This window comes from Rossellomorea vietnamensis NBRC 101237 (assembly GCF_001591825.1).
In the GTDB taxonomy this organism is placed as follows: domain Bacteria; phylum Bacillota; class Bacilli; order Bacillales; family Bacillaceae_B; genus Rossellomorea; species Rossellomorea vietnamensis.
The window spans coordinates 1-47662 of sequence record NZ_BCVQ01000032.1 but is presented as its reverse complement, the minus strand read 5'-3'; the positions used below and the strand labels follow the sequence as shown (position 1 = coordinate 47662).

Below are 47662 nucleotides of genomic sequence, written 5' to 3'. Positions count from 1 at the left end.
GTGTAAGGGCTTCGTTTAAGCGACTTTTTAATCTTATCAAGTTGCCACCGTGTTGTCAACAACTTTTTTCGTTTTTTTAAGTCGCCACTGACCGCTCGTTGCCGTCGTTCAGCAGCGACATTTACTAATATACCAAGGTAGCAGATTGAAGTCAACGAAAAATTAATATTTTACTATAATTATTTCGCTGCACGATAATAGCGATGGTAAATACCTTGTCCTTTCGTCTCTACATCGACGATTTCAACAAATCCTTTATCCGTTAAATACTCGATCAGCATGCTTAAATCCACGGAATAGTGTCTTGCTTCTGAATGATTAAGAAGATCCTGGAATGTCCAGTGTTCCTTTTGGCCAAGGATGTCCAACAGATGCTCAGTCGAAACCTTCGTTCTTGAGTGGATGAGGAACTCACTTGCCAGGAACAGGAGCTCCAGCCGTTTATCGATTTCTTCATCACTGGTAACGAGCTCTTCATACAGTTTATAAATCTCAGGTTCTATTTGCTTGACCTGGTTCCATACGGTTACCTCAGGGTGGAACCCGTTTTCAATAACCGCCAGTCGCGCTAAATGGTGCAAAGAGTGGACGATGTGATTGTAAGCATCCAAATAATGTTTGCTTTCAAAGAATTCTTTACCGTCCATATACCGGCGAATCAATTTGGCAAATTCCATGCCCATTTTGATCTTTCTGCCATAGAAAGGAAAGTCTCGCAACTCCGTTTTAAGATTCTGGATAAACTCGTTGCGGTCAAACAGGACTTTCCCATTGAATAGCCAATCGATCACTTTCCGATTTGATCCGAGTAAGATCCACTCATTCAGCTTGGCTTCTGTCACGATATGTAACGCTGCCTTTTGTTCTTTATAAGAATAATGCTTGATGAACACAGGCTCTTCCGCTTCCTTCACAATCAGGAACAGGACGATATCAAAGGTATCGGTCAAGGGACTTGATTTCTTGCTTTGTTCTATTAGAAGCGCTCCTAAAGTATTGGGGTGACTTGTACGCTCTTGGTATAACGGTCGTAAAATGTCTTCCATTTCATACTCCTCCACATCACTCATTGGTTGGTTACTATTTCGACATTCAAAGGGTATTTCCTTCTCTGAATATAGTCATTTTTCGACAAAATGGTTTCGCATCCCTCTACTACCAACAAATATGGTATAGTATTTTTTTAGGAGGGACAAACAAATGGCTAAGAAATATTCAAGTAAGATCAATAAAATCCGTACGTTTGCCTTAAGTTTAGTTTTCATCGGATTTATCATTATGTACGTCGGTATATATTTTAGAGAACATCCGTGGGTTATGACAACATTCATGCTACTGGGTTTTCTGGGAATCATCGGAAGTACGGTTGTCTACTTCTGGATCGGGATGCTGTCGACGAAGGCCGTACAGGTGACATGCCCCAATTGCGGTAAGGTCACCAAGGTCCTTGGGCGTGTAGATATGTGCATGTATTGTAACGAGCCCCTGACTCTTGACCCGAACCTTGAAGGTGAAGAATTCGATGAGGACTATAATAAAAGGAAAAGATAAAGCTGAATGAGAAAAGACCTTCAACGGAAGGTCTTTTTTGATGCCCAAAATAAAAGAAGAATGGTTCTAATTAGAACCATTCTTATCTAATGTGTCTCCTTAACAGAACAGTCAGAGCACGTACCGTATATTTCCATACGATGGTTGTTCACCTTGAATCCCGTGACATGGGAAGCCAGTTGTTCCACTTCATCAAGTCCAGGGTAATGAAAGTCTACGATTTTACCGCAGCCATCGCAAATGACATGATAATGATCGGTCGTCACAAAGTCAAAGCGACTGGAGGCATCCCCGTATGTCAGTTCTTTCACTAAACCTACTTCACGGAATACACGCAAATTATTATAAACGGTCGCCACACTCATGTTAGGGAATTTCCCTTCGAGCGCTTTATATATGTCATCGGCAGTTGGATGGGACATTGAATCAATGAGATACTCTAATATCGCATGACGTTGAGGAGTGATACGGACTCCCGTTTCCTTCAATGTCGAAATCGCTTCTTTCAATTGTCCTTCTTCAGACATCGTCATGCACCTCTTTTCATAAGAATTATTATTTTATAATCTTTATAAATAGTGTACTAATCAACGGTCCATTTTGTCAATCTTTCACCCTGCTACTCGTGGAGGTTTTTCTCCTGCTCACCAAGCTGCTGGTTGATGTATCTGCCCGCTACAAAGAGGTAGTCAGAAAGCCGGTTCAGATACGAAAGGACTAATGGATTAATGTCTTCATCAATTCCTACAGCTTCTCTTTCAGCTCTCCTGACAATCGTTCTTGCAGTATGCAGGGCGGCACCGGCCGGCTGACCACCGGGAAGGATGAAGTTTCGTAGAGGTGTGAGAGATCCGTCCATCCTATCGATTTGATCTTCCAACTCCTTGATATGTGTTTCATCAAGCTTCCATTTCACTTCTTTTCCTGCGGGAGTGGCAAGTTCTGCCCCGACATGGAAAAGGATCGTTTGCACCTTGTGAAGAAACTCTTCGAATTCTTCTTTACCATCAAAATATTCAGCCTTGATATAACTTAGACCAAGACCTATCATGGAGTTCGCTTCATCGCAGGTTCCGTAGGCCTCCACACGTTGATCCTTTTTCGATACGCGGGTTCCATATACCAGGGAAGTCGTCCCTTTATCTCCAGATTTCGTATAAATTTTCATTTTAATAACCCCTCTCTGCATCAATCACATTAATAAAGTTATCCCTCTTATTACTATATGTAGATAAATTCTTTTTAAAGATTTCAAGTGCCCTTGGCATGTACTTTTTTGTAATGCTTGAAAGATGAGGCGTCACCGTGATGCCTTCCGTTTTCCAAAAAGGATGATGTTCAGCTAACGGCTCTTGATCAAATACATCCAGATACATATGTTGAATCAACTTCTTTTCCATTACTTCAAGAAGGACGGATTCTTCTACAAGGTCCCCCCGGCCAATATTGATGAAAACAGCAGAATCCTTCATCTGTACAAAATGATCGACGTCCAGTATTCCCTTTGTCCGGTTCGTACTTGGAAGCACTGCAACGATGTAATCGGCGTCGGGGAGTTGATCCCTGAAGGTCTCCAAGGTGAACATCCTGTCAAAATGCTCCCCGGGTGAGCCGGTAGAATTCACTCCACTTACGTTCATTTGAAATGCCTTTGCCAGTCGGGCGATTTCCCCTCCAATGGCCCCTGCTCCAAGAATAAGGAGAGAGGCTTCATGAAGTTCAGAGGTAGGTAACCTTCTGCTCCACACGGCATCTTTCTCCTGCTCCCATACTGATTGAAGCTGTTTTGCATGCTGAAGCATCAAGCCGATCGTAAACTCTGCCATGGGGATCTTGTGGATTCCCCTTGCATTGGTGACGAGGATCCCCCTTCTTTTAATTGCTTCAAACGGCATTTTTTCGAGTCCCGCCGAAGTGACCATGATCCATTTGCATTTCTCGCTTCTTTCAATATGATCACTCGTTAAATCTTCCCCCATCGTGACGATCACTTCCGCATCGGGAAGCTCACTTTCCGCTTGGTTGATTTTTTTGTAAAAAAGGAACTCAACCCCAGGGAAGCTATTCGTTAAATCTGAAACGAATTCTTCTTTCGGTTGAAATGTAAAGATGATTTTCATGTAGTTGCCTCCCATCCCTATTGCCCATTATTTTACCATATAGGAGAGGATTCTCCCTAGTTTCGAGCATCACCGTGAGCATAAAAAAAGAGGATCGACCTGGTCGATCCTGCTACACGGATGAGACTGACTTATTTGAGGAGGTTGCCCTACTCTTACTATATGTCCTTACAGCTTTTGTGAATGGACAAAAGCCTCAAACCCGTTAAAATAGGCTGGAAAATAGGCTTAGGAAAGGTTTTCTTGAATATATTGAAGAGCTTCTTCGACATGCCCCTTCACTTTCACCTTCCGCCATTCCTTGGAGAGGTTCCCTTCTTTATCAATGATGAAGGTGGAACGCTCGATTCCCATGTATTCTTTCCCGAAGTTTTTCTTCAGCTTCCATACGCCGTATTCCTCTGCCACTTTATGATCTTCATCTACCAGCAGGAGGAACGGCAGCCCATGCTTGTCCACGAATTTCTCATGTTTATCGACGGGATCCGGACTCACCCCAAGGATGACGGCATCAAGATCTTCAAAGTTCTCATGCTGATCCCTGAAATCACATGCTTCTGTTGTACACCCTGGTGTCATGTCCTTCGGATAAAAATAAAGGACCACGTTTTTTCCTTGATAATCAGATAGCTTCACCTTTTCTCCATTGCTTGCCAGTAATTCGAATTCAGGTGCTTTTTGACCAACTGTCATACATCTTCCCCTCCTAATGGATATCGTTCTGACTTTAGCGTACCCAATAGGAGGGAAAAACTCAAACCATACGCTACTTGTTCTCATAGTGTAAAAAGGACTTCACGACAAAGGCTGCCGGTATCGTATAACCGAGCCAGGACTCGATAAGGGCGATCCCTCTCCCGATCCCAACAGGGGTTACATCTCCATACCCCACTGAGAAGAGGGTAATGCCGCTGAAATACATCGTAGTAAAAAAATGATCGAGGAAGTCTCCGGAAAGTGGTCTCCCCGCCTCGACAAGAATCTGGATGCCCTCGATCTCAAGGAGCATGAATATTAACCCGAACCCGATCATGATCGTGATATAACACATTCCCAAAAAGAGAAAATGATGAAGGGAAACATGGTGTTCTTTCCATCGTGAAGGATAAAATAATGCCCGCAGGCTCATGACCATGCAAAATAGAATGAAAAATCCAATGATATAAAGCATGTACATACCCTCTTTTTTCTGCTTGTCTTAGTATATGTACGCTTATCATCATGAAATCATTCTAGTTACCTGCTCCCCTGTATCGTTTCACACCTTCATTCCAAAGGACGATGGAAAAAATAAAAAAACCGATTCCGACAAATGGAGTCAGGAATGAATACGGGTACCACTCCGTCTTTTCAAGGAAAAAGGCGGATGGATATACGCCAACGAACGCAAATGGTAGGATCCAGGTCAGTACAAACCGGATGACGCTATTGTAAATATCGACGGGATATCTTCCATAGTTTCCGATATTGTACATCATCGGCATGATGGACGTTTTCGCATCCGACCAGAACGCAATGCTTGCAAGAGCAATGAAGATCCCTGCATAGACGAGGGCTCCCCCCAGGACAAATACGATGAATAGAGCCGGCTCATACCATTCGAAGGTGATATCAAGCCTCCCACCTGCGTAGTACATGACGGCCATTCCCGTGATGACGCCAAAAAGGGACTCCAGCTCCATCCGCTCCAATATCACTTGAAATAAACTGTGGATGGGCCTCGTCAGGATCCGGTCGAACTCCCCCTTCACTACATACCGATCGTTAAAGTCCCAGATATTGAAAAAGGAACTGAACAGGGCGAACGGTACAAGGAAAAATCCATAGATGAATATAATTTCATCCCTTGTCCATCCGCTCAACAGCTGCGTGTGACCGAAAACAACAAGGATGAATACAAGATTGACAGCTTGAAATAGTAAATCGGATACTATCTCGACAATCAGATCGGCCCGGTACTGCAGCCTGATCTTCATGTATTGGGCGACATATTGAAAAAACATCTTCACATAAAACATCGGTCACCCTCCCTGTATGATCATTTGTTTTTTTGCCATGACCCAAAGCACTTTAATCGGTATAAGGAGAAGAAGCGACCAAAGACCCTGCATCATGATTGCATTGAAGGCTTCCGACGTGGAAAAGCCATTGGTGAAAATCATGCTCGGGACATAACTGATGCTTTGAAAGGGCAGATACTCCATCACATTTTGGGCCCACAGGGGGAAAAAGTGAATCGGAAGAAGGAGTCCCGAGAATAAATCGATGACGACCCGTTTGGCCCTGATGAGACCGTCGTTATTAAATAAGAAAAAGGTCGTGATCCCTGTCAGCAAATTGATTTGGGTATTGATGATGAAACTGAAAAGGATTGAAACGGCGAATAATCCGATCGTGTTAAAGCCTGTCCCTATTTGAAGTGGGAAAATCAGGCTTACGATGATCATCCCGGGGAAAGAGAAAAACACCAAACGGAAGACTCCCTCACCCAGCCCCTGCATCGTCTTCATGCCGAGATAGTTATAAGGCCTGATGAATTCAACGGCCACTTTCCCCTCTTTGATTTCCTGCGCAATTTCACGATCAATATTATTAAAATAAAATGCCCTCGCCATCCACGATACGGCCACATAGGTCGTCATCTGAATGATTGATAATCCTTCAATATCCTGCTTTCCACCATAAATGGCCTGCCACAGGAAATAGTACGCACCGATATTGATACTGTAAATCAAAATTCCACTATAATAATTCGTGCGGTAGGCAAGCATCATCAGAAATCGGATGCGAATCATTTCGATATACTTAGCCATGATCCTTCACCCCGCACACGAGCAGACTCACAGCTTGTTTTCCACCACTCAACTTGTCACAGCCCCTTTTTCATAGATGTTTCGGATGATCTCCTCAGTAGTCGTTTCTTCTATCTTCATATCTTTCACTTTGAAGTTGGCCACGACATCTGTAATGAGCTGTGAGATGACTTCTTCATCGGCTTCCGTTATCGCAGCATAGGATTGCTTTTTCTCATCAAAACTCCAGGAAATGTTCTGGTTTTTAGTAAGATCCGATAAAGCAGACAGAGAGATTTCATCCAGGAATTGAAAGACGACTTCTTTCTGATCTCCCCAGTTTTCTTTCAGCCGACTCAGTTCACCATCGTAAATGATCTTCCCTTCATCGAGCATCACGACCCGTTCACACAGCGCTTCGATATCGGATAAATCGTGGGTCGTAAGTAAAATGGTTGTATTGTATTTCTCATTGATTTCCTTTAAGAACTGACGGATTTTCAACTTTACGAGTACATCCAATCCGATTGTCGGTTCATCCAGGAAGAGCAGTGGTGGATTATGGACAAGTGCGGCGGCGAGTTCACACCTCATCCGCTGGCCCAGGGATAACTTACGGACAGGTTTGTCCAGGAGCGGAGCGATATCCAGGGTTTCAATCACATGATCCATATGCTCCTTGTATTGTTGATCCGGCACTTTATACACCTTTTTCAGCAGTTGAAAGGACTCCTGCACGGCAATATCCCACCAAAGCTGGGAACGCTGGCCGAATACGACACCGATCGTCTGTACGAACTTCTCCCGGTCCCGATGGGGATTCATACCATTGACGGTTATCTCTCCCCCGGTCGGTGTCAGGATCCCCGTCAGCATCTTGATGGTGGTCGACTTCCCGGCCCCATTTTCACCAATATAACCGACCATCTCACCCTGCTTCACATTAAATGAAATATCGTTCACCGCCGGAACGACTTTATAATTACGCGTAAATAAATCCCTGAAGGCACCCTTCAGTCCTGAACGACTGGAAAAAGCCTTGAATTCTTTACGCAAATGATTCACTTCAATTGCGTTCATCTTGCGTCCTCCCACATTCTTTTAAAATAGGTTTATCTTTTAGAAACAAAGAATAGTGTACCACAATGACCTGATTCTCTTTGAACAGTCTGCTTGAAATTTAGTGTACCCATCGATTCCCTATTTGCTAAAGTGGAAAAGACCGTACTACAATAGAAGGGTGGTTCATAGACAAATACACATTAACCGGGAGGAAAATATGAAATTCACTGAATCAGAAACTTTACATACAGAAGCATTGGAGCATATAGTCGGAGGCGTGAACAGCCCATCCCGATCCTATAAAGCAGTTGGCGGCGGATCACCTGTTGCCATGGAAAGAGGAAAAGGCGCATATTTCTGGGACGTGGACGGGAACAAATATATCGATTATCTGGCTGCATACGGTCCCATCATCACGGGACATGCCCACCCTCATATCACCGAAGCCATCACAAGAGCCGCGGAAAACGGTGTCCTTTATGGAACTCCTACCCGACACGAAGTGAAATTTGCGAAAATGATCAAAGAAGCCATGCCTTACATGGACAAAGTCCGCTTCGTCAATTCAGGTACAGAAGCCGTGATGACGACGATCCGTGTGGCAAGAGCCTATACAGGGAAAGACAAGGTCATCAAGTTCGCGGGCTGTTACCACGGCCACTCTGATCTGGTACTGGTTGCAGCCGGTTCCGGTCCGTCAACGCTCGGAACGCCGGATTCTGCAGGGGTTCCGAAAAGCATCGCGCAGGAAGTCATCACTGTTCCATTCAATGACATCGAGCCGTTTAAAGAAGCGATGGAAAAATGGGGAGATCAAATCGCTGCTGTCCTTGTGGAACCGATCGTTGGAAACTTCGGGATCGTAGAACCGAAGGAAGGCTTCCTCGAGCAGGTAAATGAAATCGCCCATGCTTCACATTCCCTTGTCATCTATGATGAAGTCATCACAGCATTCCGCTTTACTTACGGCGGTGCCCAGGACATGCTGAAAGTAAAACCTGACTTGACTGCCCTTGGAAAAATCATCGGAGGAGGACTTCCGATCGGAGCGTACGGCGGGAAGAAAGAAATCATGGAACAGGTGGCACCACTAGGTCCTGCCTACCAGGCTGGAACGATGGCCGGAAACCCAGCCTCCATCCTTTCAGGGATTGCCTGTCTGGAAGTATTAAAAGAAGACGGCGTGTACGAGAAAATAGATCAACTTGGGGAGATGCTTGAAAAGGGGATTTTAGCTGCGGCAGAAAAGCATAACACCCCCATCTCCATCAACAGGCTGAAGGGAGCCCTCACGCTCTACTTCACAACGGAAAAAGTGGAGAACTACGAACAGGCGGAAGCAACCGATGGAGAAATGTTTGCCAAGTTCTTCAAACTTATGCTTAATCAGGGCATCAATCTTGCGCCATCTAAATATGAAGCATGGTTCCTGACGACGGCCCATACGGAAGAAGATATCAAGGTAACACTCGAAGCTGTAGACCGTGCCTTTGCACAGCTGTAAACACAATCAAAAGACTGCATGCCACAAGCGTGCAGTCTTTTTTTGAGATACCATACTATTTCTCTACCTTATCGCATATCTATGGTTTTTGTGGAAGAACGATTGTTTATTCCCCTTTATAAAAAGGTACATATTTTGTAAAAACTTATTCGAATTTGCCTATTGATATTACTTGTAAGTACATGTATAGTACAGTATTGTTTATTAAAACGTTACACAAGAAAGGACTCTAATTCCATGAAACTTGGTGCTCGCATCCTTAAAACGGGAATTGCGATTGTATTAGCTTTACTTGTATCCCAGCTGCTCGGCATACCTTCTCCGGTGTTTGCGGGAATCGCGGCGGTCTTTGCCGTCCAGCCCACCATTTATCGTTCTTATCTATCCATTATTGAACAAATTCAGGGTAACCTGATCGGTGCTGGGATTGCCGTCATATTTGTACTATTATTCGGAAGCAATCCATTGATTGTAGGTCTCGCTGCTGTTATCGCCATTGCTATCATTCTAAAATTAAAGCTGCAGAACACAATCGGCCTTGCACTGGTGACGATGATTGCGATCATGGAAGTGACGGATCAGGACTTCATCCAGTTTGCCTTCATCCGTTTTTCCACCATCATGATCGGGGTCTTCTCATCATTCCTGGTGAATCTTGTCTTCCTGCCGCCAAAATATGAAACCAAGCTTTATCATAAAGTATCCGATTCAACGGAGGAAATCCTGAAGTGGATCAGGTTAAGTATGAGGCACGCAACGGAGTTCCACCTTTTGAAAAAGGATCTGGAACGAATTAAAGAAAAGTTGATAAAGGTCGACCAACTGTATCTTCTATATAAAGAGGAACGGGATTATTTCAAGAAAAATTCGATTGTCAAAAGCCGGAAGCTCGTGATCTTCAGACAAATGATCTCTTCAACCAATCGTAGTTTCGAGATATTGAAGCGCCTGAATCGCTATGAAAACGAAATCTATCAATTGCCCGACGAATTGCGGGTCGTCATTAAAAATCAACTTGACTGTTTACTGACTTATCATGAACAGCTACTATTAAAGTTCCTTGGCAAGATGCATCCTCATGCAGAATCGGAAGCCCAGCAGGATGTATGTCTGCACCGGAAAGAGTTGATGAGGATCATGCTTGAAGAGGTCAATCATCATACAAAAGATGACAACATCCATAATTTCCATCTGCTTCATATTTTCTCTGCCATTTTTGAATACGATGAACATCTGGAGCATTTGGAAAAATTGATTACAAGCTTTCAGTCGTATCATAAAGAGGATAACGAAGTAATGATCGGGGAAGAAGAAGAATAAATGGAAAAACGGAGCAAAGGCTGATGTCCTTTGCTCCGTTTTTTTTTAGTTTTTCATTTTTGGATCCAGTGCATCCCGGAGTCCATCCCCCATCAAGTTGAAGCCTAATACAGTCAGCATGATGGCAAGTCCCGGGAAGATCATCGTCCAAGGGGCCTGAAGCATATACTGTCTTGCATCGGACAGCATTTTCCCCCATTCAGGTTCAGGTGCCTGGGCTCCAAGTCCAAGGAAACCAAGTGCTGCCGCTTCAATGATGGCAGTCGCAATGGCTAGTGTTCCCTGCACGATGATCGGTGCCATACTATTCGGCAGTACATGACTGAAGAGAATCCTGAAGTCGCTCATCCCGATTGCTTTTGCAGCCATGACATACTCTTCCTGCTTCACACTCAGTACCCGTGAACGGATGAGTCGACCGAAATTCGGTATATTGATGATGGCAATGGCAATCAATGCATTTCGGAGTGACGGCCCAAGTGCTGCCACAACAGCGATGGCGAGCAGGATGCTTGGAAAGGCAAGCATGATGTCAAAAATACGGGAAATGATCGTATCGACCCATCTGCCATAATAACCCGCTACGATCCCCAGTAAACTTCCGATCACGGAAGAACCGATGACGGCGAAGAAACCGACCCATAACGAGATACGCGCACCATGGATGATACGTGATAAAATATCCCGTCCAAAGTCATCCGTTCCCAACCAATGTTCTGAGGACGGTGCCTGCAATCGTTTGGATAGATCCTGCTCATTGATCCCCTGAGGGGCAATGAGTGGTGCTGCAATCGCCAGGATGACAAAGAAAAGGACGATACAAAATCCGACTAAAGCAATTTTATTCTTTGTGAAGCTTTTCCAGGCTTCCTTCCAGGGAGAAACCGTTTCTTCTTCCAGGGAAGGATGAAGCTCCTTTTGCGGTTCTGCTAATTCTGCCATGAGAGTTCACCTCTTTCTTCATTGATGTTAGTTGTATTTAATACGCGGATCGACAGCCGCATACAGTAAGTCGACAATCAAGTTAATCGTGACAAAGATCGTGGCGACAACCAATATCCCGGATTGAACGACTGGGTAATCACGGTAACCGATCGCTTCGTAAATATAACGTCCGATTCCCGGCCAGCCGAAGATGGTCTCGGTCAAGATCGCACCACCGAGGAGAAGACCCATCTGTAAACCAATGACGGTCAGCACCGGGATGATGGCATTTTTCAAAGAATGCTTGTACACGACCCAGAACATTTTCAATCCCTTGGCACGGGCTGTGCGAATATAATCCGAACGCATAACTTCCAACATACTTGAGCGTGTCATCCGGGCAATGATGGCCATCGGGATGGTCGCTAAGGCAATCCCCGGCAGAATGATGTGCTTCAATACGTCACCAAGCTGATCGAAACGGCCCTGCATGATTGTATCGAGAATATAGAAGTTGGTTATTGAATCCACGGGATTCCGTATATTCTCCCTTCCTGTTGTAGGCAGGATGTCAAGCTGGATACCGAATGTCCATTGCTCCATCAGTCCCAACCAGAAGATCGGCATGGAAACACCGATAAGAGCCAGGATCATGGCCGTATAGTCGAACCAGGAGTTTTGGAACCATGCACTGATGATCCCTGCATTCACACCTATGACAATTGCGATGATGATGGCCACGATGGCAAGCTCAGCTGTAGCTGCCAGATAAGGCCAGATTTCGGTTGAAACTTCCGTCTTCGTTCGAAGGGAGCTCCCTAAATCCCCGGTCAATAACCCTTTTAAGTAATCGATGTATTGGATATACCAGGCATTGTCGAGACCGAGCTGATCCCTTAATGCTGCAACGGCTTCCTTCGTAGCCTGCTGCCCCAGTATCACCTGAGCGGGATCTCCCGGAATGGCACGGATGATCGAAAAAACGATAAGAGTCATCCCGAGTAATACGGGAATGAGCTGCAGTAGTCGACGAATGGTGTATTGGAACATTTTGTTCACCTCTCTGAGTGGAGATTCTGATTAACAAGTATAAATTTAATAAAATGGCATTGTAGATATCATTATTTCATTGCTCGGAAATGCTTGTCGGGACTGAACAGTCGGCTCCGCTTTTCTATCTGTCCAGCTGCGGGGCTTAGAGGCTCGAGGTCATAAGTCCAGTCCACCAAAAAGGCAAAAAGCACCTTTCCGGTGGACTGGACTTATGCTTGTCGCCTCTGAGCAAAGCCCCTCCGCTTTTCTATGTACAAAGGGGAGAAATCTGCGATGTCTCCCCTTTGGTTTGTTGCTTATTACTCCATGTCTACAGCGCCTAACCAGTCGGAACCGGTTGGATGCGGCTTGAAGTTTTTAAGTGCTGCGCTTCCTGCAAGCAGTGGTGTAGAGTGAGCAAGTGGTACCCACGGAGCATCCTCATGGATGATTTCCTGGGCTTTCTTGTACAGCTCTTCACGTTTTCCAGGATCTACTTCTGTTTGGGCATCGATCAGGATTTTGTGTACCTCATCGTTTTTGTAGTAAGAGTAGTTGTTGCTTCCGATGTTGTCTTGGTCAAGTAAAACATATAGGAAGTTATCAGCGTCTCCATTATCCCCGGTCCAGCCGAGTAAGAATGCATCCGCTTCTCCGTTTTTCGCTTTTTCAAGGTAAGTAGCCCACTCGTATGAAACGATTTTTGCTTCGATTCCTACTTCAGCTAGATCCGCTTGAATTGCTTCTGCTACTTTTTGGCCATCCGGCATGTATGGACGTGGTACTGGCATTGCCCATAGTTCCATTTTGAAGCCATCTTTCTTACCTGCTTCAGCAAGAAGTTCTTTCGCTTTTTCAGGGTTGTACTCATAAGGCTCGATATCATCATTGTATCCGCCGATTACCGGAGGCATCGGGTTTTTCGCCATTTCCGCTTTTCCTTCGAAGAATGCATCAATGATCTCCTGCTTGTTGATGGCATAGTTGATCGCCTGACGTACTTTAGGATCATTGAAAGGTTCGCGAGTTGATGTTAATCCTAAGTATCCAACGTTCATGGATGGACGTTCGAATAATTGCAGGTTGTCATCGCCTTCGACTTTACTTGCATCACTTGGGTTTACACCATCAGCAAGATCGATTTCACCTGAAATCAGCGCATTCAGACGGGCTGAGTTTTCAGGGATCGATTTGAATACGACTTGATCTAATTTTGGTAGATCTTTATTCCAGTAGTCTTCGTTTTTCTCGATGACGATTTTGTCATTACGCTTCCACTCAACAAATTTGAAAGGACCAGTCCCCGCATCTGTCGGCGCTTCAGCAAGCTTGTCACCAAGTTCATCAATTGCTTTCGGGCTTACGATCGCAAATGGGCTCATGGCAATGTTTTTCAAGAATGGTGCTTGAGGACGCTTTAATACGAATTCGACCGTCATGTCGTCAGCCGCTTTCACTTCTTTGATCACGTGACCTTCCTCACCTTTAAAACCGCCAAACATAGAACCGTAGTAAGGGAATTGATCTGCATTCCCGTTCATCCAGCGTTCGAAGTTTTTCACAACGGCATCTGCATTGAAATCTGTGCCGTCCTGGAATTTCACTCCCTCACGCAGCATGAATTTGTAGTTCAACCCATCATCGGATACTTCCCACTTTTCAGCTAATCCCGGATTTACTTCTGTATCCTGCTCTCCGAATTTAACAAGTGTTTCGAAGATGTTTTTCGTTACTTTAAATGATTCCCCGTCCGTTACTGTTCCCGGATCAAGAGCGACAGAGTCTCCCCCGCGACCGAAGATCAATACTTTGGGATCTCCATTATCTCCACTGTTGCCGCCGTCACCTGAAGATTTTTCATCTCCTCCACATCCGTAAAGCGCGGATGATACGAGCAGGATGAGCAGCATTAAAATTGACCAGCTTTTTTTCCTCAACTAAATCCCCTCCTGAATAATGTTTATATACTTATGAGACTTGTCTTCTAGTAAAGATGACAAGCTACATAATGCCCTGGTTGGTGTTCCTTGAATTCCGGCACTTTCTGTTTGCAGATGTCCGTTGCATGCGGGCACCTGGTATGGAATGTGCAACCGCTAGGTGGATTGGACGGACTCGGGATGTCCCCCTGTAAGAGAATGGTTTCCCTTTTGAAATCCGGATCCGGTACGGGTACCGCCGACAGGAGCGCCTGGGTATATGGATGAAGAGGCTTTTCATAGAGATTCTCACTGTCGCTCAGCTCCACCATTTTCCCGAGATACATCACGCCCACACGGTCGCTTATATGTCTGACTACACCGAGATCATGCGCGATGAAGATATAGGTGAGTCCGAATTCTTTTTGTAGATCCTGCATCAGATTCAATACCTGGGACTGAATGGATACGTCCAGGGCCGACACAGGCTCATCGGCTATGATGAGTTTCGGCTTCGTCATGAGCGCCCTGGCAATCCCGATCCTCTGCCTTTGTCCTCCACTGAATTGATGCGGATAACGTTTAGCATGATAGCTGCTTAAGCCGACGATGTTGAGGAGTTCATGAACCCTTTCTTTTCTTTCCTTGGCAGAACCCATTCCATGAACCTTGAGTGGTTCTTCGAGAATCTTTTCTACTGTATGTCTGGGATTCAAGGATGCAAAAGGATCCTGAAAGACCATTTGCATCTCCCGGCGAATCTTCCTCATGTCCGAGTTTGATAGACTTGTAAGCTCACGGTCTTCAAATGTCACTTTGCCTTCGGATGGGTCGATGAGTCTCATGAGCATCCTGCCCGTCGTCGACTTCCCACATCCACTTTCCCCTACGATTCCAAGGGTTTCTCCTTTATTGACGGTAAAAGAAACCCCGTCCACCGCTTTAACAGAACTGACGGGTCGTCCAAGGATCCCCCCTGTTATCGGGAAATGTTTCTTAAGATTCTCAACCTTTAGCAACGGTTCCGTCATAAACTCCCTCCTCCGCTTCATCGAACAGGAAGCATCGTGTGCAATGTCCTTGTGATGTTTCATATAATTCCGGTGTTTCCACTAAACAGCGATCGAATGCTGCATCACAGCGGGCTGCAAATCGACAGCCTGTCTTGATCGATCCCGGCTTTGGAACATTCCCCTGGATCGAATGCAGTCGCTGCTGCTTGATGCGCATGTCGGGTACAGATTGTATCAGGCCTTTCGTGTAAGGATGCTGAGGGTTCTTGAAGATTTCTTCAACAGTGCCCTCTTCCACCACCTTGCCTGAGTACATGACAACGACCCGTTCACATGTTTCTGCCACAACCCCTAAATCATGTGTGATCAGGAGGACAGCTGTGTTCAGTTCCTTATTTAACCGCTTCATCAATTTTAAAATTTGGGCCTGGATCGTCACGTCCAATGCCGTTGTAGGTTCGTCTGCTATCAGGACGCGGGGATCGCACACCATCGCCATGGCGATCATGACCCTTTGTCTCATCCCTCCGGATAATTGGTGAGGGTATTCCTTGATTAATTCCTCAGATCTCGGCAAGCCGACCATTTTCATGATGTCGACGGCCTTTTCCCTTGCCTGTTTCTTTCCTACTTTTGTATGTATGCGTATTGCTTCGATTAATTGATCTCCTATGGTAAAGACGGGGTTCAACGATGTCATCGGTTCCTGGAAAATCATCGCTATGTCATTGCCCCGGATATCTCTCATCCGCTTCTCGGAAGCCTGTGTCAGGTCTTCATCTTTATAAAGGATTTTTCCGCCGACGATTTTCCCTGGCGGCTTTGGTACGAGACCCATGATGGATAGGGAGGTAACACTTTTCCCGCATCCACTTTCCCCGACAATCCCGAGCACCTCCCCTTCGTTCACATGAAAACTGACTCCATCGACTGCAGGAACTTCTCCATCATCCGTAAAAAAGGAGGTCCTTAAATCTTCCACTTTCAGTAAAGGACGCTGTTCGCTCATTCAAATCCTCCTCTTCAAAACTATCTCTCTTTTCTTAATTGTGTTTATTTTCTAAATTTTATATGTCTCTTATTATACAAGATGTTACAAATGTTGCAATCCATTTTCAGAATTTTTCTGCAAGAAGTCGATATTCCCATTTCCATTCAATATATGTCCAATTAACCCTTTCATTCCTTCCATATAAAGTTATTTAGCACTACTTTATTCACGACACACCTGAAATAAGTTTGATATGTTTTTTGAAAACACAAAAAAAGTCATGACATTTATCACAGGAATCGTGATATGTCATGACTTTCACTCTTATTGGTCAAGTTGTTGCACTTGGAAGAGCTTGTAGTAGTGACCTTGCTTCTTCATTAAATCTTCGTGTGTCCCCATTTCGACAACTTCCCCATGCTCCATGTGGATGATCCGGTCCGCGTGAGTGATCGTGGAGAGTCGATGGGCCACGATAAAGGTCGTCCGGTCTTTTGCCAGGACTTCAAGGGATTCCTGGATGAGGTGTTCGCTTTCTAAATCAAGGGCAGAAGTCGCTTCATCCAAGATGAGGATCGGCGGATTCTTCAGGAATACCCTTGCAATCGCCACCCTTTGCTTCTGACCGCCTGACAGCTTCACGCCACGCTCCCCTACGCGGGTATCGTAGCCTTGAGGCAATTTCATGATGAAGTCATGGGCATTCGCCGCTTTCGCCGCCTCGATGACCTCTTCATCCGTCGCTTCGGGATTACCGAACTTAATATTCATCTTGACGGACTCACTGAAGAGAATATTATCCTGCAGTACCATGCCGATGTTGTCCCGTAAAGATCTGACCTGGAACCTCCTGATGTCCGTGCCGTCTAAAAGGATCTCCCCTTCGGTTACATCATAGAAGCGGGGTATCAGACTGACGAAGGATGATTTCCCCCCGCCGCTCATACCGACCAGCGCAACGGTTTCCCCCGTCTTAATATCCAGGTTGAGGTTCCGGAGCACTCTCTCTTCATCCGATTCATAACGGAAAGAGACATTGTTAAACTTTATATCCCCCTGTACATTTTCACACGGAACAGCGCCCGGCTCATCATCTATATCATATTTTTCATCCATGAATTCAAAGACACGATCCATGGAAGCAATCGATTGAGTCAGTGTTGTAGATGAGTTCACCAGTCGTCTGAGCGGGCCATACAGGCGGTCGATATATGCAATGAAGGCAGCCATCGTACCAATGGTAAGATCTCCATTGATCACTTGCAGCCCGGCATAACCAATGATGATCAATGGTGAGATATCCGTGATCGTATTGACGACCGCAAATGCCTTCGCATTCCAGCTTGTCTGCTTTAAAGCCTTCGTCAGGAAATTATGATTTTGATCCTGGAATTGCTTCTGTTCATAATCTTCAACAGCAAAGCTCTTGATGACAGCCATCCCCTGGACCCGTTCATGCAGATGGCTTTGAACCTCTGCAAGCGCCTGGGAGCGATCTCTCGTCAACCCCCTGAGCCTTCCGAAGAAATAGCGGACAGAGAAGGCGTAGAATGGAAAAGCGATGAGCGACACAAGGGTGAGCGATACATCCATCGTGAACATGATGGACAAGGCAATCACAATGGTGGCCGCATCCAGCCAAAGATTCATCAGCCCGGTGATGACGAAGTTCTTCGTCTGCTCCACATCATTGATGACCCTTGAAATGACTTCCCCCGCCCTTGTATTCGAATAGTATTTAAAGCTGAGCCGCTGAATATGCGAGAAAAGATAATCCCTCAAATCATACAGGATCTTGTTGCCAGTCCACTGTGCAAAGTACTGCCTGTAATACTCCACTGGCGGTCGCACGAGAAGGAACAGGACGAGCATGATTCCCATGATCATGAGCAGCTGACTTGTCTTTTCATCGGCTGTTAGTCCTTTAGCCCCGACGATATCATCAATGACATATTTGATTAATACGGGGATCAATAAAGGGATGGTGAATTTAATGATGCCTATGATTAATGTACCTATGATCTGCCACTTATAAGGTTTGACAAACTGAAGGTACCGTTTGATACTGTCCAAGTGATTACTCCTTTCTAAGGTGTATGCGTTTAGTTTACCCCAATAAAAAGGGGTGACCCTGTACGGAAAGAAGCACTGCAGCTCATCCTGATCTCATGATCGATCAGGAGAAGGTTGCTTCTTACCGGGTCAGCCCTTTTACACCTATACAACTTTCCTAAAAATCATTTTACCCTCTGTGCGTCAAGTATCGCTCGTACCAAATATCGATAAAGTCCGGGGCGAATGGCCCTTTTCTCTGTCTGATCCAGCGGACAAGCTTGTCGACATTCCGCTTAAGGATGTGATCAATCACATCCGGGTAACCGTAAAGCTTTCGATGAGCTTCATACTCATCTTCATCAAGCAATGTATATGTCATGTCGGGAAACACTTTGATATCCAAGTCGTAATCGATATACTTGATCGCCTCATGATCATATACAAATGGTGAGCTTAAATTACAATAATAATAAATACCGTCCTCACGAATCATACAAATAATGTTAAACCATAGCTCAGAATGGAAATAGCAGATGGCCGGCTCTCGTGTCATCCATGTCCTTCCGTCTGACTCCGTCACCATTGTCCGGTCATTTCCACCGATGATCTGATTGGTCGTCCCTTTCAGGACCGTCGTCTCATTCCAGATGCGGTGAATGTTTCCATCATGCTTGAAGCTATGTATTTGTACAGATTTTCCTTCAGTGGGAACCGCCATCGTATCCCCTTCTTTCATTTCAGAATTACCTTTATATATGCTTGTCTATTTTATCATTATAACGTTTCCTCAGAAAATTTAAAACAAAAGGGCTATCCTTAAAGAAAATATCCTTTAAGAATGGCCCGAATTTGATCTTTACTGGGGTCTAATATAGAAATGGCAGCGGTACTCCTCCTGATTTTATGATGGGACTCCGCTTTGTTCCTTTTGATAGGAACGGATCACTTCATCGGTCTGCTCTTGGAAGGTTTTCTGAATTTCCCTGAGATCCTTCTTCTTCCTAAGGATTTCCTTCTGTATCGATTCTGCCTTTGTCATCTCCTGAAGCTCGATCAATTCTTCCTCCAACGCCTGGCAACGCTCTATCTCGGACTGAAGATATAACAACTTATCCATTGTACCCAGCTGTACCGAAACCAACTCATTAAATCGCTGCTGCAACACTTCGACCAACTCCTCTAAACAAGCTCTCCTAACACATTCTCCCTTCCCATCACAAACCCTTTGACTTTTTCTGTCATAATCGTGAAAGTTTTGTCGATGGAGGGACGGACCTCCATTTTTAGAGGTTATATGGAGTAGAAGTGTTGTTAGATAAAACTTTGTATGATTATGAGTGTTGGTTTGGAAGGTCCGTCCCTCCAAAATGAAAAAGCACCCATCGAAATGGGTGCTTTTTCTGTCAAGAACAATGGGATTATTGTTGTTGACCGTATTTTCCAGAAGCTTTCGCTTTGTTAGCTTCTGCTTGTTGGTTTTGTTGCTTTACGTGTTGAGCTGCTGTCGTTTCAGAAGCGAACTCAGTACCGTATTGTTGTTGCTGAGCTTGACCAGCTTGAGCGTTTTGTTGTTTCACGTGTTGAACGCTTGTACCAGATTGAGTTTTGTTTGGTTGTTTTGCCATTGTAATCACCTCCACGCTTATTAAGATAACCAAGCGTGGATTTCACTATTCGATTTTTTTCAGGAAAAACGTTCCATTAAACAAGGAGGGAACGACCACCGTCCACAATGATGGTTTGACCCCTGATCATGGAAGAATCATCTGAAACGAGGAACATGACTGATTTCACAAGATCGTCGATTTCGACCATCCGTCCTGCCGGCGTTTTGCTGCGGGCATCCTCAAGAAGTTCTTCACGGTTAGGGAAGTGTTTGAGTGCATCCGTGTCGATTGCGCCGCCTGATACGGCATTTACGATAATGTCACGTGGTGCAAGCTCAACGGCAAGATAGCGCGTCAATGCTTCCACGGCAGCTTTTGAAACCCCTACCGTTGTGTAATTATCCAGGTAACGGATGGATCCCAAAGAGCTGATGCTCACAATGCGTCCGCCCTTGTCCATTAATTTTGCTGCTTCCTGTGCACAGAATAACAGAGCTTTACTGTTAATATTCATCGTCCAGTCCCAGTGAGACTCTTCAAGCTCCATGACAGGGCGTAATACTCCTGAAGCCGCGTTGCTTACCAATACATCCAACCGGCCGAACTCTTCTTTGATCTGTTCGAACATGGATTTGATTTTATCGACATCCCCGACATTCGCACGGACCACAAATGCTTTTCGTCCCAGTTTTTCAACTTGTTCAGCCGTTTCAAGGGCACCTTTTTTACTGCGGGCGTAATTGACGACGATATCGTACCCTTTTTCTGCAAGCTGGATGGCGATTTCCCTTCCAAGACCGCGGCTGCTTCCTGTTACTAATGCTACTTTTTGACTCATATTACTTCATCCTTTCAATTTCATTTTCCAATTGGTCCAAAGCATAAAGCGACCCTGAACACACAAACTAATAAGAACATATCAGTTAAATGGAGGAATGAGTTATGTATGTAGGCAGAGATATGACCGAGCTTTCCATGATACCAAAAGATGAATGGAAGAAAAGCGAGCTTGCTTTCTTTCACCATTCACTACAACAAATAGTACCTTATTTGAATGCAGAAGGACAATCGATTCATCGGGAAATTGTCGAAGAAATCGAAAACCGCGGTGGATTGAAGCGCGGCGAAGCCGATTATACCCATGGCACGAAGATAAGTTACGACTGAAATAAAGGAGCAGCGGGACCCGCTGCTCCTTACTATTTCTGGAGTATCCCTGCTCCTGTTTCCTGCCAGATTTTTTGGTGTGATACAGGAAAAGCATACTTTTCCATTTCCAATGGAGTAACAGCAATCAGTTCGCTACCTTCTAACGTCTTGCTGTTTACAAATCCCACATACACCTCGATATCCCAAACAATGTGAGAGAAGATATGCTGGATCTTTGTCACAACTCCGGCCTTTAAAGAACAATCCACTCCATACTCCTCTTCCATGAGTTGGAGCAATTGCTTCCTTCCGCTGCTTGCATTTCCTACTTCAAAATTAGGGAATTCCCATAAATTAGCGAGCAGGCCCTTCCCGGGGCGTTTATGGATCAAAACCCGATCATCTTCTGTGAACAGGACCGCTGCCGCCATATTAAGCTTGCGGGCCGATTTTTTCTTCGATTTAATGGGGAGTTCAGTCTGAACACCTTCTTCAAAAGCCTGGCAGTGCTCACGTACGGGGCAAAGCAGACAGGATGGGGATGTCGGTGTACAGATCAGGGCACCAAGTTCCATCAATGCCTGGTTGAAAAAGGAAGGGTTTTCTCTTGAAATCAGCTCCCTCACTGCTTCTTCAAACACTTTTCTGGATGAAGGCTTGGCGATATCAAGCCATATGGACAAAATACGTGAAAATACCCTCATCACATTTCCGTCCACTGCAGGCTCAGGTTTGCTGTAAGCAATACTTAAAATCGCTCCCGCCGTGTATGGACCGACCCCTTTTAAAGAAGAAATTTCTTTCGGCGTATCCGGAACGACTCCTTCATACTTTTCATTCACTTCTTTCACAGCTGTTTGCAGATTCCTGACTCTCGAATAATAACCGAGGCCTTCCCACGCTTTCAGCACATCCTCTTCATCTGCAGAGGCCAGGGCAGCTATTGAAGGAAATTTTTCGATGAATCGGTTAAAATAAGGTATGACCGTATCCACCCTCGTTTGCTGAAGCATGATCTCTGACACCCAAACTTTATATGGGTCTTGATCCTTCCTCCACGGCAAATCGCGTTGTTCTCTTGAAAACCATGAAATCAAATCATTCTGAAATTCCTCACGGTTTATGGTCTGTAAGTGTTTCAGTGGCTCTTCTATCAATTTTGTACCTCCAGGATGTTAATTGTTGCATTGAATAGGGAATAAATAATTAGTACTCTGTTTTTAAACAGACAAGCTTTATTTCTTGTAACCCACCACAAATACATTCGTCCAATAATCCAAATAATAAATGACGACGGGACATCCGTAAACGTTTTAACGCATGGAAATGGGATTCTGTCGGAACCACAAAGGTTTCGATATAGCGATTCGAATCATCTTCAGCCTTCTCCCAATGGAAGTTGAGAGCATCATAATGTGGTAATGTCTCTGCGATATCGGTCATAATTTGCTTATATCGAGGGTTTGAATTCTGCTTGATTTCATATTCCAAATGTATGTGCAAAGTGTTTTTCATTGAAATAATCTCCTTTTAACCATATCATGTTCACCAATGAAACGTCATAAACAAATCTTAGAAATGCGAGCCAAGGGAGGACTTTTTTTGGATACAGGCACTCATATCGTCATGGGCTTCGCACTCGGCGGATTGGCTACTTTAGATCCCGTCGTAGCTGAAAGCGCAGCCACTTCTCAAAGTGTGTTGGTCGCAGCCGTGATCGGCTCTCAAATTCCTGACATCGATACCGTATTGAAATTGCGCAATAATGCGGTTTATATTCGTCACCACCGGGGGGCCACCCACAGTATTCCTGCGGTCGTTCTCTGGCCGCTCTTAATTGTTGCTTGTCATTATCCGTTTTTTCCAGGTGCTGATTTGCTTCATCTATGGATTTGGACATTTGTGGCCGTATTCCTCCATGTATTTGTCGACATTTTCAACGCGTATGGAACCCAGGCCATCAGGCCGATCTCGTCGAAATGGGTCGCTTTAGGGGTCATTAACACGTTTGATGCGATCATATTCGCCATACATGTAGTCGGCTTGATACTGTGGGGTCTTGGTTTTCCACCGGGAAAAACCTTTTTGGTCATGTACATTGTCATTTTTGCTTACTATGTATTGAGATTTCAGGTTCAAAAAGCCGTGAAAAATGCGGTGAAGCGAAGAATCCCCCAGGCTGAAAAGATCATCGTTTCACCGACGATCCGATTTTTCCAGTGGCGCCTGGCGATCGTTACGAAGGAGCATTATTATGTGGCACGGGCATTCAGGCGATCGATTACGATCTTTGATAAATTCCAACGCGTGGAACTACCTGACAGTCCGATCATCAACGCTGCCAGGAAAGATAAAAATCTGGCAGCCTTCCTCTCCTTTTCCCCGGTTTACCGATGGGAAGTGGATGAGTACGATGACCATTATGAAGTCCGCTTCATCGATCTGCGATATCGAAATAACGGACACTACCCATTCGTCGCCCTGGTGCAGCTCGATAAAGACCTGAACATCGTCAGCTCCTACACAGGATGGGTATTCAGCGAAGAAAAACTCCGCTCAAAAGTGGACATCGACATTTTAATTGATTAAAGCAGTGAGGGACGGACCTTAAAAGGTCCGTCCCTCTTCACTTTAATGTACTAAATCATCATCTTCTTTATCGTCGATCAGGTGTTTGTATTTCGGGTTTTGTGCGGCGAATTCATGGATTTGCTCACCGTATGTATTGACCCATTGTCGAACGACTTTCTCCGTCACTGCTTTCCCTTTGTAATCGTAACCTGCTTTTGCGTATGTCGCTTCGAAATCTTCCCATACGAGTTCAATCCAGGTCCTCGCTTTTTCATAAGAAAGCTTATTATTTTTTTCAATTAACAATTGTGTTAATTCGTGGAATGTAGACTCCATTTTGTCTCCTCCTTTTCCAAATATTTAGTTTGTACTTTTATGATAATGTCGATCATTTCACCCATACTAAAGGTACGTGGTTAAGCTTAGTTGTGAATCTTTGCTTCTTCACGGTATAAGTCAGTACATTTCACCTTTTAGGAGGCACATTATGCGAAATAAATCGACAGGGTTCCCCAACATGAACAACAATAAATTTGAAGGTGAACCGAGAGCAAAGGCGGAATATGCATCTAAAAGGGCTAACGGCACCATCAACACCCATCCTCAAGAACGCATGAAATCTTCTGGACAAAGAGATCACGACTCACTTTAATACAGTGAAATTTGATTAGGGGGTAGTCACGATGGGAAACATGAAAAACAACTTCTACCGAAATAAGTACAGCAGTCCATTTAACAAGGCATTCTACAATCCGAAGCATGCCCATTCTCAGGCAAATGGACAAACCACACAAACTCAAGACTTAATCATTCTGGAGAACCAGACACGTAAGCGTTCCTAGATCTTCCGAGGTCCGTCCCTCTTGACGGACCTCTTCATTATTTCTTTTCCCCGGCTAAAAGGGAAATGGGCAAAGCTTCTTCTTTCCCGTCTCCGCCCAATCGGTATCCCCAGGCGAAAACTCCATTCAGATAGTCCACTTTAAAATAAGTGCCCGGATCTCCTTCAATTCCATAAATCCCACCAGGCTTATAAGCATCTGGATCCATGAGATAAGCCTGCGCCATAAGGGCCTTTCGCTCCAATACGGCAAACTCATTCACAATTCCCAACTGCTCTGCTTTCCTTGCCTTCTCCTTCAACGAAGCAATCTCCTGCTTCAACTCATGCTCCGTCATCTCACTATATCTTCTCTCTTGTTCCATTCCTCATCACCTCTACTAATAGTAGTATAGAGAAAATGATACAATAAGAAAAGCGCAAGCGGCTGGTCAGACCCGACAAGCATAAGACAGGATGGCTGAAAAGGCGTTCTTTGCCTTTTTGGCCATCACGGCTTATGACCTCGAGGGGCTAGCCGCTGGAGCTGGACAATAAGAAAAGCGGAGGGGCTTTGCCCAGAGGCGACAAGCATAAGGCAAGTCCACCGGAAAGGCGCTCTTTGCCTTTTTGGTGGGCTGGACTTATGACCTCGAGCCTCTAAGCCCCGGACCTGGACAATAAGAAAAGCGGAGACGACTGGTCAGGCCCGACAAGCATAAGAAAGGATGATTAAACATGAAGACAGCCATCATCACAGGTGGAGGCTCAGGCCTCGGGAAAGAATTGGGGAAACTCCTTAGCCAGCAAGGATATCATATCCTCCTGCTTGGTCGAACAGAAGACCGTCTAAAAGAAGCAGGAACCGAAATTGAACATATAGGCGGACAAGTCTCATATGCCACGTTGGATATACGCTCCAATCACGACATTCACCAATTCTGCAGGGATCACCTTAATGATCGTAAGGTTGAATTACTCATACATAACGCAGGCGTAGGCTATTTCGGCCCTTTCGAGGAGTCAAGTGACGATGCATTAATCAGTATGTTTGAAACCAATGCCCTTGGGCCCATCCGGTTAACGAAGGCACTGCTGCCTAAATTGGAGCAGGAGAGCACCATCATCAATATCATTTCTACAGCCGGTCTCAGAGGAAAGAAAAACGAGTCTTTGTATGTAGCGAGCAAGTTCGCCCTAAGAGGGTTCGGCGAAAGCCTTCAAAAGGAATACGAAGCCACGGACCTACGCATCGTGAATGCTTATATGGGTGGAATGGATACTCCATTCTGGGAAAACAGTGACCATATCAGTGACCCGTCAAGACTCCGCTCTCCTAAAGAAGTAGCGGAGACGATCGTAAATGAATTTCAGGAAAAAGATGAAATCGTCATCGAATCAAAAAAATAAACAGCAAAAGGCAGCCATCGATGATCGAAGGCTGCCTGGATTTAAGGAGCAAACGGGAAAAACATAAAGGCCACAAAAAATAATAGCATAGGAACTAAAAACAATGCGAATACATCAATGACCACGACAAAGGCGATCCATACCCAGCGGATGCCATCCTTTCGTTTTAAAAATGGCTGAATCATCCTGATATTGACCAGGATCAAGAAGATTGCCACTCCCAGAAGGAAGAATGGAACAACCCATTTCCCCATATCCTCAGCAAACCCCTGGTTGAACCACTCCTGCCTGCCCAATGAAAAGTAGTCCGTTTGCACTTTTATAATCAATTCACCGATGAGAAATAAGAGGGCGGTGCCTATCACTATTCCTCCAGTGTAAAGCTTGAATTTTCTCCCTGTCCCAATAATAAGAGGCAGGGTAACAACAACAAACAGGATCGCGGCTATCTCCACTGAACTCTCCCTTTCCCCATCCTTTTAGTAATGAAAAAAATCACTCTTCGTTTTCTTTTAATTCTTCCAACAGCCTTTCAATGTCTTCCATTGAAAACCCTTTTCGATACAACGTTTGCTTCATTTTCTGTACATACTCATATCCATCGTATTTTGAACTGAGTTTTCTGTGAGCCTTCAACCCCTGATGATAAACCGCATCCCATCTCTCATCATCATCCCGTTCGGATTCGACCGTTTCCCAGACGATTTTCATGACTGAGCCAGGATACCCTTTCCTCATCATGTTTTGTTCAATCTTTTGCTTGGCAATCATCTTGGAATCTTTCCGATACTTATGAAGGAGCTTTTCTGTCAGGGCGACCGCTTTATCTACCTGCTTTTCTAGTGTGAAAGCGGCCAGGGCTTCTTCAATATGGGAATCCCCCACGCCCTTTCTTCTCAATTCCCCCCGGATCCAAGTCGGCCCCTTATCAGCCGTATTCATTTGGGTCCCGACAAACGCGTGGGCGAATTCTAAATCATTGATGTATTTAATCTCATTTAATTTATGAATGACTTCCTGGATGATCCCTTCCTCCGGGTCCCCTTCCTGCAAGTGATCACGGATTTCCTTTTCCGTTCTCATCCGGTAGGCCAGATACTGTATGGCTTTATTAAATGCCTTTTTAACATCGTCTTCATATTGAAGCTCCGAAATCTCAAGCTCATCCACCTCGAGCCCTTTTCTGAGCTGAAACTTGGCAAGAACCGCTTCATCGACACTGAAAGAATATTTTCCATCTATAAATAAATTGTAACGCTCATCGTTCTTTACTTGCTTCGTTATTTTCGTAATCTTACCCATATTTTCCACCTCCTCTTAATCCTAACACATTCAACATATGTTTTTTATTCTGAAGATAGGTAAAATAATAAGTATAACTGGAGGGATGATGATGAAGATTGCCATAACAGGTGGAACAGGTTTTGTCGGCCAGGCTCTGACTGAGGAACTTCTCAAACACCAACATGAAGTGATGATCCTGACCCGAAATCCGGATAAATACGATGCTCGGCCAGGTGTGACGTATGTGAAATGGCTCTCCGATGGGGCAAGACCCGAAGAGGAGCTCGAAGGAATTCACTCCTTCATTAATCTTGCGGGAGAATCCATCAATAGCGGAAGATGGACCGAAGAACGCAAGAAACGGATCATCAACAGCCGGATCAACTCAACCCGAGAAGTCATCAATATTATAAAAGCATTGAAAGACAAGCCTGCCTCCCTTATCAATGCAAGCGCAATCGGCTATTACCCTTCTTCCAAGACGAATACGTATACGGAAGCCTCAACCGAGACAGCTGACAATTTCCTTGGGGAAACCGTTCAAATATGGGAAAAGGAAGCAGCCAAAGCCACACAAATCGGCATACGGGTAGCCTATACACGATTCGGCATCATTCTCGGCAAGGGGGAAGGCGCCCTTCCAAGGATTGCCCTTCCCTATAAAATGTTTGTCGGGGGCACTGTCGGTTCTGGGGAGCAGTGGATGTCATGGGTTCACATCAACGATATCGCGAGAGCCGTGCATTTTGTAGCCGAAACAGAGGGGATTGCAGGACCTGTTAATGTCACCGCTCCTTCTCCCGTCACTATGAAAGAATTCGGAAAGACACTCGGGACGGTCCTTGGCAGGCCCCACTGGATACCGGTCCCTTCCCTTGCTTTAAAAGTGGCGATGGGTGAAATGAGCGCACTCGTACTGGAAGGACAGAGAGTCTTACCGGCTGTCCTCTCAGAACACGGTTTTCAATTTCAATATCCGGAATTGAAAAGTGCCCTCATTGATATTTATCAGTAAGTCACAGGTATGTCCCTTCCTTTTCACGGCAAAAATAGAATTAATCTTGAAAAGAAGGGATGTACATAGAAATGGATAATAAGAAAAAGAAAGACAAAAACAAGTCGGTTCTATCAAGTGCTCAGGAAGTCACGTACTCAAGGGAGTTCAAAGCAGCAGATCGTGCAGGCGGTTTCAGTTCCAAAGCTCACAGATAGACAATTATTACCTAACTAAAAGCCCTTACTTTGAAGAAAGATAAAGGTACAGGTCCCAAAGGATCCTGTACCTTTATTTTTAACCAAAGGGGATGTTGATATTGGGAATATCACGCGGCCATAGTAAAAGAGGAAATAAAAACAGCCTGCCACAAACACCCGCTCAGCTCAAATCTGACGGTGTTGATGAAGAGTTCTCATCAGAACTTGCCGACCAGGCAGATATGGAAGCACAAGCCCGGGCAAACGCTGCAAACCAGCGTGCACGGGTGAAGAAAAACCAATAGCGAATCCCGTTCGTTAAAAAGTCGGGTTTGAGGAATTCAGCTTTAAAAGAGCCCCACGCTGTGACAGCATGGGGCTCTTTCATATCCAAAACGTTCACACTATAATCGGCTTCTTGTGCCTTCTGTCATGGTGAGTGATCATCTGTTTCATGTAGGGAATCATCCAATGGTCGACTCCCCAATAGTAGGCACCCTTACCTGTAAAAAGGAGGATGATGGCCGCAGTGTAAAGGATGGGGTTCGTGCTGACAGTCCCTGCCAATAAGAAATTCAAGTTCATAAATGCACCTGCGAGAAGAGCCGGAATGGTCATGAATCCAATAATCAAACCTGCCCCTACCAACATTTCTCCCCAAGGAATCAAGACATTGAATAGTTCTACGTTCGGCAAAGCAAATCCTTTCAAGAATTCTGCATACCAGCCTTGTACGGCTGGATGATCTCCTGTCGCATTAGCCACAGCCCCCTGCAAAAAGCCCCTTGCATCAAATCCATCATTCACCTTATGCCACCCAGCTTCAAGCCACTGAACTCCCAACCAAATCCTCAACACTGTCCAAATCGCGCTCACTTTTTGATTTTCCCACCATCTCATGATGGTTCATCTCCTTTTGGATGCATTTTTTGTGAAACTATTCACAAATATAATTACGTTAAGACGACCTACTGTGATTTATATCGTGCTATTGTGAAATGTTTCACATATTCTTTACACTCTTACTATACCTCTTCTTACCTCTTAATACAATAGGCTTTCTCGCATGTCACAAAGGTGTCAAAACTTTAAAAATGATCGCATTATCAAATAGGGATTCAAGATCAAGATTCCGCCACTCTCCTTTAATATCTGATCTTACTAAAACAGAAACTTTCTAATTTCCCATACGTATTACATAATAGAGATAGATATCCGTTTACGGGGGATGAAATGATGAAGTCAGAGAACAAGCTTTGGAGAATGTGGAAGGTATTATCACTCGCCTTATCCATAGTGGTCAGGGTCTACTGGTACCGGCTGCGGGGTAAGTCCCAATGGGAAAAAGAAAAGCTTTGGGAACAAATCGGAAAAGAGTTCAAAGAAACCCTTTTTGAACTGAATGGCGTATTGATCAAAGTTGGACAACTGTTGAGTATCCGGGAGGACCTGCTTCCGAAAGGGTTCATCAATCAAATTCAGGACTTGGTTGACCATGTACCTCCTTCCCCTTGGGAAAAGATTGAATCGGTTCTTGAAAGGGAATGGGGCGGACCCGTTTCTTCCATGGTACTGAACATTGATCAAGAAGCCATCGCCTCGGCTTCCATCGGGGAAGTGTACAAAGCGACATTGCTTGATGGCACCCAAGCGGCCATCAAGGTGCAGCGACCGGAGATCCCTTCACTTGTGAAGACTGATTTCCGGACATTGTCTATCATCATCTGGTTTGCCCGGCATTTTGCTCCCATGCCGAAGGGGTTCATTAATTTTAAAATGCTATATAAAGAATTGAAGCAGGTCATTGAGCAGGAGCTCGACTTTTCCAAAGAAATGAGTACCGCCATCTCTTTTAAACAGAGGTTTAAAGGTCATGCCAATGTGAAAATCCCGACGATGTATCCTGAACTCTGTACAGATAAAGTATTGGTGATGGAATGGGTCGATGGGGTTCGATTGAATGATAGAAAAGCGATTGGTTTGTATGGTCTGAATGGCCAGAAGCTTGCACAGGAACTATTCCGTCTCTTCCTCCCTCAGTGGCTCGAGCCCGGAATCTTCCATGCCGATCCCCATGCCGGAAACATACTGCTACAGTCTGATGGTACTTTCGTTTTATTGGATTACGGGATGATCGGGGAAATTTCCAAAAGGGATTCAGCCCATTTCCAAAATCTCCTCGAAGGGGTTCTTTTAAAGAATTTCCGGAAAGCTTCAGAGGCTCTTGCCGAATTGGGGTTCCTGCTTCCAGACGCCAGTCCGAAGACGATTGAGCCTGTGCTAAAGGAATTTGTCACTCTGGATATGGAGCAGTTTAAACAGATGGATCTGATATCGGTAAAGAAGGAAATCAACGAAATGGTGAAATCACTTCCTGTGCAGGTTCCGACCCGCTTTATCTTTTTAGGGCGATCCTTCGCCACGATCGAAGGACTTGTCCACACATTGAGCCCGGATGAAGAAACCCTTGATGTAGTCAAGCCTGCCTTTATGGATTGGGTGAAGGATGGGAACACAAACAAATGGGAGCTTCTTATGAAATGGGTCAGCGCCCAACCCCTTTTTCAGACCGTTCAAAAAGTACGGCAGTTATTGGATATACCGGAAAAGGCGCTGGAACAACAGGAACATCATCAGCTAAACGAATTTCAATTTAAGATATTCGAGGGTCAAAAGAAGCAGGCTTATGTCATTATACTGGCAGGCTGCCTCGGCGGATTTTCAGGACTGGCGTTTGATATGGAGGTCGTCTGGAAAGGAAGCTTTGCCCTGGCAGGATTCGGTGTCGCAGGGTATTGGATGATTGCCACAAGGCAAAGAAACTGGTTAAAGAAATTGAAAAATGGGCAACTGTATTAAGAGTTGGTTCCCAGTTAAATAAAAAGCTCAGAGCAGCCTCTGAGCTTTTTCCTATTTAATCCGTGTGTAGTAGAACTTCATCCCTATTCAGCCCTCTGAAATTCACTCCTTGATACTGAACTCTTCATCACAGAATCCATAAAGGTTTGAATCGATGCGTAGTCGTCATACAGAAACAGTAAAGTGTCACCAGGCTGTGACATCTCCCACGCCATGAACAAAGCATGGATTTCCTCCGGCTGCACATGAATCGTTGGATGTCCTTTGGATTCATCCACCCCTCTGGTCAGCAAATGGATGGTTTCTCCCGGGGTCCTTCCCCTTAAATTCAGATCTTCCTTAATAATGAAGATATCAGAATGCTTTCCAAAAATCCTTCCCATTTCCTGAATCGTTTCATCTTTCCGATCTCCCGCAGCTGAGCCAACTGTGATGACCCTTCCATCCTTCAGATAGGCAATGGTATCGTATAATGCCCTTAAGCCTGCCGGATTATGGGCGTAGTCCACAATGATGGTCCTTCCTTGTACGATTTGAACATTGAATCGTCCACGATTCTGATTTTCAGTCGGCAGAAAACTGATCACCTTGCTTCGAAGTTCGGAGAGTGGGCGTCCTAAAGAATGTGCGGCGGCAAGAGAACCAAGCACATTCAAGACATTATACCTGGCAGCACCATTGATGGTGATGGGAATATGGGAGACCGGCAAAAATCGTTCCGTTTTCCCCTCACAGGTATGCATGATCCATCCTTCATCCATGTACCAAGCCTCATTCCCATTTTCAATATGCTCCTGTATCACTGGATTTGAAAGAGATAATGAGAAATAGACAATCTTTCCATACGTTTGAGTGGCCATTTGGACACATCGCGGGTCATCCGCATTCAATACGCACGATCCTCCTGGTAAAACCACTTCGGCTACTGTCTGCTTCAGCTTTGTTAAATCCTCCAGCGTATCTATACCATTCAATCCCAGATGATCTTCACTGATATTGGTAACGATGGCCACATCACAGTGCCTGAAAGCGAGACCTTCCCTCAGCATGCCGCCTCTGGCCGTTTCAAGTACAGCAACGTCTACACCAGGGTGGGAGAGGACTTTCCTGGCGCTTTTTGGACCGCTGCAATCGCCTTCATCGATTTGTTGTTCGGCGATCCAAATGCCGTCAGAGCAAGTAAAGCCGACGGTTACATCCTCCTTTTGTAATAAGTGGGAGACCAACCGGCAAGTCGTTGTCTTACCGTTCGTTCCTGTCACAGCGACTATCGGGATGGCCGCTTCCTCGCGATTTTCGAATAAATAGTCAACGATTGCTCCCCCGACGTCCCGGCTTTTTCCTTCTGAAGGATAATGGTGCATCCTGATCCCAGGCGCAGCATTCACTTCAAGGATGGCAGCTGCTCCCTTTTCGAATGGGACGGTTACATCTGTTGAAAGGATATCGATTCCGGCAATGTCCAGACCGATGGCAACCGCAGCTCCTTCTGCCATCTTGCGGTAATGAGGATGAACATCATCCGTCACGTCAATGGCTGAACCACCGGTTGAAAGGTTCGCATTCCCCAGTACTTCAAGACTTTGTCCCATTTTAAGGACCGTATCCAGGGAGTGTCCCTCCTTCTCCAAATGTACAACGGTTCGTTCATCCAGGGGAATTCTGCTCATGGCTTTCTCATGACCTTCTCCACGCAAAGGATTTTTGTTTTCGCTTTCAATTAATTCCTTGATTGTTTTTCTCCCGTCACCTATTACCGTTGGAGGCTGGCGAAGACTTGCTGCAATGAGTTCATTATTCACGACAAGGAATCGGTAGTCCTTTCCTTTATAGTAACGTTCAATGATATAGTCAGTCCCTTCACTGTATACACAGCGGAAGGCCGTTAACAGATCAAGTTCATTCTGGATATCCGTCACGATATTTTGTCCCTGGCGTCCATTGACAGGTTTGATTACGAGTGGGAATCCGATCTTTCCTGCTGACTGAAGAAGCTCGTATTCATTTGAAACTACATCCCCCTCAGGAACTGGCAGACCTGCACTCTTCAATAACATTTTCGTCGCATCTTTATCACAGGAGTCCTCTACAGCTAGATAAGAGGATTGACTTGAAATGGTCGCCTGTACGAATTTTTGTTTCTTACCTGTCCCGAGCCTTAAATGGCTGTTTGTTCCCGTTCTTTCGACTGGTATCTTCCGGGCTTTGGCAGCTTGAAAGATGGCCTCGGTACTCGGCCCCATTTTATGCAGATGATATAGATCGGAAGTTTCTGATATGTAAGGCTCGGCACTGACCTCTTTATGTTCGAGGATGGCTTCTACGATTTCCATCGCTGCTGTAAACGCATAATATCCGGACTTCTTCTCCACATAATCGTATGTCACGAAATAAATTCCTTTCCGTTCGCTCGTGATCGTTTTGCCGCGTTTTACAGTGATTCCCGCCAGATGCTGGATTTCGAGTGCAATATGTTCAAGGATGTGGCCCATCCACGTCCCTTCATGCAAGCGTTCCACAAATCCCCCTGCATACCCCCTTGAACAGGTGTGTGTGAACAGGGATGGCATGACCTTCAGCAATGTGTCGGTAAACCCTTCCAATCGATTGGAGGGCTTCTCTTCGAACTCCTCTATGTCGAGCTCAATGCAGATCGTCGGCTTGAAGCTGTATAAGTTAGGACCGGATAAGTAGTTGACGCGATTGATTTTCATTTAATTGTTCTCTCCTTAAGATATAATTAATTCCCTTTTGTTTAAATCAAAGATCGCGCCCTCACCCAGTGTGTGAAAACGAATATCTGATATGGTCATGTTCTCTTTATTTTCAGCAACATCTATATAGGAAGACGTTTTCCCATCGAAAATGCTCACATTGAATTCACCGATCACTTCAAATTGATTCCGTTCACTGTTGACCCAAATCGCTGTATTTTCATCGATCCCCACCCCGATGATTTGAGGATTCAATGCAATCGCCCTCATAAGCCTTGAAAATCGATCACGCTGGGAAAAGTGCTGATCTATAATGACGTCTTCGAGGAAACCGAAGCCAGATCCCATTTCGAGGATCGAGACATCCTGTTTTTTTGAGATTTTGGATGAAATGATCATCAGCCTGCTCATGACGGCAGCCCCGGCACTGGTCCCGCCTATGACTAGACCTTCCTTCCATTCCCTTATACAGTGTTTATAGAAGGTTGTCCCCCCCAACAGGCTCGTGAGTCTGAGTTGATCTCCGCCTGTCATGAATAACCCCGACAGGGAAGAAAGCTGCTCGATCAATTCAGGATCATCCGCTTTCTCACGGGAATCCAGATGGAGCAATAGCGGCTTTGTTCCATGAAGCGTCTGAAACAAGCTTGCGTATTCATTTCCTACCTCTTCCGGATAAGCTGTAGCAGTCGTAACGATCCCAATCGGACCTTGTCTATTTTGACATAATGAAGCGAACTTCGATAAGATGACCTTCTCATCCGTTTTATCCTCGTTGCCCCCAATGATCAGCAAATCACCTTTTGCCATCCTCCATCAACCTCTTCGCTCTCATTTAATTTCCAAAAATAGTTCAGAAAATTAAAAATATATTTTGTATTCAACAAAGCATCTATACCCTTGTTCACCAACGCTTAAACCTAAATAAAAACATAAAATGACCAGGTCCATTCCTTGTTAAGGTGAAAACCTGGTCATCATGCACTAAGGTCACTTTCTTCAAACCAAAATATATAGTAAAATATTTACAGGAGGGATACCATGACAAATCGTAAAGAACCATTTAATGATGTGATCGACCATATGTCTAAAATCGAAGGGGCACCCGTGGATCCCGAAATGGGCAGTCTTCCACTTGGGATCCGGATTATCGGTTATGTAATCATTGGGTTCACGGGCCTTATGACTTTAACTGGCCTTATTTTCGGCTTGTTTGATTGAAATTTGTTCCTTTATGATTCAGGGTGATACTGATACTCCCCCAGTTCTATACGGTTATTCCCTATAAAATGGACCCCTTCAGCTTCCAGGGACAGCCTTTGGGTCATCATTTGCTCCTCATCACGAAATCCGATTTCCCCTTTGCTGTTTAGAACCCTGTGCCAGGGGAGTTTATACTTTTCACTCATGGAGTGGAGAATCCTCACGATCTGCCTTGCCGCCCTCGGACTTCCTGCCTGCTCCGCAACTTGTCCGTATGTCATGACCTTTCCCGGAGGAATTCCGGCTATGATGTTCACCGCACGTTCGGTAAACGGCTTCATGCTTGTTCACCTCTCCTTCTTCCTCTCAATTATGTTTCACCCTTATTGTAATAGGAAGCCCCCCAATAAAGGAAATCGCACCTTCAGCAAGTCACCTTCCTAGAAGATTCGCTCCCTTTATATTAAACTGTAGATGAATGAAAAGAAGGACGTGATAAGAATTATGGATATTAAACTGATTGCATTGGATATGGATGGGACACTCGTCAACCATGAGGGCGAGGTATCCCCTGAAAACGAACAAGCCATTCAGCGGGCAAAGGAAAAGGGGATTCACGTTGTACTGAGTACCGGACGTTCTCTTTTTACTTGCAGGGACATTTCAGATGAGCTTGGTCGCTCATCGTACCTCGTTACCGTAAATGGCGGAGAAATCTACGATCATGAATACAATCTTGTAGACCGCATCCCTCTTGATATTGATCTTGTAAAGCAGTTATGGGCGCTTAAAGAAGAGCATGATGTGTATTTCTGGTCTTCCACTTCACAAGGCTTATTCAATAGCAGGAAACCTTTTGACCAGGAACTCGAATCGTATAATTGGCTGAAGTTTGGCTTTGATATCCAGGATGATGATGTCCGCAAAGTCATGATGGACGAACTGATGAAGAATGAAGCACTCGAAATTACGAACTCCTCACCCACCAACATCGAAATCAATCCGGCAGGAGTCAATAAAGCGGCTGCCCTGGTGAAGGTGTGTAAGTGGCTGGATCTTTCAATGGATCAAGTCATGGCAGTCGGGGACAGTATGAATGACATCGCCATGATCCGGGAAGCAGGATTCGGTGTGGCCATGGGCAACGCTCAGGAAGCCGTGAAAGAAGCAGCGGATTGGGTGACAGGAATCAATACTGATCACGGTGTCGCTCAGGCAATCGATAAAGTACTGAAAGAAAAAAACTAACTCGTTAAAAAAGTGCCTGATTCTCTATCGAATCAGGCACTTTCTCTTTCCACTGGGTCTATTCCTTTCCTGTTACGTCTATACTAATGGGAAAAACAAGGATTGTACCCCACTATGTACCTAATACTGATCGTCGTCGTTTATTTACTTTTCGCAAAGTTCTTTATTGATTGGAAACGCTGGAAGGATTTTTATCCAACGGTTCAGTTTTATATTATCTGCAACCTTATGTATAATATAATATTTTATAACCACACCTTATGGAAGTATAAAGCGGTGACGGTGGACTGGCTGAATCATACGTTGATCGATCTTGTTTTTACCTTTTTCATCATTCCTGTGGTGATTATGATCTACCTCCGTTATTTTCCCTATCGGAAAAAGAAGACGGTTTACGTCTCAAGCTGGATTGCTTACTTTACGTTTCTCGAGTATTTATTTCATAAAAAAGGGCTGTTCCTTTACGAAAATGGTTGGAACTTAGGATGGTCTGCTGTATTTAACATCATCATGTTTACCATTTTGGGATTGCATCACAAAAAACCACTGCTTGCACTCATCCTTTCTGTTCCCATCATCGGCATCCTTTTGTTGATTTTCCATCCATCTTTTCATGAACTAAAGTGAGGGTGTTTTGATGACTTCCTTTTCTACACCTATTTTCATAGTCTCGATTCTCGTCGTGTATATAACGATGGCCATTTATATCGCCATTTTGAAGCGAAAAGAATAAAGAGAAAGGAGCATCCGGTCCCGGATGCTCCTTTCCCATTTTATTTCACGATGATCTCATCTTTTTCAACTGATACGATCAGTTCAGTTACGCCTTCCTCATCAAGAAGGAAGTCTGCAATCTTATCTTCCACTCTTTCCTGGATCACCCGGCGCAATGGTCTTGCACCAAATTCAGGATGATATCCGAGTTCCACGAGTCTGCGCTTCGCTTCTCCGTCAATTTTCACTGTAATCCCCTGCTCCTTGAGCTCATCCTGCAACTCATCCAGCATCAGATCAAGAATTTGCAGTAGCTCTGCCTTGTCGAGTGATTCGAATTCAATGATACTGTCGAATCGGTTAAGGAACTCCGGCTTAAAGTAGGCACCCAGTGATTGTAGAATATTCGTTTCTTTAATGGCATCTGTGCCTCCGGTATTGAAACCGACGACGGCTTCCATCTTATCCGTCACCCCGGCGTTACTTGTCATAATGATCACAGTCTCTTTGAAGCTCACCGTTCTGCCTTGACTATCCGTAAGACGGCCGTCTTCAAGAATCTGCAGGAACATATGCTGGACATCCGGGTGCGCTTTTTCAATCTCATCCAGAAGTATGATGGAGTAAGGATTTCTTCTTACTTTTTCCGTCAGTTGACCGGATTCTTCGTGACCCACATATCCAGGAGGGGATCCGATCAGTTTAGACACAGAGTGTTTCTCCATATACTCACTCATATCCAATCGAAGCATGGAATCTTTAGATCCAAACAACTCTTCTGCCAATGTCTTCGTTAATTCAGTTTTCCCTACACCCGTCGGTCCTACGAATAGAAAGGTTCCGATTGGACGGTGTTTCGCTTTTAATCCTGCACGGCTGCGTCGGATGGCTTTCGCTACTTTTTTCACTGCTTCATCCTGTCCGATCACTTTATGGGCAAGGTTTTCTTCAAGTGATTTCATCCGCTTACGGTCATCACTTTGAAGCTTTCCTACCGGGATGCCTGTTTTGGTTTCAATGATCGCCTGGATCAAGTCCTTTTCTACAAGTGCCTTTGAATCAGATGATTCCCGGCCAAGCTGTTTCTCCAAGGACGCTTCCTCATCCCTTAGGATCGCTGCCTGCTCATAGTTTTCTTCTTTCGTAGCCTGTTCTTTCTTCACTTTTACTTCATGTAGTTTTTTGTGAATGGCCGTTTTATCCTTTCCTTCAGATAGAAGGTTCACTTTTGAACCTGCCTCATCCATCAAATCAATCGCCTTATCCGGCAGGAATCGGTCCTGTATATAACGGTGTGACAATTTCACACATGCCTCGATGCTTTCGTCCGTAAATTCCACCCCATGATAGTCTTCATAGCGGGTTTTTAGTCCATTGAGAATTTCAATCGCTTCTTCCGGTGTAGGCTCATTGACCATAACCGGCTGGAAACGACGTTCGAGTGCCGCATCTTTTTCGATTTGACGATACTCTTTAAGGGTTGTCGCCCCAATTACCTGTAATTCACCGCGGGCCAAGGCCGGTTTTAGGATATTCCCTGCATCCATGGATCCTTCTGCAGAACCTGCTCCCACCAATTGATGGATCTCATCGATGAACAGCATGACGTTCTCCCGACTCTGCAATTCGCTAATGATGGCTTTCAACCGTTCCTCGAATGATCCCCGTACACCTGTACCTGCTGTCAAGGAAGCAACATCCATCACATATACTTCTTTGTTTAATAGTTTTGACGGCACATCTCCTGCTACGATTTTACGTGCCAATCCTTCAGCAATGGCCGTTTTCCCGACGCCGGGCTCACCAATCAGTACCGGATTGTTTTTATTGCGGCGGTTCAGAATTTCAATCACACGATCCACTTCTTTGTCACGACCGATAACCGGATCGATCAAGCCGGCTTTAGCTGCTCCGGTGACATTACGCCCGAACTGATCGAGGATGCCGTTTCCGCCATTCCCACCTTTCGCTTGAGCGGATGAAGATGGCTGCTGCTGGCTTTGGAATCCATGGTCGGGACTTCCGCCCATGCTCATACCTTTGAATAATTCATCAAACGGGAAACCTCCGTGAATGCCAGAAGGGGTTTGCTGCTTTTGAAAGCAAGCAGAACACATTTTCATACTGGATTTCTTACCATTCAGTTGCGTATAGACTTCAACCGTTGCTTGATTATGATGACATACTTGGCATTTCATGAACATGACCTCCTGTTGTCTTCTTATATATTAAATGGTTTGTTAGTTGGTTTATGGGTAAGGTCATACTATAATTTGACTGTGTTTGACTTTGACTTTATTTGACCTTATAAACATAGTATACTTTGACCTTTTTTGACTTTCAACATTTTTGCTTATGGGAATTTTTTCTTAGATTCTACTTTCCCGTTGATTGAAGAGTATAATAGGGTGGAATAGAGAAATCAACTAATTGATTTATGGATATTCCACTCCTGAAATACACAAAAAAAGCCGGCATGTCCGCCGACTCTATTAATACCAATGCTCCCATTTGTCTTTGTAGCACTCATGCTTCTTTTTATGGCATGTGCATTTTTTAATTTTCTTCAGTTCGTCCAGAATGTCTTTTAGAAGATCTTTGATATCTTGATCCTTGTCTTTTTTACATTCATCATGCTTGTAGGATTCACATGGTTTTTTATACATACGCTGATTCACCACCTTTTCTACCATTGGGATCATATTCATCACGCTTGCCATTCCCCCTAAGTTTCCAAGTGCACCAAGTGCATCCAGAGAACCCTTGCCTTTAGAATCTAACAGCCCTTTTAGATGATCCTCATCCAGTAATGAACTTAATTTTTCTTTTGCCGATTCCAAATCCAGTTTACTTCCATCTTCTTTCGTGTACTGATGGATTAAATCCATCAGTCCTTCCAGTGGATTGTTCTTTTCACTCATTCATTTCCCCTCCATCTATTTACATATTTCAATGTAATGGTATTCCTTGAAAACGAGATTCCTCTTCTTGTTTCCAAGGAAAGATCAATCTTTACATCTTAGCTAATGGCACTAACGGCAAGTAGAACCAAAATAGCGATTCCAACAATCAATGCTGCTAGAGGGTTGATTGCAAGTAGTACTAGAAAAGCCACAATTAACAGAACTAATAGCAAGCTGTAAAAATCAAATTCGTCATGAGAATGACCAGCACCCATCCATAATCACCTCACTTATTCAGTACTTTAAAATCACCTTACATGGCTATCTTATGTACGTATTGCTAGTTTCGAATGATATAAACGTCTATTTTCTAGTAAAAAGGGCTATTTAAACCATAAAAAAATGCTAGACCTAATGAGCAGGTCTAGCATTTCCCCGTTATATTATCTACTATCCTTATACTAATTCACGATCCCAATGACGATGTGCTGCGATGGCTGCGGTGAATTCCTCTGCAAATGATTTCATGTCTTCCCCGTTTACAACACCTGAACCCTTCACACCTGCTTCCTCCAGCCAGTGTAAACCTTCATGGGTGGCACCGATCGGTTTAAAGTGAGAATACGCTTCTTTAACAAAATAGGTGGTATCTTGTGAGAATTTCTTATCTACGTTTTCTCCACCTGCAAGGTACAGGCTGTCGAATAAGACCGATTCCCCTGTTAAGAATGTATGGTCGACTTCAAGCTCTGTACCGTCATCACCTTTCTTTGTCCCCAGTTTATCACTGATGATTTCAGGCTGTACCCCTTCTTCCTTAAGGGCAGAGAGGACACGGCTCACTTCTTCCCCTTTGAAGCCATTTCCTACGATGACACCGACTTTACGGGTGGCCGGCTTCTTTTTGGTATTTTCCTGACTTAAAGCCGGTGAAGATTTCGTTACATTCGATCCTTTTCCTTCAGGTACTTCTATATCGATCGCTTCCGCAAAACCTTTTGCCAGGTCCATACTGACATTTGCAAACATATCAACGATCTGTTTCTGAACCGATTTGCTTTTCACTTTTCCGAGTTCAAAGCTGAAGGCTTGAACGATATGCTCCTTCTCCGGCTCACTCATGCTGTTCCAGAATAGTGTTGCCTGAGAGAAGTGATCCTTGAAGCTTTCACTTCTTGTACGTACTTTCCTGCCCTCCATCTTTTCCTGATAGTGGGTGTACCCGCCTTCTTTCTCAGAAGCAGGGGCCGGTGTATTATGAGCCAGTGAATTGTTGTGATAGCTGACCTGTCCTTTATTGATCGTATGGCGGCCGTATCCATCACGGTGGTTATTGTGGAAAGGACACACAGGTCTATTGATCGGAAGCTCGTGGAAGTTAGGTCCCCCAAGACGGATCAATTGTGTATCCGTATAGGAGAATAAGCGTCCCTGCAACAACGGATCATTGGAGAAATCGATTCCAGGCACGACAGATCCAGGGTGGAATGCCGCCTGCTCCGTTTCGGCAAACACATTGTCCACATTGCGGTTTAAGGTCATTTTCCCGACGATCTTCACAGGGATTTCCTCTTCCGGCCATAGCTTCGTAGGGTCAAGGACATCAAAGTCAAAGTTAAACTCATCTTCCTCCTTGATGAGCTGAACACCGAGTTCATACTCCGGATAGTCCCCTCCCTCGATGGATTCGTATAGATCACGGCGGTGGAAATCAGGGTCTTTCCCGTTAATCTTCTGTGCTTCATCCCAAACGAGTGAGTGTGTTCCGAGTACAGGTTTCCAGTGGAATTTCACGAAATGGGCTTTCCCTTCCTCGTTCACCAGACGGAATGTATGGACACCGAAGCCTTCCATCATACGGAAACTGCGGGGAATCGCCCGATCGGACATGGCCCACATCACCATATGAGCGGACTCCTGATTGTTTGCAATAAAATCCCAGAATGTGTCGTGGGCAGATGCAGCCTGAGGCATTTCATTATGTGGCTCAGGTTTAAGAGCATGAACTAGATCCGGGAACTTGATCGCATCCTGAATGAAGAATACCGGAATATTGTTCCCGACCAGATCATAATTCCCTTCTTCTGTATAAAATTTAGTGGCAAATCCCCGGGCATCACGCACAGCCTCCGCAGAACCCCTGGATCCCGCCACTGTGGAAAAGCGGACAAATACAGGTGTCTTCGTCGACGTGTCCTGAAGAAATTTAGCCCTTGTATATTCTTTCATAGAGTCATAGAGTTCGAACTCCCCATGTGCCGCAAATCCCCGGGCATGGACAATCCTTTCAGGGATCCGTTCATGGTCGAAGTGGGTCATCTTCTCACGGAAATGGAAATCTTCCATTAAAGTAGGTCCACGCTCTCCGGCTTTCAGTGAAAACTCATCCTCTGATACCTTCAGCCCTTGATTGGTTGTCAGATGCTTTCCTTCGTCATCCACTCTATACTGTTCAAGCTGTTCATCTTTACTTTTACCATTCACCTTCGTATGACGCTCGTCTCCCATTCTTTCATCCCTCTCATGTTTATTAATGTTTACTATGTAAAACATTCTGATTATCTAGTACCCTTGATGGATTGATGTAAACATTTATTGGAAGGTCGGGATTTATGATTTTTAATTTTTTCATTCTTTCCTTTACTGCGTAACATTGTTCTGTTAAACTGAAACTACAGTAACGTAACAATGTTTTGTTTCGAAAAGAGGAGACCCAATGGAAACCGATTTTATTTCTAAAAAGGAAGTACTGGAACTGACCGGGATATCCTACGGACAGCTTTACCGCTGGAAACGTAAGAATATCATCCCGGAAGGATGGTTCATCAAGAAATCCAGTTACACCGGTCAGGAGACGTTCTTCCCAAGGGAAAAGATGCTTGCCCGGATCGATGCAATCAAAGAAATGAAAGATGATTACTCCCTGGATGAACTCTCGGATTTCTTTTCACCCAATCCCGCAAGGATCGAAGTCAGTGAAGAAGAACTATCGTCGCTCAACATTCTTTCAGACCACACCATGGCTTTCTGTACATCCCTATTACCAATAAAAAAAGCGTACGAATTCCAGGACATCCTGCATATGGTGATCATCGAAAAATGCCATAGGACAGAGATTCCTAAAGAAGCTCAGCAAACCCTTTATCTTTTTCTTCATGAGACGTTTACACCACTGAAAGAATCTTCCCTTGAGCTGATCGGTATCCAAAAAGGCGAGGCGTATATGTGGATGCTCCTGCCCCTCCCTTCAGATTTCCTTCTGGACCATACGGCTCAAGTCGTATTGAGATTCGATCTGCAACAAATGATGGAAGAATTGAAAATCACGTTAACGAATACAAAGGGGATCTGACGTCCCTTTAATTGGAGGAGAAATGCATGAATACAGTGGAAAAGAAAAAGCTTCATGATTTGAAGATCAGCGGGTCCGGAACATCCGGCGGTGGCCAATTTGATGAAGTGAAGATCAGTGGAAGTGGGAAAATCGCAGGGGATATCGACTGCCGTGAAATGAGGATTTCGGGCTCCGGCACCGTTGCAGGTAATGTTAAAGCTGGCCTGATCAAAACAAGCGGATCTTCCTCCATCGTAGGAGATACGAAAGCCGAAACAATAACAACGAGCGGAAGTTCCAAATATGAAGGGTCCGTGATGGCATCCGAAATGACGATAAGTGGATCCAGTAAGGTGGACCGGGATCTTATCATCGGAAAATTCAAGGTAAGCGGTTCATGCAAGGTAGGCGGGAGGATCCAGGGCGGATTGATCAAGGCGAGCGGATCGCTAACGGTTGGAGAGGATTGTGAAGTCGAAACCTTCTCAACTTCAGGCTCTGTAAACATTGATGGATTGCTGAACGCCGACAATGTGCAGATTGAAATCAACCATGAATCCTCCATTAAAGAAATCGGCGGCGAAAAAATCTCAGTGACTCACCACCATTCAAGCAAACTATTCAAACAGGTCGTCAACTTCTTGCTGCAAAAGGAAGATTACTTATCTTCCGAACTAATCGAAGGGGACGAAGTCTATCTTGAAAATACGAAGGCAAAACTCGTTCGCGGCAAAAACGTCGTGATCAAGGAGAATTGTGAAATCGATACGGTAGAATACTCCGGCACCATCGAGGTACACAAGGATAGCTCCATCAGAAATAAAGTGAAAATCTGACGGATCAGTGACAGGGTATGGCTCGGCCATCCCTGTTTTTTCAATTTTCATTGCACTCATTACATCCCTTTTATCTCCACATAATCGAATTTACATATTTTTATTCTGAATGTTCTGCTATATTAATAGGTATATAGTACAATCCTGCGAGGATATTGGAGGACTTTATGGAACGTTTGACGGATCACCTCATCATCATCTCTTTCGATTGTTTATCTGCCTTGGATTTTCCGATTCTAAAAGGACTCCCCCACTTCCAGGAGCTGCTTTCACATGGTTCTTACTGCAAAAGGGTTGAAACCATCTATCCTTCTGTCACGTATCCCTGTCACGCCACAATTGTCACCGGAAAGTACCCCAATCGTCACGGTATAGTGAATAATACACTCCTCCAGCCTGGAAGGGACTCTCCGGACTGGCATTGGCATCGGAAATCCATTAAGGGTACCACCCTCTATGACGAAGCAAAGAAGGCGGGGATGACCACCGCTGCCCTCCTTTGGCCGGTGACAGCCAAAGCGGATATCGATTATAATATGCCGGAAATCTTCGCCAATCGTCCCTGGCATAATCAAATCCTCGTTTCACTTTTGAATGGGAGTCCCCTCTTCCAACTGCAGATGAATCGTCTTTTTGGCCATATGCGCAATGGCCTGAATCAACCTGAGCTGGATGATTTCGTCCTCGAATCGACGATTGAAACAATCAAAAGGAAACCGGATTTATTGCTTGTGCACTTTACGGACCTTGATACCATGCGGCATTACCACGGTTTCTCTTCTGAGGAAGCACATGTAGCGCTCCGCCGCCATGACGACAGATTGGGAAGGATCGTAGGAGCGTTAAAGGACAACGGCATCTATGATAAGTCGACGATCGTAGCCCTTGGTGATCATAGTGCCCTCGATGAATCGAAGGCCGTCCAACTCAACATCCTTCTTAAGGATAAGGGGTTCATCACCGTAAACCGCAGCGGGAAGATCACTGACTGGAAAGCGTATTGCAAAGGGTGTGATGGTTCTGCCTATGTGTATACAAAGGATCCCGATTCGAAACAGAAAGTGAAGGACCTTTTGGAACGATTACAACCTGATCCAGCGAGTGGAATCGAATCCATACTCACTGGGGAGGAAGCAGCCCGGAAAGGGGCCGATGAACAGTGTTCGTTCATGCTCGAAGCCAGACTCGGGTTTTATTTCAAAGATGCATTGGATGGTTCCTTCATCCATACGATCACTCCGGAAGATGTGAAGGAAAAGCGTTACACGTACGGCTCCCACGGCTATTCTCCGGAAAAGGAGAACTACTCCACGATCTTCATGGCGGCGGGAAAAGGAATTCGTCCTCACCTCGAGATTCCTTCCATGGGTCTCATTGATGAAGGACCGACATTTGCCAGATTGCTTGGACTCACCTTAGAAGATATTGACGGAAAAACGATTGAAGAAGTATTGGATATCTAATGAAGATTCTGTTTCCTTAGGGGGAAAAACCATGAAACGTTTTTCAAAAGAAGAAAGCAGCTGGATTTTTTATGATTGGGCCAATTCAGCGTATTCCATCATCATTTCCACCGCCGTCTTTCCGTTATTTTATAAAGCGGCCGCTACAAATGCAGGTGTCAGTGCCGCTGATTCAACGGCCTATTTGGGATACACCATTGCCATTGCGACCTTCATCCTGGCCATGATCGGTCCCATCCTTGGGACCATCGCCGATTATGAGGGATATAAGAAGAGGTTCTTTTCCTTCTTCTTTGCACTGGGTGTGACATTCACCCTCCTCCTCGCTTTCGTCCCGAGCGATCAATGGCTGCTCCTCTTGGTCTTTTATACAGTGGCAGCAGTCGGATCCGCCGGTTCGAACGTCTTCTACGATGCCTTTTTGACCGACGTAACGACGGAAGAACGGATGAATCGTGTATCATCACGGGGATTTGGATTTGGGTATATCGGGAGCACGATACCGTTCATCCTAAGCATCGCCATCATCATCTTATCCCAGAACGGGACCCTTCCCATCTCCGTTACCGTCGCCAGTAAGATTGCCTTTGTGATCACCGCTTTATGGTGGGGTCTCTTCTCTATACCGCTATTAAAGAATGTACATCAGCGCTACTTCATCCAACGGGAAAAAAGCCCAGTCGCGAACAGCTTCAAACGTCTTGGCAAAACGATGAAAGAAATCAGGAAATACCGGGCACTCTTTTTATTCCTGCTTGCTTACTTCTTTTATATTGACGGTGTCGGCACCATCATCACCATGTCCACGGCGTACGGGTCGGATCTTGGTATCACCTCTACCAACCTTTTGATCATCCTCTTTGTGACCCAGGTGGTGGCTGGACCATTCGCCATTCTCTATGGAAGGCTGGCTGAAAGATTCACGGGTAAAAAGATGCTGTATGTGGGCATTTCAGTGTATATCATCGTGTGCATTTACGCCTATTTCTTAGAGACAACCATGGATTTCTGGATATTGGCCATGCTCGTCGCTTCCTCTCAAGGAGGCATTCAGGCACTGAGCAGGGCTTATTTTGCAAAGCTGATCCCGAAGAAAAATGCCAACGAATTCTTTGGATTTTATAATATTTTCGGTAAGTTTGCATCGATTCTCGGACCGTTATTAGTGGCAGTCACCGCACAAATGACCGGCGCATCCAACAGTGGAGTATTCAGCCTTGTCATCCTCTTTATCATAGGGATTGTGATCCTTGCTTTCGTACCCGAACCGACAGAGGCTGACGTCGAGAAGTCAGCCATCGTATAAAGAAAAAAGGGCCTGAACGCTTATGTTCAGGCTCTTACTTAAGCATTTCAATTAGAAAGTATGTGCTGCATCTTTCGCGCGGACAATCGCATCTTCCTTGATTTCCTGTGCTTTATCCGGCATCGCCGCATGTCCCTCCACAAAAACTCCCTCAAAGGAAGGTACACCAAAGAATTGCATGATAAGGCTTAAATAACGATGACCCATTTCCATGCCTGCTGCCGGTCCTTCAGAATAAATACCGCCCCTGGCCTGGATATGTATCGCTTTCTTGTCCGTCAATAATCCAACCGGCCCCTTTTCCGTATACTTGAATGATTTCCCTGCCACTGCCACGGAATCGATATATGCTTTCATCACGGGTGGAAATGAAAAATTCCAGAAAGGGGTCACAAATACGTATTTATCAGCCCCGATGAACTGATCGGATAGTTCATTCAAGCGGTTTACTTTCTTCTGCTCTTCCATGGAAAGCTCCTCAAATCCTTTACCTGATTGAAGCTTCCCCCATCCGCTGAAGACATCCGCATCGATATGGGGAATATGCTCCCGGTACAAATCGAGGTGGATTACCTCATCATCCCCGTTCACTTCCTTATACGTATCCATAAATGCTTTCGCAACCGCCATGCTGTACGATTGGGTATCGTCATGGGGATGCGCGGTAATGTATAATACCTTTGCCATTCATCATCCATCCTTTCTTCTATTAACTCACAATCGTATTTTGTGATGATATGAATGGAATTATCCTTTTTCACTGT

The 47662-nt window shown here is 44.9% G+C and carries 53 protein-coding genes; 19 read left to right on the top strand and 34 right to left on the bottom strand.

The window, feature by feature from the left end; translation table 11 throughout:
• Window positions 1-179 precede the first annotated feature (179 nt).
• The gene (locus BVI01S_RS15400; RefSeq protein WP_034762625.1) at window positions 180-1046 is read right to left on the bottom strand and encodes a nucleotidyltransferase-like protein; all 867 of its coding nucleotides are present in this window, start codon (window positions 1044-1046) and stop codon (window positions 180-182) included.
• A 154-nt stretch (window positions 1047-1200) separates the two neighbouring features.
• On the opposite strand from BVI01S_RS15400, the gene BVI01S_RS15395 reads away from it, so the two are divergent.
• Window positions 1201-1551, top strand: coding sequence for a YgzB family protein (locus BVI01S_RS15395; protein ID WP_034762624.1), 351 nt, complete (start codon window positions 1201-1203; stop codon window positions 1549-1551).
• Window positions 1552-1637: 86 nt separating this feature from the next.
• On the opposite strand, the gene perR is transcribed toward BVI01S_RS15395, so the two are convergent.
• The 8 genes from perR to BVI01S_RS15355 form a co-directional block, all read right to left on the bottom strand.
• Window positions 1638-2078, bottom strand: coding sequence for a peroxide-responsive transcriptional repressor PerR (perR, locus tag BVI01S_RS15390; protein WP_439951115.1), 441 nt, complete (start codon window positions 2076-2078; stop codon window positions 1638-1640).
• Between the two features lie 92 nt (window positions 2079-2170).
• Window positions 2171-2719 carry a cob(I)yrinic acid a,c-diamide adenosyltransferase gene (locus BVI01S_RS15385; RefSeq protein WP_034762619.1) on the bottom strand — a complete coding sequence of 183 codons (549 nt, stop codon included), beginning with the start codon at window positions 2717-2719 and terminating at the stop codon, window positions 2171-2173.
• A 1-nt stretch (window position 2720) separates the two neighbouring features.
• Window positions 2721-3671 (bottom strand): D-2-hydroxyacid dehydrogenase, encoded by a 951-nt coding sequence (locus tag BVI01S_RS15380; protein ID WP_034762616.1) that lies wholly within the window; start codon window positions 3669-3671, stop codon window positions 2721-2723.
• A 228-nt stretch (window positions 3672-3899) separates the two neighbouring features.
• Window positions 3900-4364, bottom strand: coding sequence for a thioredoxin-dependent thiol peroxidase (gene bcp / locus BVI01S_RS15375; RefSeq protein WP_034762614.1), 465 nt, complete (start codon window positions 4362-4364; stop codon window positions 3900-3902).
• A gap of 73 nt (window positions 4365-4437) precedes the next feature.
• The gene (locus BVI01S_RS15370) at window positions 4438-4842 is read right to left on the bottom strand and encodes an ion channel (protein WP_061810830.1); all 405 of its coding nucleotides are present in this window, start codon (window positions 4840-4842) and stop codon (window positions 4438-4440) included.
• 61 nt (window positions 4843-4903) lie between these two features.
• Window positions 4904-5689: an ABC transporter permease gene (locus BVI01S_RS15365; RefSeq protein WP_061810829.1), complete on the bottom strand. Its 786-nt coding sequence runs from the start codon at window positions 5687-5689 to the stop codon at window positions 4904-4906.
• A 3-nt stretch (window positions 5690-5692) separates the two neighbouring features.
• On the bottom strand, window positions 5693-6484 hold the full coding sequence (locus BVI01S_RS15360; protein ID WP_061810828.1) for an ABC transporter permease: 792 nt from the start codon (window positions 6482-6484) through the stop codon (window positions 5693-5695).
• A 48-nt stretch (window positions 6485-6532) separates the two neighbouring features.
• The gene (locus tag BVI01S_RS15355) at window positions 6533-7543 is read right to left on the bottom strand and encodes an ABC transporter ATP-binding protein (protein WP_061810827.1); all 1011 of its coding nucleotides are present in this window, start codon (window positions 7541-7543) and stop codon (window positions 6533-6535) included.
• Between the two features lie 199 nt (window positions 7544-7742).
• Between BVI01S_RS15355 and BVI01S_RS15350 the strand changes: the two genes are divergently transcribed.
• Together BVI01S_RS15350 and BVI01S_RS15345 are read left to right on the top strand one after the other, a co-directional pair.
• Complete coding sequence (locus tag BVI01S_RS15350) at window positions 7743-9029, top strand: glutamate-1-semialdehyde 2,1-aminomutase (protein WP_061810826.1); 1287 nt, start codon at window positions 7743-7745, stop codon at window positions 9027-9029.
• A 237-nt stretch (window positions 9030-9266) separates the two neighbouring features.
• Window positions 9267-10349 (top strand): FUSC family protein, encoded by a 1083-nt coding sequence (locus BVI01S_RS15345; RefSeq protein ID WP_034762600.1) that lies wholly within the window; start codon window positions 9267-9269, stop codon window positions 10347-10349.
• Between the two features lie 45 nt (window positions 10350-10394).
• Here the strand turns inward: BVI01S_RS15345 and nikC are convergent, their stop codons facing one another.
• The 10 genes from nikC to fabL form a co-directional block, all read right to left on the bottom strand.
• Window positions 10395-11291 (bottom strand): nickel transporter permease, encoded by an 897-nt coding sequence (gene nikC, locus BVI01S_RS15340; protein ID WP_034762597.1) that lies wholly within the window; start codon window positions 11289-11291, stop codon window positions 10395-10397.
• A gap of 27 nt (window positions 11292-11318) precedes the next feature.
• A complete protein-coding gene (locus BVI01S_RS15335; protein ID WP_034762595.1) occupies window positions 11319-12323 on the bottom strand; it encodes an ABC transporter permease in 1005 nt (334 codons plus the stop codon).
• A 302-nt stretch (window positions 12324-12625) separates the two neighbouring features.
• The gene (locus BVI01S_RS15330) at window positions 12626-14215 is read right to left on the bottom strand and encodes an ABC transporter substrate-binding protein (RefSeq protein ID WP_156477347.1); all 1590 of its coding nucleotides are present in this window, start codon (window positions 14213-14215) and stop codon (window positions 12626-12628) included.
• Window positions 14216-14289: 74 nt separating this feature from the next.
• Window positions 14290-15255, bottom strand: a complete 966-nt coding sequence (locus BVI01S_RS15325) for an ABC transporter ATP-binding protein (RefSeq protein WP_061810824.1) — start codon at window positions 15253-15255, stop codon at window positions 14290-14292.
• Entirely contained in the window at window positions 15230-16246 is a 1017-nt protein-coding gene (locus BVI01S_RS15320; RefSeq protein ID WP_061810823.1) for an ABC transporter ATP-binding protein, read from the bottom strand. The genes BVI01S_RS15325 and BVI01S_RS15320 overlap by 26 nt, the downstream gene beginning before the upstream one ends.
• A gap of 306 nt (window positions 16247-16552) precedes the next feature.
• Window positions 16553-18301, bottom strand: coding sequence for an ABC transporter ATP-binding protein (locus BVI01S_RS15315; RefSeq protein ID WP_061810822.1), 1749 nt, complete (start codon window positions 18299-18301; stop codon window positions 16553-16555).
• A gap of 169 nt (window positions 18302-18470) precedes the next feature.
• The gene (gene ntdP, locus BVI01S_RS15310; RefSeq protein WP_034762875.1) at window positions 18471-19001 is read right to left on the bottom strand and encodes a nucleoside tri-diphosphate phosphatase; all 531 of its coding nucleotides are present in this window, start codon (window positions 18999-19001) and stop codon (window positions 18471-18473) included.
• Window positions 19002-19184: 183 nt separating this feature from the next.
• Window positions 19185-19448 carry a YgaB family protein gene (locus BVI01S_RS15305; protein WP_079531086.1) on the bottom strand — a complete coding sequence of 88 codons (264 nt, stop codon included), beginning with the start codon at window positions 19446-19448 and terminating at the stop codon, window positions 19185-19187.
• A 253-nt stretch (window positions 19449-19701) separates the two neighbouring features.
• Window positions 19702-19908 (bottom strand): gamma-type small acid-soluble spore protein, encoded by a 207-nt coding sequence (locus BVI01S_RS15300; RefSeq protein WP_034762583.1) that lies wholly within the window; start codon window positions 19906-19908, stop codon window positions 19702-19704.
• 76 nt (window positions 19909-19984) lie between these two features.
• Window positions 19985-20728: an enoyl-[acyl-carrier-protein] reductase FabL gene (gene fabL / locus BVI01S_RS15295; RefSeq protein WP_034762580.1), complete on the bottom strand. Its 744-nt coding sequence runs from the start codon at window positions 20726-20728 to the stop codon at window positions 19985-19987.
• Window positions 20729-20832: 104 nt separating this feature from the next.
• Here fabL and yfhS point away from each other — a divergent pair, with 104 nt between their 5' ends.
• Window positions 20833-21057 carry a mother cell protein YfhS gene (gene yfhS / locus BVI01S_RS15290; protein ID WP_034762579.1) on the top strand — a complete coding sequence of 75 codons (225 nt, stop codon included), beginning with the start codon at window positions 20833-20835 and terminating at the stop codon, window positions 21055-21057.
• Between the two features lie 32 nt (window positions 21058-21089).
• Here yfhS and mutY read toward each other — a convergent pair whose 3' ends face one another.
• Entirely contained in the window at window positions 21090-22196 is a 1107-nt protein-coding gene (gene mutY, locus BVI01S_RS15285) for an A/G-specific adenine glycosylase (protein ID WP_156477346.1), read from the bottom strand.
• A gap of 49 nt (window positions 22197-22245) precedes the next feature.
• The gene (locus BVI01S_RS15280) at window positions 22246-22554 is read right to left on the bottom strand and encodes a hypothetical protein (protein WP_061810821.1); all 309 of its coding nucleotides are present in this window, start codon (window positions 22552-22554) and stop codon (window positions 22246-22248) included.
• An 87-nt stretch (window positions 22555-22641) separates the two neighbouring features.
• Between BVI01S_RS15280 and BVI01S_RS15275 the strand changes: the two genes are divergently transcribed.
• Complete coding sequence (locus BVI01S_RS15275) at window positions 22642-23628, top strand: metal-dependent hydrolase (protein ID WP_061810820.1); 987 nt, start codon at window positions 22642-22644, stop codon at window positions 23626-23628.
• Window positions 23629-23670: 42 nt separating this feature from the next.
• Here BVI01S_RS15275 and BVI01S_RS15270 read toward each other — a convergent pair whose 3' ends face one another.
• Complete coding sequence (locus BVI01S_RS15270; protein ID WP_034762572.1) at window positions 23671-23946, bottom strand: YfhJ family protein; 276 nt, start codon at window positions 23944-23946, stop codon at window positions 23671-23673.
• Window positions 23947-24097: 151 nt separating this feature from the next.
• Here BVI01S_RS15270 and BVI01S_RS15265 point away from each other — a divergent pair, with 151 nt between their 5' ends.
• Complete coding sequence (locus BVI01S_RS15265) at window positions 24098-24262, top strand: small, acid-soluble spore protein K (RefSeq protein WP_034762570.1); 165 nt, start codon at window positions 24098-24100, stop codon at window positions 24260-24262.
• A 31-nt stretch (window positions 24263-24293) separates the two neighbouring features.
• Window positions 24294-24452 (top strand): YpzG family protein, encoded by a 159-nt coding sequence (locus tag BVI01S_RS22230; RefSeq protein ID WP_079531087.1) that lies wholly within the window; start codon window positions 24294-24296, stop codon window positions 24450-24452.
• 37 nt (window positions 24453-24489) lie between these two features.
• On the opposite strand, the gene BVI01S_RS15260 is transcribed toward BVI01S_RS22230, so the two are convergent.
• The gene (locus BVI01S_RS15260) at window positions 24490-24816 is read right to left on the bottom strand and encodes a YfhH family protein (protein WP_061810819.1); all 327 of its coding nucleotides are present in this window, start codon (window positions 24814-24816) and stop codon (window positions 24490-24492) included.
• Between the two features lie 352 nt (window positions 24817-25168).
• On the opposite strand from BVI01S_RS15260, the gene BVI01S_RS15255 reads away from it, so the two are divergent.
• Window positions 25169-25840, top strand: a complete 672-nt coding sequence (locus tag BVI01S_RS15255) for an SDR family NAD(P)-dependent oxidoreductase (RefSeq protein WP_061810818.1) — start codon at window positions 25169-25171, stop codon at window positions 25838-25840.
• A gap of 41 nt (window positions 25841-25881) precedes the next feature.
• Here the strand turns inward: BVI01S_RS15255 and BVI01S_RS15250 are convergent, their stop codons facing one another.
• Together BVI01S_RS15250 and recX are read right to left on the bottom strand one after the other, a co-directional pair.
• Window positions 25882-26295 carry a hypothetical protein gene (locus tag BVI01S_RS15250; RefSeq protein ID WP_061810817.1) on the bottom strand — a complete coding sequence of 138 codons (414 nt, stop codon included), beginning with the start codon at window positions 26293-26295 and terminating at the stop codon, window positions 25882-25884.
• 40 nt (window positions 26296-26335) lie between these two features.
• Complete coding sequence (recX, locus tag BVI01S_RS15245) at window positions 26336-27142, bottom strand: recombination regulator RecX (protein WP_061810816.1); 807 nt, start codon at window positions 27140-27142, stop codon at window positions 26336-26338.
• A gap of 91 nt (window positions 27143-27233) precedes the next feature.
• Between recX and BVI01S_RS15240 the strand changes: the two genes are divergently transcribed.
• The 3 genes from BVI01S_RS15240 to BVI01S_RS15235 all read left to right on the top strand — a co-directional run bounded on the left by BVI01S_RS15240 (window position 27234) and on the right by BVI01S_RS15235 (window position 28623).
• A complete protein-coding gene (locus tag BVI01S_RS15240) occupies window positions 27234-28139 on the top strand; it encodes a TIGR01777 family oxidoreductase (protein WP_061810815.1) in 906 nt (301 codons plus the stop codon).
• 71 nt (window positions 28140-28210) lie between these two features.
• The gene (locus BVI01S_RS22225; protein WP_079531092.1) at window positions 28211-28336 is read left to right on the top strand and encodes a YfhE family protein; all 126 of its coding nucleotides are present in this window, start codon (window positions 28211-28213) and stop codon (window positions 28334-28336) included.
• Between the two features lie 101 nt (window positions 28337-28437).
• Window positions 28438-28623: a YfhD family protein gene (locus BVI01S_RS15235; protein ID WP_061810814.1), complete on the top strand. Its 186-nt coding sequence runs from the start codon at window positions 28438-28440 to the stop codon at window positions 28621-28623.
• Window positions 28624-28717: 94 nt separating this feature from the next.
• On the opposite strand, the gene BVI01S_RS15230 is transcribed toward BVI01S_RS15235, so the two are convergent.
• Window positions 28718-29218, bottom strand: coding sequence for a DoxX family protein (locus tag BVI01S_RS15230; RefSeq protein ID WP_061810813.1), 501 nt, complete (start codon window positions 29216-29218; stop codon window positions 28718-28720).
• A gap of 333 nt (window positions 29219-29551) precedes the next feature.
• Here BVI01S_RS15230 and BVI01S_RS15225 point away from each other — a divergent pair, with 333 nt between their 5' ends.
• Window positions 29552-31177: an ABC1 kinase family protein gene (locus tag BVI01S_RS15225; protein WP_244886946.1), complete on the top strand. Its 1626-nt coding sequence runs from the start codon at window positions 29552-29554 to the stop codon at window positions 31175-31177.
• Between the two features lie 83 nt (window positions 31178-31260).
• Here the strand turns inward: BVI01S_RS15225 and cphA are convergent, their stop codons facing one another.
• Window positions 31261-33891 (bottom strand): cyanophycin synthetase, encoded by a 2631-nt coding sequence (cphA, locus tag BVI01S_RS15220; RefSeq protein ID WP_061810811.1) that lies wholly within the window; start codon window positions 33889-33891, stop codon window positions 31261-31263.
• 15 nt (window positions 33892-33906) lie between these two features.
• Window positions 33907-34701 carry a cyanophycinase gene (locus BVI01S_RS15215; RefSeq protein ID WP_061810810.1) on the bottom strand — a complete coding sequence of 265 codons (795 nt, stop codon included), beginning with the start codon at window positions 34699-34701 and terminating at the stop codon, window positions 33907-33909.
• A 231-nt stretch (window positions 34702-34932) separates the two neighbouring features.
• On the opposite strand from BVI01S_RS15215, the gene BVI01S_RS15210 reads away from it, so the two are divergent.
• Window positions 34933-35112, top strand: a complete 180-nt coding sequence (locus BVI01S_RS15210) for a hypothetical protein (protein WP_061810809.1) — start codon at window positions 34933-34935, stop codon at window positions 35110-35112.
• 11 nt (window positions 35113-35123) lie between these two features.
• Here BVI01S_RS15210 and BVI01S_RS15205 read toward each other — a convergent pair whose 3' ends face one another.
• Window positions 35124-35435: an MGMT family protein gene (locus BVI01S_RS15205; protein WP_061810808.1), complete on the bottom strand. Its 312-nt coding sequence runs from the start codon at window positions 35433-35435 to the stop codon at window positions 35124-35126.
• Between the two features lie 163 nt (window positions 35436-35598).
• Here BVI01S_RS15205 and BVI01S_RS15200 point away from each other — a divergent pair, with 163 nt between their 5' ends.
• Window positions 35599-36342, top strand: coding sequence for a Cof-type HAD-IIB family hydrolase (locus BVI01S_RS15200; RefSeq protein ID WP_439951114.1), 744 nt, complete (start codon window positions 35599-35601; stop codon window positions 36340-36342).
• A gap of 114 nt (window positions 36343-36456) precedes the next feature.
• On the top strand, window positions 36457-36969 hold the full coding sequence (locus BVI01S_RS15195) for a CBO0543 family protein (RefSeq protein ID WP_034762544.1): 513 nt from the start codon (window positions 36457-36459) through the stop codon (window positions 36967-36969).
• Between the two features lie 146 nt (window positions 36970-37115).
• Here the strand turns inward: BVI01S_RS15195 and BVI01S_RS15190 are convergent, their stop codons facing one another.
• From BVI01S_RS15190 to BVI01S_RS15180, 4 genes are all read right to left on the bottom strand, one after another.
• Window positions 37116-39254, bottom strand: a complete 2139-nt coding sequence (locus BVI01S_RS15190; protein WP_061810806.1) for an ATP-dependent Clp protease ATP-binding subunit — start codon at window positions 39252-39254, stop codon at window positions 37116-37118.
• A gap of 294 nt (window positions 39255-39548) precedes the next feature.
• On the bottom strand, window positions 39549-39977 hold the full coding sequence (locus tag BVI01S_RS15185) for a hypothetical protein (RefSeq protein ID WP_034762538.1): 429 nt from the start codon (window positions 39975-39977) through the stop codon (window positions 39549-39551).
• 98 nt (window positions 39978-40075) lie between these two features.
• Window positions 40076-40234 carry a hypothetical protein gene (locus BVI01S_RS22600; protein ID WP_156477345.1) on the bottom strand — a complete coding sequence of 53 codons (159 nt, stop codon included), beginning with the start codon at window positions 40232-40234 and terminating at the stop codon, window positions 40076-40078.
• Window positions 40235-40415: 181 nt separating this feature from the next.
• Window positions 40416-42467, bottom strand: coding sequence for a catalase (locus BVI01S_RS15180; RefSeq protein ID WP_034762535.1), 2052 nt, complete (start codon window positions 42465-42467; stop codon window positions 40416-40418).
• A gap of 208 nt (window positions 42468-42675) precedes the next feature.
• Here BVI01S_RS15180 and BVI01S_RS15175 point away from each other — a divergent pair, with 208 nt between their 5' ends.
• The 4 genes from BVI01S_RS15175 to BVI01S_RS15160 all read left to right on the top strand — a co-directional run bounded on the left by BVI01S_RS15175 (window position 42676) and on the right by BVI01S_RS15160 (window position 46898).
• On the top strand, window positions 42676-43311 hold the full coding sequence (locus BVI01S_RS15175) for a DUF4004 family protein (protein WP_034762533.1): 636 nt from the start codon (window positions 42676-42678) through the stop codon (window positions 43309-43311).
• A gap of 26 nt (window positions 43312-43337) precedes the next feature.
• Complete coding sequence (locus BVI01S_RS15170) at window positions 43338-44129, top strand: polymer-forming cytoskeletal protein (RefSeq protein ID WP_034762531.1); 792 nt, start codon at window positions 43338-43340, stop codon at window positions 44127-44129.
• A 167-nt stretch (window positions 44130-44296) separates the two neighbouring features.
• A complete protein-coding gene (locus tag BVI01S_RS15165) occupies window positions 44297-45592 on the top strand; it encodes an alkaline phosphatase family protein (protein WP_034762529.1) in 1296 nt (431 codons plus the stop codon).
• Window positions 45593-45623: 31 nt separating this feature from the next.
• The gene (locus BVI01S_RS15160; protein WP_061810805.1) at window positions 45624-46898 is read left to right on the top strand and encodes an MFS transporter; all 1275 of its coding nucleotides are present in this window, start codon (window positions 45624-45626) and stop codon (window positions 46896-46898) included.
• A 51-nt stretch (window positions 46899-46949) separates the two neighbouring features.
• On the opposite strand, the gene BVI01S_RS15155 is transcribed toward BVI01S_RS15160, so the two are convergent.
• Window positions 46950-47585: an FMN-dependent NADH-azoreductase gene (locus tag BVI01S_RS15155; protein ID WP_061810804.1), complete on the bottom strand. Its 636-nt coding sequence runs from the start codon at window positions 47583-47585 to the stop codon at window positions 46950-46952.
• Window positions 47586-47662: the final 77 nt, after the last annotated feature.

Coding starts and splice junctions, on each gene's coding strand:
- BVI01S_RS15400 (WP_034762625.1), bottom strand. CDS start 1,046: ATGGAAGACATTTTACGACCGTTATACCAAGAGCGTACAAGTCACCCC.
- BVI01S_RS15395 (WP_034762624.1), top strand. CDS start 1,201: ATGGCTAAGAAATATTCAAGTAAGATCAATAAAATCCGTACGTTTGCC.
- perR (WP_439951115.1), bottom strand. CDS start 2,078: ATGTCTGAAGAAGGACAATTGAAAGAAGCGATTTCGACATTGAAGGAA.
- BVI01S_RS15385 (WP_034762619.1), bottom strand. CDS start 2,719: ATGAAAATTTATACGAAATCTGGAGATAAAGGGACGACTTCCCTGGTA.
- BVI01S_RS15380 (WP_034762616.1), bottom strand. CDS start 3,671: ATGAAAATCATCTTTACATTTCAACCGAAAGAAGAATTCGTTTCAGAT.
- bcp (WP_034762614.1), bottom strand. CDS start 4,364: ATGACAGTTGGTCAAAAAGCACCTGAATTCGAATTACTGGCAAGCAAT.
- BVI01S_RS15370 (WP_061810830.1), bottom strand. CDS start 4,842: ATGCTTTATATCATTGGATTTTTCATTCTATTTTGCATGGTCATGAGC.
- BVI01S_RS15365 (WP_061810829.1), bottom strand. CDS start 5,689: ATGTTTTATGTGAAGATGTTTTTTCAATATGTCGCCCAATACATGAAG.
- BVI01S_RS15360 (WP_061810828.1), bottom strand. CDS start 6,484: ATGGCTAAGTATATCGAAATGATTCGCATCCGATTTCTGATGATGCTT.
- BVI01S_RS15355 (WP_061810827.1), bottom strand. CDS start 7,543: ATGAACGCAATTGAAGTGAATCATTTGCGTAAAGAATTCAAGGCTTTT.
- BVI01S_RS15350 (WP_061810826.1), top strand. CDS start 7,743: ATGAAATTCACTGAATCAGAAACTTTACATACAGAAGCATTGGAGCAT.
- BVI01S_RS15345 (WP_034762600.1), top strand. CDS start 9,267: ATGAAACTTGGTGCTCGCATCCTTAAAACGGGAATTGCGATTGTATTA.
- nikC (WP_034762597.1), bottom strand. CDS start 11,291: ATGGCAGAATTAGCAGAACCGCAAAAGGAGCTTCATCCTTCCCTGGAA.
- BVI01S_RS15335 (WP_034762595.1), bottom strand. CDS start 12,323: ATGTTCCAATACACCATTCGTCGACTACTGCAGCTCATTCCCGTATTA.
- BVI01S_RS15330 (WP_156477347.1), bottom strand. CDS start 14,215: ATGCTGCTCATCCTGCTCGTATCATCCGCGCTTTACGGATGTGGAGGA.
- BVI01S_RS15325 (WP_061810824.1), bottom strand. CDS start 15,255: ATGACGGAACCGTTGCTAAAGGTTGAGAATCTTAAGAAACATTTCCCG.
- BVI01S_RS15320 (WP_061810823.1), bottom strand. CDS start 16,246: ATGAGCGAACAGCGTCCTTTACTGAAAGTGGAAGATTTAAGGACCTCC.
- ntdP (WP_034762875.1), bottom strand. CDS start 19,001: ATGGCGGTTCCCACTGAAGGAAAATCTGTACAAATACATAGCTTCAAG.
- BVI01S_RS15300 (WP_034762583.1), bottom strand. CDS start 19,908: ATGGCAAAACAACCAAACAAAACTCAATCTGGTACAAGCGTTCAACAC.
- fabL (WP_034762580.1), bottom strand. CDS start 20,728: ATGAGTCAAAAAGTAGCATTAGTAACAGGAAGCAGCCGCGGTCTTGGA.
- yfhS (WP_034762579.1), top strand. CDS start 20,833: ATGTATGTAGGCAGAGATATGACCGAGCTTTCCATGATACCAAAAGAT.
- BVI01S_RS15280 (WP_061810821.1), bottom strand. CDS start 22,554: ATGAAAAACACTTTGCACATACATTTGGAATATGAAATCAAGCAGAAT.
- BVI01S_RS15270 (WP_034762572.1), bottom strand. CDS start 23,946: ATGGAGTCTACATTCCACGAATTAACACAATTGTTAATTGAAAAAAAT.
- BVI01S_RS15265 (WP_034762570.1), top strand. CDS start 24,098: ATGCGAAATAAATCGACAGGGTTCCCCAACATGAACAACAATAAATTT.
- BVI01S_RS22230 (WP_079531087.1), top strand. CDS start 24,294: ATGGGAAACATGAAAAACAACTTCTACCGAAATAAGTACAGCAGTCCA.
- BVI01S_RS15260 (WP_061810819.1), bottom strand. CDS start 24,816: ATGGAACAAGAGAGAAGATATAGTGAGATGACGGAGCATGAGTTGAAG.
- BVI01S_RS15255 (WP_061810818.1), top strand. CDS start 25,169: ATGAAGACAGCCATCATCACAGGTGGAGGCTCAGGCCTCGGGAAAGAA.
- recX (WP_061810816.1), bottom strand. CDS start 27,142: ATGGGTAAGATTACGAAAATAACGAAGCAAGTAAAGAACGATGAGCGT.
- BVI01S_RS15240 (WP_061810815.1), top strand. CDS start 27,234: ATGAAGATTGCCATAACAGGTGGAACAGGTTTTGTCGGCCAGGCTCTG.
- BVI01S_RS22225 (WP_079531092.1), top strand. CDS start 28,211: ATGGATAATAAGAAAAAGAAAGACAAAAACAAGTCGGTTCTATCAAGT.
- BVI01S_RS15230 (WP_061810813.1), bottom strand. CDS start 29,218: ATGAGATGGTGGGAAAATCAAAAAGTGAGCGCGATTTGGACAGTGTTG.
- BVI01S_RS15225 (WP_244886946.1), top strand. CDS start 29,552: ATGATGAAGTCAGAGAACAAGCTTTGGAGAATGTGGAAGGTATTATCA.
- cphA (WP_061810811.1), bottom strand. CDS start 33,891: ATGAAAATCAATCGCGTCAACTACTTATCCGGTCCTAACTTATACAGC.
- BVI01S_RS15215 (WP_061810810.1), bottom strand. CDS start 34,701: ATGGCAAAAGGTGATTTGCTGATCATTGGGGGCAACGAGGATAAAACG.
- BVI01S_RS15210 (WP_061810809.1), top strand. CDS start 34,933: ATGACAAATCGTAAAGAACCATTTAATGATGTGATCGACCATATGTCT.
- BVI01S_RS15205 (WP_061810808.1), bottom strand. CDS start 35,435: ATGAAGCCGTTTACCGAACGTGCGGTGAACATCATAGCCGGAATTCCT.
- BVI01S_RS15200 (WP_439951114.1), top strand. CDS start 35,599: ATGGATATTAAACTGATTGCATTGGATATGGATGGGACACTCGTCAAC.
- BVI01S_RS15195 (WP_034762544.1), top strand. CDS start 36,457: ATGTACCTAATACTGATCGTCGTCGTTTATTTACTTTTCGCAAAGTTC.
- BVI01S_RS15190 (WP_061810806.1), bottom strand. CDS start 39,254: ATGAAATGCCAAGTATGTCATCATAATCAAGCAACGGTTGAAGTCTAT.
- BVI01S_RS15185 (WP_034762538.1), bottom strand. CDS start 39,977: ATGAGTGAAAAGAACAATCCACTGGAAGGACTGATGGATTTAATCCAT.
- BVI01S_RS22600 (WP_156477345.1), bottom strand. CDS start 40,234: ATGGGTGCTGGTCATTCTCATGACGAATTTGATTTTTACAGCTTGCTA.
- BVI01S_RS15180 (WP_034762535.1), bottom strand. CDS start 42,467: ATGGGAGACGAGCGTCATACGAAGGTGAATGGTAAAAGTAAAGATGAA.
- BVI01S_RS15175 (WP_034762533.1), top strand. CDS start 42,676: ATGGAAACCGATTTTATTTCTAAAAAGGAAGTACTGGAACTGACCGGG.
- BVI01S_RS15170 (WP_034762531.1), top strand. CDS start 43,338: ATGAATACAGTGGAAAAGAAAAAGCTTCATGATTTGAAGATCAGCGGG.
- BVI01S_RS15165 (WP_034762529.1), top strand. CDS start 44,297: ATGGAACGTTTGACGGATCACCTCATCATCATCTCTTTCGATTGTTTA.
- BVI01S_RS15160 (WP_061810805.1), top strand. CDS start 45,624: ATGAAACGTTTTTCAAAAGAAGAAAGCAGCTGGATTTTTTATGATTGG.
- BVI01S_RS15155 (WP_061810804.1), bottom strand. CDS start 47,585: ATGGCAAAGGTATTATACATTACCGCGCATCCCCATGACGATACCCAA.